This window comes from Streptomyces malaysiensis subsp. malaysiensis, assembly GCF_040653035.1.
In the GTDB taxonomy this organism is placed as follows: Bacteria; Actinomycetota; Actinomycetes; order Streptomycetales; family Streptomycetaceae; genus Streptomyces; species Streptomyces malaysiensis.
In genome coordinates this window covers 386,447-441,072 of sequence record NZ_JBEZNG010000001.1, presented here as the reverse complement: position 1 = coordinate 441,072, position 54,626 = coordinate 386,447, and the positions used below count along the sequence as shown (strand labels likewise).

Below are 54,626 nucleotides of genomic sequence, written 5' to 3'. Positions count from 1 at the left end.
GGTCCGCCTGGACGCCCGGGTCTCCCGCGTCCGCGGTGTAGTCGGCGGGGGAGGTCTCGTCCACGCCGTCGGGGGCCTTGACCGCCCGCAGCACCAGCGTCAGGACGACCGTGACCACGACGTTGAGGACGAAGGCGGTGAGACCGATGTAGCCGATCTCGCCGATGCCCGGGATCTCCTTCGAGCTGCCGCCGAAGTGCTTCTGGGTGGGGCTGGCCACGCCGTACGCCGCGACCGTGCCGTAGATCATGCCGACCGCCCAGCCGCCGATCAGCGCCCAGCGGTGGAACCACCGGGTGAACAGGCCGCCGACCATGGCCGGGAAGGTCTGGAGGATCCAGATGCCGCCCAGCAGCTGGAAGTTGATCGCGACGGTCTTGTCCATGCCCAGCACGAAGATCAGCGCGCCGACCTTCACCAGCAGCGACACCAGCTTGGAGACCTTGGTCTCCTGCTCCGGTGTGGCGTCCGGGCGCAGGAAGTCCTTGTAGATGTTGCGGGTGAAGAGGTTCGCCGCGGCGATCGACATGATGGCCGCCGGGACGAGTGCGCCGATGCCGATCGCGGCGAAGGCGACGCCCGCGAACCAGTCGGGGAACATGTCCTCGAAGAGCTGCGGAATGGCGAGCTGACCGTTGTCGACCTTCACCCCGGCCGCGATGGCCATGAAGCCGAGCAGCGCCAGCAGCCCCAGCATCAGCGAATACAGCGGCAGGATCGTGGTGTTGCGGCGGATCACCTCACGGCTGCGGCTGGAGAGCGTCGCGGTGATCGAGTGCGGATACATGAAGAGCGCGAGCGCCGAGCCGAGTGCGAGGGTCGCGTAGGCCCATTGGTTCTTCTCGCCGCTCGCCAGCTCGCCCTTGGGTTTGCCGGTCGCCGGATTCACCTGCGAGAGGGCGTGGCCCGCCTTGGCGAAGATGTCGTCGAAGCCACCCAGTTTGATCGGGATGTAGATGATCGCCACCGCGATGACGATGTAGATCAGGGTGTCCTTGACGAAGGCGATCAGCGCGGGCGCGCGCAGCCCCGAGGAGTAGGTGTACGCCGCGAGCACCGCGAAGGCGATCAGCAGCGGCAGGTCCTTGATGAACCAGTTGGTGTCCTCCCCGCCGCCGACGCCCATCACGTCCAGCACCGCCTGGATGCCCACCAGCTGGAGGGCGATGTACGGCATGGTGGCGAGGATGCCGGTGATCGCGACGGCCAGCGAGAGCCCCTTGGAGCCGAAGCGGCCGCGGACGAAGTCCGAGGTGGTGACGTACCCGTGCTTATGGGACACCGACCAGAGCCTGGGCAGGAAGGTGAAGATCAGCGGGTAGACCAGGATGGTGTACGGGACCGCGAAGAAACCGGCCGCGCCCGTCGCGTAGATCGCGGCCGGGACGGCGACGAAGGTGTACGCGGTGTAGAGGTCGCCGCCGAGCAGGAACCAGGTGATCCAGGTGCCGAAGCTGCGGCCGCCCAGCCCCCATTCGTCGAGGTTGTTGGCGTTCTCCGCGGCGCGCCAGCGCGCGGCCAGGAACCCCATGACCGTGACGGCCAGGAAGAAGAAGATGAAGACGCCGAGCGCGACGCCGTTCACACCGTCCTTCATGCGGAGTCACCCCCCTTGCGCGCCCGCTCCTCACGGCGGACCAGGATGTAGGCGACCGAGGTCAGCGCGGCCGAAACCGGCACCCAGAGCATCTGGTACCAGTAGAAGAACGGGATCCCGATGAGGGTCGGCTCGACCTTGGCGTACGAGCCGATCCAGAGCATCCCGACAAAGGGTGCGATCAGGCACAGAGCGGCCACGACGCGCGCGGGCGTCACAACCGGTCTCCTGCCGGGTGAAGCGGACGTGTCTGACATGTGGCGGCTCCAGTCCCCTCGGCTCATCACCTGCGTCACTGCTGATCAGTTGGGTCACAGCTGATCATTTGTGTAATGCGCAGGAAATCTAAGCCCGGGGCCGGGCGGCAGTCACTACCCGTCCGTATATCGGTATGAGAAAGATAGCCGGTCAGTGGTGCCGCGGTCGGCGGTAGCCGAGCCCGGTGGAGCCGCCGCGCGGCTCAGTCGTTCGGCCGCTGGAGCCGGGCCACGAACTTGTAGCGGTCCCCGCGGTAGACCGACCGCACCCACTCCACCGGCTCCCCGGCCGCGTCCCGCGAATGGCGCGAGAGCAACAGCATCGGCAGCCCCACATCGGTGCCCAGCAGCCCCGCCTCGCGCGGAGTGGCCAGCGAGGTCTCGATGGTCTCCTCGGCCTCGGCGAGCCGCACGTCGTACACCTCGGCCAGCGCCGTGTAGAGGGAGGTGTACTTGACCAGGCTGCGGCGCAGCGCGGGGAAGCGCTTGGCGGACAGATGGGTGGTCTCGATCGCCATCGGCTCACCGCTGGCCAGCCGCAGCCGCTCGATGCGCAGCACCCGGCCGCCGGCGGCGATGTCCAGCAGCCCGGAGAGCCGGTCGTCGGCGGTGACATAGCCGATGTCCAGCAGCTGGGAGGTGGGCTCCAGGCCCTGGGCCTTCATGTCCTCGGTGTACGAGGTGAGTTGCAGCGCCTGGGAGACCTTGGGCTTGGCCACGAAGGTGCCCTTGCCCTGGATCCGCTCCAGACGACCCTCGACCACCAGCTCCTGGAGCGCCTGGCGCACGGTGGTGCGCGAGGTGTCGAACTCCGCGGCCAGGGTGCGCTCCGGGGGGACCGGGGTGCCGGGTGGCAGCGTCTCGGTCATCTCCAGCAGATGGCGCTTGAGGCGGTAGTACTTCGGGACGCGCGCGGTGCGCGCCCCACCGGAGCCGTTGCCGTCGCTCTCGGCCGTCGTGGTGGCCGCCGCTGCCGCCGTTGCCCCCTCGGTCTCCATCGCGCCCTCTCCGACTCCTGGTCCGCTGCCGTCACCGGCGTCCGCCGCCGTCACCGGCCTCCTGATGAATCCAGCGCCTCACATCGTGGCACGGTCCCGGCTCCGGGCGGCCGGTCGGTCCGGATGTCGGGAAGTGTCGGTCCGGTAACGGAGCCTCCGATGACTCTTATACACCCTTGACACCCCAAAAGGTCTAGGCCAAGCTCTGGGCACTGGTCTGGACCATTAAACCCCTGATCCGGCCTTGTGAGGAGAGTGCTGTGAAGCGTGGGCTCATAGCGGCGACGGGTGTCGCGGCAATGCTGGTATCCGTCGCGGCCTGTGGGTCCGACGGCGATGGCGACAAGGCCGGAGCGGACGGTTTCAAGGGGCAGACGCTCACCGTCTGGGCGATGGACGGCTCCACGCCGGACGGCTGGACGAAGGATGTCAAGGCCGCTTTCGAGAAGAAGACGGGCGCCAAGCTGAAGCTGGAGATCCAGCAGTGGAACGGCATTCAGCAGAAGGTGACCACGGCGCTCTCGGAGTCCGACCCGCCGGATGTGCTGGAGATCGGCAACACCCAGACCCCCGCCTACGCGCAGACCGGCGGCCTGGCCGAACTCGATGACCTGAAGAAGTCGATCGGCGCCGACTGGTCGAAGTCGATGAACGACTCCGCGGTATACGACGGCAAGCAGTACGCGGCGCCGTGGTACGTGGTCAACCGGGTCGTCCTCTACAACAAGAAGATCTGGGCCGAGGCCGGGATCAAGGACACCCCCAAGACCCGTACCGAGTTCTTCAAGGATCTCGACACCATCCAGAAGAAGACCGACGCCGAACCGATCTACCTCCCGGGCCAGAACTGGTACTTCTTCGACGGGCTGACCATCGGCACCGGTGCCGACCTCGTCAAGAAGAACGGCGACAAGTGGGTCTCCAACCTCTCCGACCCCAAGGTCGGCAAGGCCATGGACATCTACAAGCAGTACCAGTCCTTCAGCAAGGCCCCCAAGGACAAGGACGAGGCCACCCCGCAGCAGGCCGAGGTCTTCGCCAAGGGCAAGACCGGCGCGTTCATCGGCATGGGCTGGGAGGCCGCGCTCTCGATCAAGGCCAACCCGAAGATCGAGAAGGACATCGGCTACTTCACCATCCCGGGTGAGACCGAGGGCAAGCCGGAGGGCGTCTTCCTCGGCGGCTCCAACCTCGCGATCGCCGCGGGCAGCGAGAAGCAGGAACTGGCCAAGGAGTTCCTGAAGATCGCGCTGAACGACACCTACGAGGGACAGCTCGCCAAGGAGGGCGGCGTCATCCCCAACAAGGAGTCGCTCCAGACGCAGCTCAAGGGCAACCCCGCCGCGCAGGCGGCCGCCCCGGCCGCCGCGACCGGTGGCACCACCCCGCTGATCCCCGAATGGGCCGCGGTGGAGAACGCCCCGAACCCCGTCAAGACCTATATGACCGCCGTGCTCACCGGTAAGTCGCCCGCCGAGGCGGCCAAGTCGGTCGAGGACGAGCTGAACAAGCGCCTCAGCCAGGAGCGTTGAGCACGATGGCCGTAGCGACCGAACGCCAGGACCCCGGCCCGGCGGCGACCGGGGTCCGCCGGGGCGGGGCGCCGCCGGGCCCCCGCCGCCGGGGCCCGGGCGCCCACGGGCGCGCACGGCTGATCGGCGCCGCCCCGTACCTCCTGCTGGTGCCCGCGCTGGCGGTGACCGCCGTACTGCTGGGCTGGCCGCTGATCAAGAACGGCCTGCTGTCGTTCCAGAACCTCAATATGCGGCAGCTGATCCAGCACCTCACCGAGTGGAACGGGGTCGACAACTACCGCGAGACGCTGACCAGCGAGGACTTCTGGCGGGTCACCCTGCGGTCGGTGATCTTCACCGCGGCCAACGTGGTGCTGATCATGGTGCTGGGCACTCTCGTCGGACTGCTGCTGGCCCGCCTCGGCAGCAAGATGCGGCTGCTGCTCTCGGTGGGTCTCGTGCTGTCCTGGGCCATGCCGCCCATCGCCGCCACCACCGTCTTCCAGTGGCTCTTCGCCACCCGCTTCGGCGTGGTCAACTGGGTCCTGGACGCGCTCGGCTGGCACTCCATGGCGCACTACAACTGGACCGGCGGCCAGTTCTCCACCTTCTTCGTCATCACTCTGCTGATCGTCTGGCAGTCGATCCCCTTCGTGGCGATCAACCTCTACGCCGCGACCACCACCATCCCCGGTGAGCTCTACGAGGCCGCCGCGCTCGACGGCGCCGGCACCTGGAAGAGCTTCGCCTCGGTGACCTTCCCCTTCCTCAAGCCGTTCCTGCTGGCCACGACGTTCCTCGAAGTCATCTGGGTCTTCAAGGCGTTCACCCAGGTCTTCGCGATCAACGAAGGCGGCCCGGAGAGGCTCACCGAAACCCTTCCCGTCTACGCCTTCGTCGAGGGTGTGGGCAATCAGCACTACGGCATGGGCGCCGCGATCTCGCTGCTCACCATCGTGGTCCTGCTGGCGCTGACCTCCTACTACCTCCGGATCGTGCTCAGGCAAGAGGAGGACGAGCTGTGAAGCGCTCGCCGCTCGCCCGGCTGTGGCCCAACGCGACTGCCGTCGTGCTCTTCATCGGCTTCGCGTTCCCCGTCTACTGGATGTTCACCACGGCCCTCAAGCCGAACTCGGACATCATCTCCGAGGACCCGGTGTGGTTCCCGACCGGAGCCACCCTCGAACACTTCCAGAAGGCCGTGAACGCGGAGAACTTCTGGACCCTGGTGGGCAACTCCCTCACCGTCACCCTCTCGGCGGTCGTCCTCTCCCTGCTGATCGCGCTGCTCGCCTCGTTCGCCCTGGCCCGGATGCGGTTCAAGGGGCGGCGCGGCTTTCTGCTGACCTTCATGATCGCGCAGATGGCGCCCTGGGAAGTCCTGGTCATCGCCATCTACATGCTGGTGCGCGACGGCGACATGCTGAACAGCCTGCTTCCGCTGACCCTCTTCTACATGGTGATGGTGCTGCCCTTCACCATCCTCACGCTCCGCTCCTACGTGGCCGCGATACCCAAGGAGCTGGAGGAGTCGGCGATGGTGGACGGCTGCACCCGTCCGCAGGCGTTCATCCGGGTGATCTTTCCGCTGCTGGCGCCCGGCCTGATGGCCACCTCGCTCTTCGGCTTCATCACGGCCTGGAACGAATTCCCCCTCGTCCTCATCCTGAACAAGGACCCGGAAGCCCAGACGCTTCCGCTGTGGCTCTCCAGGTTCCAGACCGCCTTCGGCGACGACTGGGGCGCCACCATGGCGGCCGCTTCGCTGTTCGCCATCCCGATCCTGCTTCTGTTCCTGTTTCTGCAACGCAAGGCGGTCGGTGGGCTCACTTCCGGCGCTGTGAAGGGATGATCCCGGTTTATGACGACCCTCGCACACGACTCCGCCACCCTCACCCGCGACGCTCTGACCGTTCTCCAGCCCGGCTTCACCGGAACCACCGCCCCCGACTGGGTGCTGCGCCGGCTCGGTGAGGGGCTCGCCTCCGTCGGCCTGTTCGGCCGGAACATCGCCACGCCCGAGCAGCTGGGCGCCCTCACCGCCCAGCTGCGCGCCGAACGTGACGACGTCCTGGTGGCCATCGACGAGGAGGGCGGCGATGTCACCCGGCTCGAGGTGCGCACCGGCTCCTCCTTCCCCGGCAACCTCGCGCTCGGCGCCGTCGACGACCCGGAGCTGACCCGCGCCGTCGCCCGTGAGATGGGCCGCCGCCTCGCCGAATGCGGCGTCAACCTCAACTGGGCGCCCTCCGCCGACGTCAACTCCAACCCCGACAACCCGGTCATCGGCGTGCGCTCCTTCGGCGCCGAGCCGGGCCTCGTCGCCCGCCACACCGCCGCGTACATCGAGGGCCTCCAGAGCGCCGGAGTCGCCGCCTGCACCAAGCACTTCCCCGGCCACGGCGACACCGCCGTCGACTCCCACCACGCCCTGCCCCGTATCGACGCCGGTCTCGACACCCTGACCGACCGTGAACTGGTGCCCTTCCGCGCCGCCGTCGCCGCCGGGACCAAGGCCGTGATGAGCGCGCACATCCTGCTGCCCGCGCTCGACTCCGACCTGCCTGCCACCCTCAGCCCCGCCGCGCTGCACGGGCTGCTGCGCCGGCCCGTGGCCGACGGCGGACTCGGCTTCGAGGGGCTGATCGTCACCGACGGCATGGAGATGCGGGCCATCGCCGACGCCTACGGCATCGAGAACGGCAGCGTCCTGGCCATCGCCGCGGGCGCCGACGCGATCTGCGTGGGCGGCGGACTCGCCGACGAGGACACCGTGCTGCGACTGCGCGACGCGCTGGTCACCGCCGTCAGCGAGGGGCGCCTGTCGGAGGCGCGGCTCGCCGAGGCGGCGGCGCGGGTGCGCGCCCTGGGGGAGTGGACCCGGCACTCCGCGGGACCGCGCGCGGCGCACGGCATCGAGCCCGCCGCGGGGGTGGGGCTCGACGCCGCGCGCCGAGCGCTCAGGATCACCCCGGCCGGGGCCTCGTACGAGCCCGTGACCGGACCCGCCTATGTGGCCACCTTCACCCCGGACGCCAACATCGCCGTCGGGGCGGAGACCTCCTGGGGCGTCGGCGGCGAACTGGCCCTGCTGCGCCCCGGCACCGGGACCGCCACCTATGGGCGACAGGACGTCGAGGACCGGGGCGTCCCCGCCCTGATCGAAAATATGCTCGACACCGCGGCGGACCGTAGGATCGTCGCAGTGGTCCGCGATGTCCACCGCCACCCCTGGATGGCCGACGCGCTGGACGCCCTGCTCACCGCCCGGCCGGGGACGGTCGTCGTGGAGATGGGGGTGCCCCAGGCGCCGCCCGCCGGGGCGCCGCACATCGCGACCCACGGCGCCGCCCGGGTGTGTGGACGGGCGGCCGCCGAGGTGATCGCCGGCGTCGGCGCCGGTGACCGACCCGGGGACTGACCCCTCAGCTCCCCAGCTCAGCCGGCACAGAGCCACCTGGAGGCACCCAGCATGTCCGCCACGACGACGGCCCAGCGCAGCGACCAGCCGGGCCGGATCATGTCCGGCGAGATGGCCGAGCAGCCCGCCGTGCTGCGCCGCATCCTCGACCAGGGCGCCCCGAGGATCCGTGAGGTCGCGGAGCGGATCGCCGCCCGCAACCCGCGCTTCGTCCTCCTCACCGCCCGGGGCACCTCGGACAACGCGGCGCTGTACGCCAAGTACCTGCTCGAAGTGCTGCTCGGCAAGGCATGCGGACTGACCTCCATGTCCACCACCACCGCGTACGGCGCCCAGCCGGACCTCACCGATGTGCTGGTGATCACCGTCAGCCAGTCCGGCGGCTCCCCGGACCTGGTCGCCTCCACCGAGGCCGCCCGCGCGGCCGGGGCGATCACCCTCGCGGTGACCAACAACGCCGACTCGCCGCTCGCCGCCGTCTCCGAATTCCATATCGACGTCCTGGCCGGGCCGGAGAAGGCGCTGCCCGCCACCAAGACCTACACCGCCGAACTCCTCGCCCTCTACCTCTTCGTGGAGGGGCTGCGCGGCGGCGACGGCGCGGCCGCCAAGGCGCTGCCCGACCTCGCCCAGCAGATCCTCGACCGCCAGGACGAGGTCCGGCAGCTCGCGGGGCGCTACCGCTTCGCCGAGCGGATGGTCCTCACCTCCCGGGGCTACGGCTACCCGACAGCCAAGGAAGCCGCCCTGAAGCTGATGGAGACCAGCTACATCCCGGCGCTCTCCTACTCCGGCGCCGATCTGCTGCACGGTCCGCTCGCCATGGTCGACAACATCTCGCCGGTGATCGCCATCGTCACCGAGGGCAAGGGCGGCCAGGCGCTCCAGCCGGTCCTGGAGCGGCTGCGCGGCCGCGGCGCCGACCTCGTCGTCATCGGCAGCGCGTCGGAGGTGGAGCGGGCCTCGGCCGGGTTCGCCCTGCCGACGGACGGGGTCGCCGAGGAGGTCCAGCCGATCCTGGAGATCCTGCCGCTCCAGATGCTGGCGTACGAGGTGACGATCGCGCGCGGCCAGGACCCGGACGCGCCGAGGGCCCTGGCGAAGGTGACGGAGACGCGCTGAGACGCATGGCGGGGGCCCGCTGACATACGCGGCGGGCCCCGCTGAGGCGTTCGGGCCCCGCTGTGCGGCATACGAAAACGGCTCCCGCGGCCTTCGGGAGGCGCGGGAGCCGGGGTGTGACCCGCGGGCCGCGGCGCCAGGGCGGGACCCTCAACCCACCCGGCACCGCAGCCCGGAGTTGCATCGGCCGAGCGGCCGACCGTGAGGGCCCCGGGCGGTCAGGGCAGAGCGCTCCGGGCCCCTCTATCCGCCCTCCTGTGCGGGGAGAACGGAAGATCGCAGTGCTCGATATTCTGGACTAGACCACTGCTGTCTGTCCATGCTTATGCGCGAATAGGCTAATCCACGGGTGAGGGTAGGCTCGCAATGTGCCCTCCATGAACGACCTCGTCCGCCAGCACACCGCCCTCGACGACTCCGACCTCGAGTGGCTGCACCTGCTGGTCTCGGAGTGGCAGCTGCTCTCCGACCTCTCGTTCGCCGATCTCGTGCTGTGGGTCCCCACCAGCGACGGCACCCGGTACGTCTCCGTGGCGCAGATGCGGCCGAACACCGGGCCCACCTCCTACCAGGACGACATGGTCGGTCATCTCGTGCCCCGCGGTCGCCGCCCCATGCTCGACGCCGCCCTGGACGAGGGCCGGATCGTCCGGGAGGGGGACCCCGAGTGGCGCGAGGAGGTGCCGGTCCGGGTGGAGTCCATCCCGGTCCGGCGGGAGAGCCGGGTCCTCGGCGTGATCGCGCGGAACACCAATCTGCTGACCGTACGGACCCCCAGCCGACTGGAGCTGACCTATCTCCAGAGCGCGTCCGACCTCGCCCAGATGATCGCCGCCGGATCGTTTCCGTTCCCCAACCAGCAGGTCGACATGGACGCCTCACCACGCGCGGGCGACGGGCTGATCCGGCTCGACGCGGACGGGGTGGTGCAGTACGCGAGCCCCAACGCGCTCTCCGCCTACCACCGCCTGGGCCTGGCCGCCGATCTCGTCGGCCACCACCTGGGCAGGACCACCGCCGAACTGGCCCCGGTGCGCGGCCCGGTGGACGAGGCGCTGGTCAAACTGGCCAGCGGCTGGGCGCCCCGGGAGTTCGAGGTCGAGGGCGGCGACGGGGTCATCCAGCTGCGGGCCATTCCGCTCAAGCCCAAGGGGCTGCACATCGGCTCGCTCGTCCTGCTGCGGGACGTCACCGAACTGCGCCGCCGTGAGCGCGAATTGATCACCAAGGACGCCACCATCCGGGAGATCCACCACCGGGTGAAGAACAACCTCCAGACGGTGGCCGCCCTGTTGCGGCTCCAGGCCCGCCGCATGGACTCGGTGCAGGGCCGGGAGGCGCTCGACGAGGCGGTGCGCAGGGTCGGCTCGATCGCCATCGTCCATGAGACCCTCTCCCAGAACCTCGATGAGCAGGTCGAGTTCGACGACATAGCCGACCGGGTGCTGGCCATGGTGGCCGAGATATCGCCCGGCAAGGTGACCGGCCGTCGCACCGGACGCTTCGGCATCCTCGACGCCGAGGTCGCCACGCCGCTGTCCATGGTCCTCACCGAGGTGCTCCAGAACGCGCTGGAGCACGGCTTCGGACCGGGGGAGCAGGGCACGGTCGAGGTTTCGGCGGTGCGCGGTGGCAGCGGTGAGGAGAGCCGGCTGGTGGTGGTCGTCCAGGACGACGGGCGCGGGCTGCCGGAGGGGTTCGACCCCCAGCGGGCCGGAAACCTGGGGCTCCAGATCGTCCGCACCCTGGTGGAGGGGGAGCTGGGCGGGAAGTTCGACATGGTGCCCGCCCCGGAGCGCGGCACCCGTGTGGTGCTGGACGTCCCGGTGCGTGCCGAGAAGCACTGAGCGCGTGATGAGTCCGAGAGCGACTCGTTATCGGAAAGCACTGAGCCCCGGACCCATCCGGTCCGGGGCTCAAAGCTCAATTTGCTGTGCGCATCGGGGGTTCTACGCGCTGCGGCTCGGGGGCCACGGGGTGCGGGCTTCAGGCGCTGGCGTTGCGTGCCCGGTTGCGAGCGGCACGGCGCTTCATGGCGCGGCGCTCGTCTTCGCTCATTCCACCCCAGACGCCGGAGTCCTGGCCGGACTCAAGCGCCCACTGCAGGCACTGCTCCATTACGGGGCAGCGGCGGCAGACGGCCTTGGCTTCCTCGATCTGCAGCAGCGCGGGACCGGTGTTGCCGATGGGGAAGAACAGCTCGGGGTCTTCCTCGCGACAAACGGCGTTGTGACGCCAGTCCATGGCTGCTCCATCTCCTCGTATTGCGGGCTCGTTGCTTGTGAATGTGAACGCTTTCACGAATCCCCCCGCAAGCGTAGGGCCGCCGAACCAGTTGGGGCTGGTGCGGCCTGTGGAATGAGGAGGGGGTTCGGGCTCTCAAGGGGGCCTTCTGGAGGCCGTCCCGATCGCCAAGAAGAGACTCGCAAACCTCGGCGGCGGATACAACCCCTTCCGGAAAGTTTTTTTTGATTCCTTGGTGTCGGCTCTGTCACAGCCGTACTTCCGGTGGGTGGAGCCCAGCCTAAACGTTCGACTGGAAGGACTTTTAGCGCTCTCACTCACACAATCACACGCAGTGCACGGCGTACGCCTGTGAACGTCACGCTCGTACGCAGTCCCAGATGGTCACCGTCCATCTGGAACGGCAGTGGCGCCTGGGATTGCAAGGTGAAGTCCGTCTGGTCGTGGAGCGCCACCACATGCTTGCCGCGAGGGCCGCGTTCGGGCGTCGACCTGAGCAGTTGGGTGGCGTAGCGGGTCATCGCCGACGCCGACAGCTTGGCGAGTCCCAGCACGTCGAGGGCGGTGTCGAAGGACGCCTCGGGCGCCGCGTAGACCGGGCGGTTGCCCAGAAAGGTCCACGGGGCGGTGTTGCAGACTATGGACAGCGCCAGTTCCTCGATCGGGTCCTCGCCCGGCCGCTCGAGGGTGATGGTGCCCTGCCGGCGGTGCGGCTCCCCGATGAACTGCCGCACCATCTGCCGTATATAGAGGGCGTGGGTGGACCGCTTGCCGCGCTCGCGCTGCTGCTCCACCCGGCCGATGACGCTCGCGTCGAAGCCGAGCCCGGCGCAGAAGGTGAACCAGCGGGCCGGGACCGCCTCGTCCCGGGTGCCCGGGGTGCCGGCCGCGAGCCCGAGGCCCACGGTGCGCTCGGTGCCGTCCCGCAGCGCGTCCAACAGGGCGCCGGTCGCCTCGACGGCGTCGTTGGGCAGCCCGAGCGCGCGGGCGAAGACATTGGTGGAGCCGCCCGGCACGACCGCGAGCCGGGGCAGTTCACGCGGCGCGGGGCCATGGTGGAGCAGTCCGTTGACGACCTCGTTGACGGTGCCGTCGCCGCCGAACGCCACCACCAGTTCATGAGTGCCGCCGTCGACCGCCCGCCGGGCCAGGTCGCGCGCATGCCCCCGGTACTCCGTGGTCGCCACATCCAGCTTCAGATCGCTGGCGAGCGCGTGGAAGAGAACATCACGGGTGCGGGCACTGGTGGTGGTTGCTGCCGGGTTGACCACGAGGAGTGCGCGCATGCGCGCCAGCCTACCCATCCGGGCCGACCGGCCGGAGGGGGGTAGGGCCCTGGCGGCCCGGGGGCGGCTAGGCTGCTGGGGTGAGCAGTAAGAAGTCCGCTACCGCGAAGAAGGCGCAGAGGGCCACGGCGCGGAAGGCGACCGAGCGGCAGGCCGCGGCACAGAAGGCCGCGGCACAGAAGGGCGCGGAGCCGAAGGGTACGGAGCCGAAGGGCACGGCCCGGCCGGACGCCGGGGCCGCCAAGGCGACCGCCAGCGCCGATGCCGCGCCCACCGGGCCCCGCCCCGCCCGGCTGACGGCCGCCGCGGCGCTGGCCGCCGCCGAGGGCGTGGTGCTGCTGGGCTTCGGTATCTATGTACTGATCATGGGGCTGACCGGAGACCCGGAGAGCCCGCGGCAGGCGGAGATGCTCGGCGTCACCGTGCTCGCACTGGCCCTGCTGCCGCTGCTTGCGGCCCGCGGGCTGTGGCTGCGGCGCCGCTGGAGCTGCGGCCCCGCGATGATCACCCAGCTGATGGCGCTGCCGGTGGCCTGGACGCTGGTGCAGAACGGCGGCGGGCTGCTCGCCGCCGGAGTGGCCACCGCCATCGCGGCCCTCGCCGTCCTGGCGCTGCTGGTCAATCCGACGGCGACCGAGGCGCTCGGCATCGGCCCCCGCGACGCCTAGCCGGTTTCCGCCTGCGGCGGGCTGTTCCCCTCCCCGCCCCTTCCCGAAACCGGGGCTCCGCCCCAGACCCCGAGACCGGGGCTTCGCCCCAGACCCCGAGACCGGGGTTCCGCCCCTTCCCGCAGTATCGGTATGCGGTTCCGCCGTGTGATGGGGCTCCGCCCCCGGATCTGGGTGGGGCTGTCCTTGGTCCCGGGCTGGGGTTCGTGCCGGAGCGCGGGCTGGGGTTCCGCCCCTTCTCGCGGTATCGGTGTGCGGTTTCGCCGTGTGGTGGGGTTTGGCCCCGGATCTGGGCGGGGCTGTCCTTGGTCCCGGGTTGGGGTTCGTGCCGGAGCGCGGGGCGGGGTTCCGCCTCTTCCCGCGGTATCGGTGTGCGGTTTCGCCGTGTGGTGGGGCTCCGCCCCCGGACCCAGGGGTCCGGGGGCGGAGCCCCTGGTATCGGGAAGGGGCGGGGAGGGGAACAGCCCACCGGGCATCCCGTAGCGCTCGCTACTCCTCGACCAGCAACTTGTCGCGCAACTGCGCGAGCGTGCGGGCCAGCAGCCGGGAGACATGCATCTGGGAGATGCCCACCTCCTGCGCGATCTGCGACTGCGTCATATTGCCGAAGAACCGCAGCAGCAGGATCTTCTTCTCGCGCGGCGGCAGATCCTCCAGCAGCGGTTTGAGCGATTCGCGGTACTCGACGCCTTCCAGCGCCTCGTCCTCCGCGCCGAGGGTGTCGGCGACCGCGGGGGACTCGTCATCCGTGTCCGGGACGTCCAGGGAGAGGGTGCTGTAGGCATTCGCGGACTCCAGACCCTCCAGCACCTCCTCCTCGGAGATGGACAGATGCTGGGCCAGCTCATGGACGGTCGGGGCGCGGCCATGGCGCTGGGAGAGCTCCGCGGTGGCCGTGGTCAGCGACAGCCGTAGCTCCTGCAACCGGCGCGGCACCCGCACCGCCCAGCCCTTGTCGCGGAAGTGGCGCTTGATCTCGCCGACGACCGTGGGCGTCGCATAGGTCGAGAACTCCACTCCGCGGTCCGGGTCGAACCGGTCCACGGACTTGATCAGCCCGATGGTGGCGACCTGGGTGAGGTCGTCCAGCGGCTCACCGCGGTTGCGGAAGCGCCGGGCCAGATGCTCCACCAGCGGCAAATGCATACGCACGAGGTTGTTGCGCAGCTCGGCCCGCTCCGCGGAGCCCTCCGGCAGCCGTCGCAGCTCGGCGAACATCGCCCGCGCGCCGCTCCGGTCATGCGGATCGTGCTGCTGATGCACCTGCTCGTGCTGGTCCATGTGGTCCGCCCGCTCTGGTCGGTCTCCTGCCGCCTCCGAGTCCGCGGGATGCGGCCGGGCCGGCGGGTGCGGGATGGCCGGGGTACCCACTCCCCGCGATGATGCAGTGCTCACGGAGCCCCCTTGTTCCGTCACGGCTGTCCGGGGCCGGCGCCGCGCTCCTTGTACAGGCTGATGCTGACCGTTTGGTCCTCGGCCACCGTCGAATCCACCTTGCCCGCCAGTGCGGAGAGCACCGTCCAGGCGAAGGTGTCGCGCTCGGGGGCGCGGCCGTCGGTGGTGGGAGCCGAGACGGTGACCTGGAGTGCGTCGTCAATCAAGCGGAAGACGCAGCTCAGCACGGAGCCGGACACGGCTTGCTGAAGCAGGATCGCGCATGCCTCGTCAACGGCGATACGCAGATCCTCGATTTCGTCGAGGGTGAAGTCCAAGCGGGCTGCGAGGCCGGCCGTCGCCGTACGCAGCACCGACAGATAGGCACCCGCAGCGGGCAGCCGGACTTCCACGAAGTCCTGGGTCCCGGGCTCGCCTGCGATCTGGGACACCCTCACCTCCAAGGTGACACAAGCTGATTGAGCTGAGCTGATTGGAGCGTCGGCCCCGAACCCTTATGGTGGAGGGTGGAGGGACCGGCGCTGTATGTACTTTGCCTGCGACGCTATCGCGATCTGCGGTTCGATGTCGCCCGGACGAAGCACGGCCCCCATCACGGGTGAACTCGGGCCCACAAAGCCGCGATATCACTCATAGTAAGCACATGAGTACGCAGCGTGGCTAGAGGGTTTGCGGTCTCAATTCGAAAGAGATGTCGCCTCACTCAGGGAATCGCTGGTCAGGGCGGTGCCCATGGCCTGAGCGGCCAGCGCTCGCAGCGGCTCTCCCGAAAGCCTCCGCACCGTCCATTCATCCATCGGCTCCGCCCCGATCGCGGCGTAGAAGCCGATCGCGGGCTCGTTCCAATCGAGCACCGACCATTCGAAGCGGGCATATCCCCGCTCCACGCAGATCCGGGCCAGCTCGGCGAGCAGCGCCTTGCCATGGCCGCCCCCGCGGGCCCGCGGGGTGATGTACAGGTCCTCCAGATACACGCCATGGGTGCCTGTCCAGGTGGAGAAGTTACGGAACCACAGGGCGAACCCCACCGGCCGGGCGGGCTCTCCGGCGCCACCGGCCTCCTCGGCGATCAGCGCGAACACCGCGGGATGCGCCCCGAAGAGCGCCTCGCGCAGCTGCTCCTCGGTGGCCTTGGCCTCCCGCGGAGCCCGCTCGTAGGCCGCCAGCTCTCGGATCATCGCCTGGATCGCCGGGACGTCGGACGGCTTCGCGGATCGGATCATGTGGTGAAGGCTAGCGGGCCGCGCCGACAAACGCGGCGGCCGATCTCCGACATTGCGCGGAAAACGCCAAGCCGGGGCGTCCGCGGAACCGGCCCTACACGATGAGCTGATCCACATAACACCAGCGCCAGTCCTCACCCTCCTCGAAGCTGCGCATCACCGGGTGCCCGGTCTCCTCGTAGTGGCGGGTGGTGTGCTGGTACGGCGAGGAGTCGCAGCAGCCCACATGGCCGCACACCAGGCACTTCCGCAGCTGGACGGGGTGGCTGCCGACCGCCAGGCACTCGGGGCAGGTGTCGGCCCGCGCCTCCGGCTCGGGGCGGGGCAGTGCGGGAACATGCGGACACTCGTTCATGATTGCCAGACTAAAACGCCGCGCGAGCGGAGCACATGGACGACCGTCGGGACGGCCGACGGAGACAGGGCCGGACGATGGACGTATTGCCGTTGTTGATGCTGGTCGCGGGCAGCGCGGCGGTCGCCGGCGCGGCCCGCCGCACCCCGGTGCCCGCGCCGCTGCTGCTGGTCGCGGTCGGGCTCGTCGTCTCCTACCTCCCGGGGGTCCCCGACTACACGCTGGACCCGCATATCGTGCTGCCTCTGGTGCTGCCGCCGCTGCTGCACAGCGCCGCGCTGGACAGCTCCTATCTGGACCTGCGCGCCAATATGCGGCCGATCGCGCTGCTCTCCGTCGGGTATGTGCTCTTCGCGACGGTCGCGGTCGGCGCGGTGGCCCATCTGCTGATCCCGGGGCTGCCGCTGACCGCCGCCCTCGTGCTGGGCGCGGTGGTCGCGCCGCCGGACGCCGTGGCCGCCACCGCCATCGCCCGCCGGATCGGGCTGCCCGCCCGGCTCACCACGCTCCTCCAGGGCGAGTCCCTGTTCAACGACGCGACCGCGATCACCGCCTACCGGGTGGCGCTGGCCGCTGCCGTGGGGGAGGGCGTCAGCTGGACCGAGGGGCTGCGGGAGTTCGCCTTCGCGGCCGTCGGCGGTGTCGTGGTCGGTCTGATCCTGATGGTGCCGCTGCACTGGCTGCGCACCCGGCTGCGGGACGCGCTGCTCCAGAACACCCTCTCGCTGCTCATCCCCTTCGTCGCCTACGCCGTCGCCGAGCAGTTCGGGGCGTCGGGTGTGCTGGCCGTCGTGGTGGTCGGGCTCTACCTCGGGCACCACTCCTGGCAGGTCGACTTCGCCACCCGGCTCCAGGAGGCGGCGGTCTGGCGGATGATCGACTTCGTACTGGAGTCGGCGGTGTTCGCGCTGATCGGGCTGCAACTGCGGGTCGTGGTGGGCGGCCTGGGGGAGTACAGCGCGGGCGAGTCCGTCTGGTACGCGGCCCTGGTCTTCCTGGCCGTGGTGGCCGCCCGCTACGTCTGGGTCTTTCCGTCGACCTTCGTGCCACGGATGCTCTTCCCCGGCATCCGTGAGCGCGAGCCCGGCACCAACTGGACCGCGCCGGTCGTCGTCGGCTGGGCCGGGATGCGCGGGGTGGTCTCGCTGGCCATCGCCTTCTCGATCCCGGAGACCGTGCACGGCGGGGGGCCCTTCCCGGCCCGCAATCTGATCCTCTTCCTGACCTTCACGACCGTCATCGGCACCCTGGTGGTCCATGGGCTCACCCTGCCGTCGCTGATCCGGCTGCTCGGGCTGCCGGGCCGCGATCCACGGTCCGAGACGCTCGCCGAGGCGCAGGCGCAGAACACGGCGTCGATGGCGGCCGAGCGGCGGCTGACGGAACTGCTCGCCGATGAGCGCAACGCCCTGCCCTCGCCGCTCGCCGACCGGCTGCGCACCGTACTGGAGCAGCGCCGCAACGCCGTGTGGGAGCGGCTCGGGGCGGTCAACGAGGTGACCGGCGAATCGGCGGACGACACGTATCGCAGACTGGCCCGGGAGATGATCGAGGCCGAGCGGAAGGTGTTCGTGGACCTGAGGGACGCCCGGCGGATCGACGAGGAGATGCTGCGGTCGCTGCTGCGCCGGCTGGACCTGGAGGAGGCGGCGCTCTACCGGGAGGGCGCCACGGACGACGGGTCCTGAGACCGCGGCCCTCCGGCGCCGCCCGCCGCCTCCGGTGCCGCCCACCGTCCCCGGTGCCGGGGACGGGGACGGCCGAGGGCGTTACTTGAGCCGCTCGTGGATCCGGTCGCGCATCTCGGCCATGGTGAAGCCGCGCGGATCCACCTTGCCCGGCTGCCATTCGAGATGGCCGATCACCGAGCGCTCGGTCCAGCCGTGATGGCGGCACACGGCCGCCGCCGCCCGCGCGATCGCGTCCAGCTGGGCCTCGGGCCACGGGTCCTCGCCGTCGCCGAGGTTCTCGCATTCGAAGCCGTAGAAGGCGCGGTTGCCGTCGGTGTTCGCCTCGTTGTCCGCCGGCAGGGCCTTCTCGGCGATCACCGCCCGCAGGACGTCGTCATCGCCGAGCCCGGCGTGGTTGGCGCGGCCGTAGCCCACCAGATGGAGCCCGCCGTCCTTGGCGATCATGCCGTGGCACAGCGGGCCGGGCAGCGCCTCGAACCCGTCCCGGCAGATCTCCACCGTCTCCTGGGTGCCGGAGGTGACCGTGTGGTGGATCATCACCCCGTGCACCGGGCCCCACGGCCCCTTGTGGTTACGGTTGTGGTGCCGCCAGTCCCCGACCTGCGTCACCCGCACGCCCTCGTTCGTCAGCGCCGCGAGGAAGTCCCCCGCGGACATGGGTGAGGCCATGCCGCCTCCGTTCTGGTCGTCCGGCGGGCCCCGGTCGGGGCCCGCCTCGTTCACCCGTTTGCTTACCCGGCGCACACTCATAAACACATGGGGTGATGAATGGTGGGGGGGCGCGTTATCGTGCGGACCGGTCGACCCGCTCGACATCGCACCACCCGAGATCGCACCACCCGAGACCGCTACAGGAGACACACCGCACCATGGACTACCAGGCAGTGCTGGAGGAGGTCGCGGCCCATGTGAAGCCGCAGATCGGCCGGGGCCGGGTGGCCCAGTACATCCCGGCGCTCGCCTCGGTGGACGCGGACCGCTTCGGGATCGCCCTCGCCGATGTCGACGGCCGGGTGACCGGGGTCGGCGACTGGGAGCGGCCCTTCTCGGTGCAGTCCATCTCCAAGGCGTTCAGCCTCGGGCTCGTCCTCGCCGGCGACGGCGAGAAGCTGTGGCGGCGGGTCGGCCGGGAGCCCTCGGGCAACCCCTTCAACTCCCTGGTGCAGCTGGAGTACGAGAACGGCATCCCGCGCAACCCGTTCATCAACGCCGGGGCACTCGTCGTCACCGACCGGCTGCACACCCTTACCGGCGACGCCAGCACCACCATGCTGGACTTCCTGCGTGCCGAGAGCGGCAATCCGGACCTTGCCTTCGACCAGGAAGTCGCCGCCTCCGAGTCCGCCCATGGCGACCGTAATGCCGCCCTCGCCCACTTCATGGCGAGCTACGGCAATCTCGACAACCCCGTGCCGACCGTCCTGGAGCACTACTTCTGGCAGTGCTCGATCGAGATGAGTTGCCGCGATCTCGCCCTGGCCGGCGGCTTTCTGGCCCGCCACGGGCTGCGCTCGGACGGCTCACGGCTGCTGTCGCGCAGCGAGGCGAAGCGGGTCAACGCGGTCATGCTCACCTGTGGTACGTATGACGCGGCGGGCGACTTCGCGTACCGGGTCGGACTGCCCGCCAAGAGCGGTGTCGGCGGCGGGATCGTCGCGGTGGTTCCCGGCCGCTGCACGCTGTGCGTCTGGAGCCCCGGCCTGGATGCCCGCGGCAACTCGGTGGCCGGGCTGGCGGCCCTGGACCACTTCACCACGCTGACCGACTGGTCCGTCTTTTAGGGCGCCCGGCGGGTCGTGCCGCCTGCGGCGGGCTGTTCCCCTCCCCGCCCCTTCCCGAAACTGGGGCTCCGCCCCAGGCCCCGGGTGAGTGTCGCGTGCGGCGGGCTGAGCATCGGTGTGCGGCTCCGCCGCGTGGTGGGGTTCCGCCGCAGGTTCCGGGGTTCAGGGGCGGAGCCCCTGGTGTCGGGAAGGGGCGGGGAGGGGGAAGCTCCGCCCGCGCCGGCCGTGGGCCAGGCGGCGTCCGGCGGGTCGTGTCGCGTGCGACGGGCTGAGCATCGGTGTGCGGCTTCGCCGCAGGTTCCGGGTCCAGGGGCGGAGCCTCTGCCACCTGGTCCGCGGTTACCCCTTGGCGTGGGCGGCGCTTTGGTGAGGGTGGCGCCCGGCACGGCATGGCGGGAGCATGGAGGGTAGTGGTGGTGAGCAGGAGGTGTACCGCCATGCAGCACGAGATGCGCGCCGAATACGAGGAGGGCAGCTCCGGGCGGGTCGCGGGCGCGCCGGTCAAGATCTGGCACATGGTCCGCGGAAACGGAACGACCGCGATGTGCGGGCGGGAGCTGGACCCGGATTCCGAGACCCAGGCCGCCGACCTGTGGGCCACGGGTGACGCGGGGCCCTTCTGCCACTCCTGCGGTGCGATGTATCTGCGCGAGGTCCCTTGAGCGAGTACCACGAGCGGAGGGCGCTGATCGGCCGCGGCGCCGTGGTGTGGACCCGTACGGCCGGCGCCGGGCCGCAGCGGGTGCTCCCGGACGGCTGCACGGATCTGATCTGGAGCGAGGCGGGGTCGGGGCCGGACGGCGAGCTGCTGGTCGCCGGACCGGACACCCGTGCCCATCTGGCCCTCGGGCCGCCGGGCAGCCGCGCCGTGGGGCTGCGGTTCGCCCCTGGTACGGGCCCGGCCGTGCTGGGCGTACCGGCGCATGAACTCCGCGATACGAGGGTGCCGTTGGCCGCGCTCTGGCCCGGCGCGGAGGTCCGGCGGCTGGCCGAGCGGATCGCCACCGAGCGGGTGGCCGGGCGGCAGGCGGCCGCGAGCCGCCTGCTGGAGGAGGCCGCCGGGGACCGGCTGCGGACCGCGGAACCGCCTGATCCGCTGCTCGCCGCGATCGTCGCGGGGGTTTCGCGCGGGACGGGAGTGGCCGGGATCGCCGCGGCCGTGGGGCTGGGGGAGCGGCAGCTGCACCGCCGCTCCCTCGCGGCCTTCGGCTACGGCCCCAAGACGCTGGGCCGGGTGCTGCGGCTGAACCAGGCCCTCGACCTGGCGCGCGCCGGTGTCCCCTTCGCGGAGGTCGCGGCCACGGCGGGCTACGCCGACCAGGCCCATCTCGCCCGCGAGGTCAGGGCGCTGACGGGGGTCCCGCTGGGGCGGCTGCTGCGGGGTCCAGGAGGAGAGTAGGGGCTCAGGAGGGCAGCGGGGCGAAGAGGTCGATGCCGTTGCCGTCCGGGTCGAGGACGACCGCGTAGCGCTGGCCCCAGGGCGCGTCCCACGGCTCCATCGTGCCGCGCACCCCGGCCGCCACGAGGTCCTGGTACGTCTTGTCCACATCGGCCGGGCCGTCGCAGGCGAAGGCCAGCGACACCTGGTGGGAGCCGCTCGGCGGGGTCCACTCCGGGTCGAAGGAGCGTGCCGTCTCGACGGTGTCCCACATCAGCCGCACCCCGCCGGGCAGGGCGGCCTCCGCGTGGGGCTGGGTGTCGGCGTCGGCGGGGATGTCAAGGCCGAGGCGGCGGTAGAAGGCGAGGGAAGCGGCCATGTCGGCGACGACCAGACCGATGGCGTTGAATCGTGCTGTCATACGGGCAGCGTAGGCAGCGCGCCCGCGGCCGGTCTTGAACGAATCGGACGTCCCGGCGGAGCCGCCGGGGGCGGCCGGGGCGGGGGCGCCTTCAGCGACGGGGCGCCCTCAGGGGCGGGGCGCCCTCAGGGGCGGAGCGCCCCCTGCGGTGGGGCACCCTCAGTGCCGGGGCGCCCCCGGCAGCGGGGTGCCCTCAGGGGCGGGGCGCCCCCAGCGGTGGGGCACCTTCAAGGCCGGGGCACCTTCAATGCCGGGGCGCCCCCGGCAGCGGGGTGCCCTGAGGGGCGGAGCGCCCCCTGCGGTGGGGTGACCCCAGCGGTGGGGTGCCCTCAGGGGCGGGGCACCTTCAAGGCCGGGGCGCCCTCAGTGCCGGGAGCGCCGCCGGCGGCGGGGCACCCTCAGGGGTGGGGTGACCCCAGCGGCGGGGCACCCCCAGTGCCGGGGCACCCTCAGCCGCGGGGCGTCCTCAGTGCCGGGGCGCCCCCGGCAGCGGGGTGCCCTCAGGGGCGGGGTGCCCCCGGTGGTGGGGTGCCTTCAATGCCGGGGCGCCCCCGGCAGCGGGGTGCCCTGAGGGGCGGAGCCCCCCCTGCGGCGGGATGCCCTCAGGGCCGGGGCGCCTTCAGCGGCGGGGCACCTTCAGGGCCGGGGCGCCCCCAGCGGTGGGGCGCACTCAGGGCCAGGGCGCCATCAGGGCCGGGGTGCCCCCGGCGGCGGGGTGCCCCAGCGGTGGGGCACCCTCAAGGCCGGGGTGCCCTCAGGGGCCGGGTGTCCCCAGCGGCGGAGCGCCCCCGGCGGTGGGGTGCCCTCAGGGGCAGTGGATTACCTGCCCCGCGTACGACAGGTTGCCGCCGAAGCCGAAGAGCAGCACCGGGGCGCCGGAGGGCACCTCCCCGCGCTCGACCAGCTTGGACAGGGCGAGCGGAACGCTGGCCGCCGAGGTGTTGCCGGACTCCACCACATCGCGGGCGATCACCGCGTTGACCGCGCCCAGCTTGCGGGCGACCGGCTCGATGATCCGCAGATTGGCCTGGTGCAGCACGACACCGGCCAGGTCCTCCGGGGTGATCCCGGCCCGTGCGCACACCTCCCGCGCGATCGGCGGCAGCTGGGTGGTGGCCCAGCGGTAGACGGTCTGGCCCTCCTGCGCGAAGCGCGGCGGTGTGCCCTCGATCCGGACCGCGCCGCCCATCTCCGGGACCGAGCCCCACACCACCGGTCCGATGCCCGGCTGCTCGGCGGCCACCACCACGGCCGCGCCCGCGCCGTCGCCGGTCAGGACGCAGGTGGAGCGGTCGGTCCAGTCGGTGGCCTCGCTGAACTTCTCCGCGCCGATCACCAGGGCCGCGGTGGCCGCCCCGGCCCGGATGGTGTGGTCGGCGGTGGCGAGGGCGTGGGTGAAGCCCGCGCACACCACATTGAGATCCATGGTGGCGGGGCGGGCCAGCCCGAGCCGGGCGGCGACCCGGGCCGCCATATTGGGGCTGCGGTCGATCGCCGTGCAGGTGGCGACGAGCACGAGGTCGATGTCGGAGGGGGCAAGACCGCTGTGGGCCAGCGCCTTGGCGGCCGCCGCCGCGGCCATCTCGTCGACCGTCTCGTCGGGGCGGGCGAGATGCCGGGTGCGGATGCCCACCCGGCTGCGGATCCACTCGTCGCTGGTGTCGACGAGGGCCGCGAGGTCGTCGTTGCCGAGCACCTTCGCGGGCTGGTAGTGGCCGAGCGCCAGTACGTGCGAGCCGGTCATCGGTCATCCCCTTCGCGCCAATATCGACGTATCCGCGCCCTTTGCGGAGATCTCGACGCACAGTCTGCGGTGTGTCCAGTCTTGAGCGGAGCAGACGTGCCGTGCGCTCGGGTCAGTCACCAATCTTGTGCGCCGAGATCTGGAGTTCCCGGCCTTTCCAGGGCGGTGGTCCGTGGTCGATGGCGAAGGGGCTGACCTGACCGCGGCTCAGGACAGCTGGCCGTCGTAGTCCGGGAGCTTGAAGGACTTTTCGGCGTGGCCGCCGCTGATGTCGGTGGGGCTGTTGCCGATGTTGGCGATGATCGTGTAGCCGTTCTTCTCGATCTCCGCCCGCTTGGCGGTCTTGTACTCGGCCACGTCCTGGAAGAGGTCCGGCAGGTGGCGTACGTACAGACCGGCGACCGAGTAGCCGACCTTCTCCAGGTTGTACTCGGTCGGCAGGGAGATGATGCCGGGGCGCGCGGTGACGAAGAAGATGGCCACGCCGCGGTCGTGCGCGTACTGGGCGAGCTTCAGGACCGGCTCCACGGCCGGCTGGGGGTAGCTGAAGCCGAAGTCGGTCTCCAGCGAGGTGTTGTCGATGTCCAGGACGATGGCCTGCTTCTCGCCCGAGGGGTTGGCGGTGCGCTCCTCGACGTAGGGGCGGGCCTGCTCGTCGATGATGGCGCGAACATCGCGCTGCCAGGTCTCGTAGTCGACCTCCTCGGCGGCGGTGGCGCCCGACGGCGCCGCCGTGGCCGCCGTGGTGGCGGGCGTGGCGGCGGTCGCCGTGGTGGCCGTTCCGCCGGTGCCGATGGCGAGGGCGACGACCACCGTCGTCATGCCGAGCCGCCGTGATCGCACGCGTCCTGCTGTCATCGGTCATATCCTTCGCGTCGAGGCGATTGCCGGGTGGCATGCTCACGGCTGACGGTGGACATGAGAAGACCTCTGCTTTACCGGGGAGTAACGGTTCGCGTCCGGGGGCCTTAATAGGCCAACGACACGTGCCACGCCGTTCGTTGACTGGTCAGCCGGTAGATGGGTATGTCACCTAATGAAGGGCCGGCCTGGACCCCGGCGATTGACCGGCGCGGCCGCGGGCTCCGGTGCCGCGCGCCTCCACCAGGTCAAGGAGGCTTGCATGTTCGATGATCGGCCCGCCTTCGGCGTCCGAGTCCACGCACTCGGCGGTGTCACCGTCGCCGAGATCGCGGGGGAGCTGGACATCTTCGCCGCGGGGCGGATCGTGGCGCGGCTCGATTCCCTCGTTCAGGCACGCTGTCCGGATCTGATCCTGGACCTACGGCCGGTCACCTTCCTGGACTGTGCCGGATTGTCCTTGCTGTGCCGCTTGCGCAATCGCGTGCTGGAGCGGGACGGGCGGCTGCGGCTCGTCATCGACGATCCGCGCTTCGTCCGGCTGCTGCGCATGGTGCGGCTGGAGGACGCCTTCGAGGTACTGGAGGACCTGACTCCGGCGATCGCGGGAGTGGCGGATCCGGTGGCCGGAGGGAGCGGTGACGGCTTCGCCTAGGCCGTATCTGACCAAGTGTCAATAGTAAGAACCGAAATTCACTCGGACGAGCGGTCTTCACCGGCGGAATACTGCGTCCCTGCCCATGTAACCGGGGGTCCTCCCTTTACGCTCGCGGGACGTCGCCCAAGGACCCGGCGGATTCGCACCCGATGCCCGACCCTGCCCGCTTCCGGGATTCTGACGAAGGTGAGAGGGGCAGTGTGCCGTTCCGAGGGGATATCGCGATGACGCAGCAAGGCGCTCCGCGTGATGCGCCGGTGCCGCTGGATCGCGGTGCCCAGGACGCCGCGCGGGAGCCCATGAGCGGGGATCCGGCCGACCAGGACGCCGACGCCGCGGAAGACGTCGCTCCGCGCGCCCGTACGCGCCGGGTCGGCGCATACACCGTCGTGGAGCTCCACGGCGAGATCGACATCGCCGGGGTGGGAAGCGTGGGACCGGCGCTGGACGCGGCCACGGCCGGGGATGGACCCGCGGTGATCGTGGACTTACGGCCGACCGCCTTCTTCGACTGCTCGGGCCTGGGACTGCTGTGCCGGGCCCATCGGCGTGTTCTGGAGCGGGGCGGGCGGATGCGGCTGGTCTGCGACGACGCGTTGATCCTCCGTACCCTGCGGGCGGGGAGGATGCTGGAGGTGCTCCATCCGAACGCCACGCTGGAGGAGGCGCTGCGCGAGGAGGAGCGCGAGGGCTGAGGCCCCCTTGTGCGGGGCCGGGCAGGGCCGCTGCCGGGCTCAGGTGCGGCGGTCCTGGGGCGGGGGCGTCTGATGGCCCCCGTGCTGCCGTCCGCGGCTCCAGGGGCGATGGCGGGGCCGTCCGCCGGCCGGGAGGCTGTCATGGCTCTCAGGGGACATCCGATTGCCGTTCTGGACATTGGTCCGGTGGATCAGCAGGGCGCCCACGGCGATCAGCGCGAGGATGACGACCACGGTGATCAGGGTCTCCATGGTGCTCACTCCCTGGGCCGGGCCCCGAATGGAGGGAGTCCGGCCGGTTTGTGCGAAATGCTCCTGGTGTCTCTACACGGTACCTCCGGCCGGTGGGGGCGTCGCCAGGTGCGGGCGCCGGACAGCGGCGCCCGCACACGCCGAGCGCCCGCACCCGGCGTCGGGAACCAGGTGCGGGCGGTCAGGCCCTGATCCGGCCGATCAGCCAGTCAGCGGATCGGTGGATCAGTGGGTTCGGCGGACTCAGTGGCTCTTGGCCAGCTGCTTCTCGAGCTTGGCCAGGCCATTGGCCCAGAGCTGGTTGACGCGGCTGATCTCGGCCTGGTTCGGCTGCGAGTTGGTGCAGGACGTGCCGGGGCCGCCGCCGGACATCAGCTCGCTGCACGGACCCTCGTAGTGGTCCGGCAGGCCCAGCACATGGCCGGTCTCGTGGGCGGTGACCCGGGTCGAGTCGTACTGCTGGTTCTGGGCGTAGTCCAGGAAGACATAGCCGCTGCCGTGGCCGTCGGTGCTCGCGTACGAGCCCCGGGGGTCATTGCCCTCGCGGTAGGTGAAGTCCGGGTTGCTGCCCTCCTGGAGCTTCACGTTGCTCACCGCGGAGTTCCAGATCTGGGTGGAGCGGGATATCACCGACTGGAACGTCGGGGCCTGGCTCGCGCTGTAGGTCACGGTGACGGCGGCGGCCGCGCTGGGCGCCTCGGCCCGCTTGGCCAGCGCCGACTTCATGACGGCCTTGATGAAGGCGTCGGTGTCGGCCCGCTCCTCGCCGCTCGCCGTGTAGGCGGCGGCCGCGGCGCCGCGCTGCGCCGTGGAGTGGTCGGGCGTGGCCGCGGAGGCGGGCATGGCGGACAGGGAGGCCGCCAGGCCGAGGCCGATGGTCGCGGACAGCGCCAGCTTGGGGAGTGACATGTGGGGGGCTCCTCATCGTCCTCGGGCCCCGGTCGCCGTGTGGGGTGGCGGCCGGGGCCGTGGGATGAACTCTTGGCTGACGCCGAGTCTTGAGGAGAACCGGCCCTGCGCGGAGATATCAACTGGTGATAGCACGAGGGCATATCCCCCGGCGGGCTCTCGGATCCCGCCCGACGGTGGGCGTTTGACGTCCCGTTGACCGGTGGTTGACCACTGATTGATCGATTCCGGTATGGGTTGGCGGGGTTTCAGAGTCTGGTGTGACCGACAAGTGCGCAGTTATGCTCCCGCCGTGGAGCTCGAGGTGAGGCACCTCCGTGCATTGTGCGCCATCGCCGACACCGGCAGCCTACGGAAGGCGGCGCGCCAACTGGGCATGACCCAGCCATCCTTGACGACCCAGCTCCGGCGCATCGAGAACACCATCGGCGGCCGGCTGTTCTCGCGCGAGGTCACCGGCAGCAGGCCGACCCCGCTGGGGCGGTCCGTGCTGTGCCGCGCCCGGCCGATCGTGGCCGAGATGAACGCCTTGGTCAGCGAGGTCCGGCTGGAGGCGGGGCAGACCGCCGACGCCCGGTTGCGCATCGGCAGCACGGGCAGCCGGGCCGTGGTCGGCTGGCTGCGCAGGCTCCGCGCCCGCTACCCCGACGCGGACACCACCATCCACATCGACGTCTCCGCCAACGCGCTGCTTCAGATGGTCGCCGCCAACCAGCTCGACGTGGCCTTCGTCCACGAGGTCGAGGGCGCGCCGCTGCGGGTGCCCGAGGGCGTGGAGCGCCGCGTCCTCGTGGAGCGGGAGCCGCAGTTCGTGGCGCTGGCCGAAACCCATCCGGCCGCCCCGCGGCCCGCGGTACGGCTCGACGACCTCGCCGCCGACCAGTGGATGGTCGACCCCAGCGTGGACGGCGAGGGGCCCGGTCTTCGCCGGGTCCTGGCCGCCGCGGGGCTCAATCCGAGAGTGGTGTACGGGGACTATCTGACCGCCGCCGACCTGGTCGCCTCGGGTGAGGTGGTCACCCCGTGCCAGCCCACCGCGCGGTCCCGCCAGGGCGTCGCGGTCCGTCCGCTGCACGGGGATCCGCTGACGGTCCGGCTCTTCCTGGCCTCACGGGCGGCCCCGGCGGCCCGTACCGCGGCCGACGGCCCCGCCCCGGGCACCGCGCCCGGCGCCCCCTTCGAGGTCGACGCGCTCTTCGGCGACCTCGCTGACGCGTACTTCGAGATCGCCTGGGCGAGCGCCGCGTACCGCCAGTGGCTGGTCCGCAACGAGAGCCCGCTGCTGCGCCTACAGGAGCCGCCGACCCGGGAGGCGGTCGACGTCCTGGGGCTGGCCGGGCCCGCCGAGGTCTCGTAGGCCCCTTACGGCGGTGACGCGCGGCCGCGAGCGATGTCCTTCACTCCGCCGGGCGAGGTCTTTCGCGCCGCACGGCGATGACTTTCGCTCCGCCGGGCGGTCCAAGAAACGCGGTCCGGGAACACCGGACCGCACCGGACCGCCCCGCCAGGCAAGGAGTGAGCAGATGAGCACCGAGCACGAGCCGCAGACCGCGCTGGACGCCCGTTTCAGCAGCCCGGACGCCACCGCCACCGGATGGCCGGAGGGGCGGGAGCGGCTGGCGGCCGCGGAGCTGTACTGGCTGTCCACCGTCCGCCGGGACGGCCGCCCCCACGTCACCCCGCTCATCGCCGTCTGGTTCGACGGCGCGCTCTGCTTCTGCACCGGCCCCGCCGAGCAGAAGGCCCGGAACCTCGCCCACAATCCGCGCTGCGTCCTCACCACGGGTGCGGGCGTGCTGCACGAGGGGCTGGACCTGGTGGTGGAGGGCGAGGCCGAGCCGGTGCGGGACGACGCCACGCTCCGGCGGATCGCGGCGGCGTACGTGGCGAAGTACGGCGCGGAGTGGACCTTCCAGGTGGCCGACGGCGCCTTCCACCACGATGGCCATGAGGCCCTGGTCCACCGGGTCGCCCCGGCCACGGCGTTCGGCTTCCGCAAGGGTGAGTACGGCCAGACGCGCTGGCGCTTCTGACCCCGGCCGACCGGCCCCCTCGCGCTGTCCCGGCCGGGCCGTTCAGCCCAGGTCCGGCAGCCCGGCGGACAGCCCGGCGGACAGCCCGACCGGAAGCGTCTGCTCCGACCAGATCGTCTTGCCCTCGGCGGTCTGCCGGCTCCCCCAGCGCTGGCTGAGCCGCGCGACCAGCAGCAGCCCGCGGCCACCCTCGTCGAAGGTACGGGCGCGGCGCATATGGGGAGCGGTGCTGGAGGAGTCGGAGACCTCGCAGATCAGCGAGTGGTCATGGATCAGCCGCAGCTGGATGGGCGGGACGGCGTGCCGGATGGCGTTGGTGATCAGCTCGCTGACCACCAGCTCGGTGGTGAAGACGGCCTCGGCGAGCCCCCATTCGGTCAGCCGCTCCGTGACGTTCCGGCGGGACCGGGCCACCCATGCCGGGTCGGCGGGCACGTCCCAGGTGGCCACGTGCGCCGCGCCCAGGGTGCGGGTGCGGGCCAGCAGCAGCGCGACGTCGTCGAGCGCGCCCTCGCCGGGGAGGAGCGTCCGCAGTACGGAGTCGCAGGTGCGGTCCAGGGACCGGCCGGGGTGGGCCAGCGCGCCGGCCAGCAGCAGACGTCCCTCGTCCACATCGCGGTCCCATTCGCCCATCAGCCCGTTGGTGTAGAGGGCGAGCACGGCGTCCTCGGGCAGCTCGGTCTCCATCGTCTCGAAGGGCAGCCCGCCGACCCCCAGCGGCGGTCCGGTCGGCACCGGGAGGAACTCCACACCGCCGTCGGGCCTGGCCAGCGCCGGTGCGGGATGCCCGGCCGCGGCCAGCGAGCAGTGGTGCGAGACCGGGTCGTAGACCGCGTACAGACAGGTGGCCCCGACATCCCCGGTGGCCTCCTCGGCCCCGGTCTCCGCGGCCAGATGGATCACCAGGTCGTCGAGGTGGGTGAGCAGCTCGTCCGGTGGCAGATCGACGTCGGCGAGGGTGCGGACCGCCGTGCGCAGCCGGCCCATGGTGGCCGACGCCTGGATGCCGTGGCCGACCACATCGCCCACCACCAGCGCGACCCGTGCCCCGGAGAGCGGGATGACGTCGAACCAGTCGCCGCCCGCCCCCGCGTAAGGGCCCGCGGGCAGATAGCGGGAGGCGACCTCGACGGCCGGGGGCTGGGGGAGGGTCCGCGGCAGCAGGCTGCGCTGAAGGGCCAGGGCGGTATCGCGCTCCCGGGTGAAGCGGCGGGCGTTGTCCACACAGACGGCGGCCCGGGTGGTGATCTCCTCGGCCAGCACCACATCGTCGTGGGTGAACGGCTCAGGGGTGTGGTGGCGGGCGAACACCGCCACCCCCAGCGTCGTCCCGCGCGCCCGGATCGGCACCGACATGATCGAGTGAACGCCGAACCGCCGGATCGTACGGGCGCGGGCGGGCTTCAGCGCGCCCCACTTGACGATCGCGGGGTCGGTGGCCGCGTAGATCAGCGGCCGCTCCGCCACCAGGCATTCGACCATCGGCGAGATCTCCGGGTAGGAGTCCACCCTCCCCAGCGGCACCACGGACTCCGGGCATCCCCCGAAGACCGACTGCTGGGCGGCGCGGCGCAGCACCACCGGACCGCTGAGCGGCCCGGACGGCAGCTCCTCGTCCCGGGTCAGCCGGTCCAGCAGGTCGATGGAGACGTAGTCGCCCAGCCGCGGTACGCAGACGTCGGCGAGCTCCTGCGCGGTGCGGTCGATGTCGAGGGTGCTGCCGATCCGGTCGCCGGCCGTGCTCAGCAACAGCAGCCGCTGGCGGGCCAGATACTGATCGGTGATGTCGTGCGCGGCCATGCAGACCGCGTACACCTGGCCGTCGCTGGCCGTCAGCGGGGCGAACCGGGCCGACCAGGCGTGCTCCTCGCCCTCGCCGCCGGTGCGCGGATACGTCTCCACCTCGCGCGGCTCACCGGTGGTCAGCACCTGGTGCATCACCGCTTCGAGCCGCTCGCTCCGGAGCCTGCCCCCGACCTCCGACAGCCGCAGCCCGCGGATCTCCGCCTCCGGGAGGCCGATCACGTCGGCCATCTGGGCGTTCACCGTGCGCAGCCGCAGATCGGTGTCGTAGATCGCCATCGGGCAGGGCGACTGGGTGTAGGCCCACCGCATCAGCGCGTCGTTCCAGGAGTCGGGGGGCCGCTCCGCCCGGGGCACCGCGCTCACCAGCAGCCAGTCGCCCTCCGGCCGCCTGCGGTGGGCCAGCAGCGGCACCGGGACCTCATGGCCGTCGCGGTGGCGCAGCAGCACCGTCCCGTGCCAGCGGGTCAGCCGGGTGCGGGCATGGTGGGCCTCGGCGGCCCACGTACGGCCCGGATCGGCCAGCAGCTCGGCGGCGGGGCGCCCCACGACCTCCGCGGGCCGATATCCGAGCAACCGGCGGGCACCTTCGTTCCAGCTGGTCAGCGTCCCGTCATCGCCGAGCGTGGCCCTCGCCGTATCCACTTCGTCGAAGCCGCCCCGCTCCCGCGCGGAGCCGCCGTCATGGCCCTTCATGCTCGCCCATCCCTCCGGGACGGCACCGGGTCCGTCACCAGGGCTCTCTTCCAGCCTGGTCCACTCCGGTCCCGGCATCAACCAGGGCCGGGGCCGGAGCGGGCGCCGCTAAGCGCTCCGCGGGAAGTGCCGCGCGGTGCGGTCGTTCATCCGCGGCTGTGTCATGGCTGGTCGCGCCCGCGCCGCGGAGCCGCATATCGACACAGCCCCGCGCCCCCCCGCGCCCCTTCGGGGCGCACCCGAACCGCACCGGACTTCATCGAGGCCGCTCAGGGCGGCGGGTGGGCCGGACGGCCCGAGCGGGGCAGGCAGATCGGGCGGATCAGGCGGGCCGGGCCGCCGCGGGCCCCAGATGCCGCCCGGCCCACTCGGCGAAGCCGGTGAGCGGGATGCCGAGGGCCTGGGCGAACGCGGGGCGGGCGGGCTGGTCGACCGCGTTCAGCCACACATGCCCGAGGCCCCACTGCGGCATCCCGGCGGCGAGCGCCTCGTCGGCGGTCATCGACGGGGCGGTCAGCTCGACGCCGGTGACCTCGGAGAGGACCTCGGCGACCCGGGTCATCGTCATATGGTCGCCCGCCAGCTCCAGCTCGACCTCGTGGAACCGCTCGGGGTCGGCGAAGGCCGCGGCGGCCGACGTGCCGATGTCGGAGACGGCGATGAGGGAGAGCGCGGTGCCGGGCTCGAGGATGGTGGCCAGGCCGCCCTCGGGGCCGTTCGGCAGCAGGGAGAGGAAGTTCTCCATGAAGAAGGCGGGCTTGAGGAGCGTCCATTGGCGGAAGCCAGCCTCCCGGACCCGGTCCTGGAGGCCGGACTTGGTCGTGAAGTACTGCTCCATGGCCGCCCAGCGGCCCTCGGCCCAGCCGGGAGCGGTCTGGTGCTGTCCGGCGCCGGAGACGGAGGTGTGCACGAACTGCGGGACTCCCGCGTCCCGTGCCGCGTCGATCAGGTTGCGCCCCTGGACCCACTCGGAGTCGCCCTGGAGGTCGTTCAGATCGGGCATCTGGATCGAGAAGACGGCGCGCGCTCCCTCGGCGGCCCGCCGCACCGAGTCGAGGTCGAGAAGGTCGCCCTTGACCAGCTCGGCGCCGAGCGCCGCCACGGCCCGGGCCCGCTCGGTGGCCGGGTCGCGGACCAGGGCCCGTACGGGAACGCCCGCCGAGAGCAGGGCGCGGGCGGTGGCGCCGCCCTGCTGGCCGGTGGCGCCGGTGACCAGAACGGGGGCGGACGGGGCGGAGGTCGGGGATTGCGAAGGCATGCTGCTCCTCGGGCAGAAGGGTATCGACTCATCGACAAGTCGACTGTGAAAGCTAAACGGCGGGCCCCGCCACTTATGCCTCGGTACGATACGGAGGACCCCGCCACTTAGCAAACCCGGAGGTGACGCCATGCCCGCCGCCCAGCGCGCGGACGCCAGGCGCAACTACGCGCGCATCCTCGCCGTGGCCGAGGAGGAGGTCGCCGCGCACGGCGCCGACGCCTCCCTGGAGCAGATCGCCCGCACCGCCGGAGTCGGCTCGGCCACCGTGCGCCGTCACTTCCCCACCCGGGCGGCCCTGCTGGAAGCGGTCTTCCGCGAGCGCATCGAGGCCCTGGCCGCCCGCGCCCGCGAACTCGCCGGGGCGGAGGACGTACGGGCCGCACTGCTGGAGTGGCTGGGCGCGCTCACCGCCTACTCCACCTCCGTACAGGGCATGGCCACCGCGATGCTGCGCAACGGCGACCTCGCCCCGGAGCACGCCAACCCCTGTGTGGACCCGCTCGCCGAGGCGGGCGACCCGCTGCTACGGCGAGCCATGCGAGCCGGCGCGGTGCGGCCCGGTGTGACCGCGACCGACCTGGTCACCCTGATCGCCGGCATCGCCCTGGCCGCCGAACACCACCCGGACCCCGCCGCCGAGGCCGACCGTCTCCTCGGTCTGGTCGTGGCGGGCATCTGTCCGCCGGGGTGAGGGAGGGGCTTCAACCCCCGCCCCCATCAACGGCGTTCCGCGCAAAGAAGACCGCACCCGGGCCACTCGGGGCGGCTCGGGTGCGGTCTCGTGGTGCTATGGAAGGGCGGGGTCAGCCCTTCTTGGTCTCCCAGAAGATCTTGTCGACCTGGGCGATGTAGTCCAGAGCCTTCTGCCCCGTGGCCGGGTCGGTCGAGCCCTTGGCCGCGCTCAGGGCCTTGAGGGTGTCGTTGACCAGCTGGTGCAGCTCGGGGTACTTCTCGAAGTGCGGGGGCTTGAAGTAGTCGCTCCACAGCACCGAGATGTGGTGCTTGGCGAGCTCCGCGCGCTCCTCCTTGATGGTGGTGGCCCGGGCGCGGAAGTGCGGGTCCTCGTTGGCCTGGTACTTCTCCTGGATGGCCTTGACGGACTCGGCTTCGATACGGGCCTGGGCCGGGTCGTACACGCCGCAGGGCAGATCGCAGTGGGCGCTGACCTGAACCTTGGGGGCGAACAGGCGGGAGAGCATAGAGCTGTCCTTCCATTCGTGATCGTCTTCTCAGGTGCGAGATTACTCCGTGGGGGAAGGCTTTTCTCGGGTGCCCCGGGGGGCTTAGGTCAAAAGTCCAGTGCCAGGCCGGGATGCCTGGGATCGTGATGGGTGCAGGGTGAGGACCGGAGGTGCCGTGATGCGGGAGCAGCTGGGCGATCGCGGGCAGGAGCGGGACCGCGACCGGCGCGGACTGCTGCGGATCGGGCTCGCGGAGGTGTACAACCCGTCGATGCAGCCGACGCTGTACCCCGGTGACCAGTTGGTGGTGCGTTACGGGGCGCCGGTGCGGCCGGGGGACGTGGTGGTGCTGCGTCATCCGTTCCGGCAGGACCTGCTGATCGTCAAGCGCGCGGTGGAGCGGCGCGAGGGCGGCTGGTGGGTCAAGGGTGACAACCCGTATGTGGAGAACGACAGCCGGGAGTTCGGCGTCGTACCGGATGAACTGGTGGTGGCCCGGGCCTGGGTCCGGCTGCGGCCGCGGCGGGGCGCCGGGCGCGGGGGTCAGCGGTCCATGGCCGGGCTGGTCTCCTGGGCGGTGTCCGCGGTGAGGCCGGTGGGCCCGTGGTCCTGGCGGCGGCTGCGCTCGGCGGCCGACCGCTCGGCGTCCAGGCGTTTGCGCGCACGGTAGGCGGCCACATTGGCGCGGGTCGCACAGCGGTCGGAGCAGTAGCGCCGGGATCGATTTGTCGATGTGTCGAGATAGGCGTTGCGGCAGGGTGATGCCTCGCAGATGCCCAGCCGGTCGGCGCCCAGCTCGGTGAGGTGGAAGGCCAGGCCCATGGAAGCGGTCGCGGCGTAACCGGCGCCCGCGTTGGCGGCGTAGTCCGCGATGTGCATATGCCAGTCGGGGCGGCCGTCCTCGTCGCGGGTCTCATGGCCGGAGATCTGCGGGCTCACCGGGAACTCGATGAGCAGCGCGTTCAGCAGGTCCACCGCCAGCACCTCGTCACCGCCCGCCGCCGCCTCGAAGACGGCGCGCAGCCGGGCCCTGACCGACCTCAGCCGGGTGACATCGGCGTCCGTGGTCCGCCGGGCCGCCTGCTGGCTCTCCCCGAAGAGCGCCCGCACGGCTTCCACCGAGGTCAGGGTGTCCGTGCCGCGGCTTGGCTCCTCGCTGTTGACCAGGCGCACGGCGAGATCCGAGTAATAAGCCAGTTCCACTTGTGGTCCTTACGACGGTCGGTCTAGAGTCACGTAAGAGGCGTTCTGCCTACGAGGGTATTACGGGCGGCTGCGCCCGATGACGACTGACGACGACGCATGTCGACGACATGTCGACGACGCATGGCTTGGAGGGGCACGATGACGGACACCGTCGCCGTGGCGGACTGGCAGGCGTGGCAGCGGAGCTGGGACCGGCAGCAGGAGTGGTACCTCCCCGATCGTGAGGAACGGTTCCGGGTGATGCTCGACGCGGTCGAGGCCGTCGTCGGCCCGGAGCCGAGGATCCTGGACCTCGCGTGTGGCACGGGCAGTATCTCGGACCGGGCGCTGCGCCGGTTCCCTGGCGCCACCAGCACCGGTGTCGACCTGGACCCCGCGCTGCTGACGATCGCCCGCGGCCATTTCGAGGCCGAGCCGCGCGTGGAGTTCGTGACCGCCGATCTGCGTGACCCCGGCTGGACCGGGCGGCTGCCGCACGCCGCGTACGACGCCGTCCTGACCGCCACGGCGCTCCACTGGCTGCGCTCGGACGAGCTGCGGGTGCTGTACGGGCAGATCGCGGGCGTCGTACGGGAGGGCGGGGTGTTCCTCAACGCGGACCATATGCCCGATCCGGCCACGCCCCGGCTCAACGCCGCCGACCACGCGTACCAGAAGCGGCGGCAGGCCCGGGCCAGGGCCGAGGGCGTCCAGGACTGGGTGGAGTGGTGGCAGGACGCCGCACGGGACGAGGCGCTGGCGGGGCCGGTGGCCGAGCGGTTCACGATCTTTGGCAATCCGGCCAACGGCGACCACGCGGACGGTGAGACGCAGTCCGTCGCCTGGCATGCCGAGGCGCTGCGCGAGGGCGGCTTCGGCGAGGCGCGGGCCGTATGGTGCTCGCCCTCGGACGCGATGGTGCTCGGGCTGAAGTGACCCCGGGCGGAGTGCGCGAGGGCGGTACGGGCCGATGCCCGTACCGCCCTCGCGCATGTGCCGAGCCTCGGCGGATTGCCTCGGCGGATCGGCGTAAGTCGGCCGCGGTTCGGTGGCGCCCCGAAGGGGCGCGGGGCCGTGTCGAGGTGCGGCTCCGCCGCGCGGGCGCGACCGGCCAGGACGCTGCCGTGGACGATCGACGGCAGGTCAGGGCACTTCCGGCGGAGTGCTAGAGCACCTTGGACAGGAACGACTTCGTCCGCTCGTGCCGCGGATTGGTCAGCACCTCCCGGGGCTGCCCGGACTCCACCACCACGCCGTCGTCCATGAAGACGACCGAGTCCCCGACCTCGCGGGCGAAGCCCATCTCATGCGTGACGACGATCATCGTCATGCCCTCCTCGGCGAGCCCGCGCATCACATCGAGCACCTCGCCGACCAGCTCCGGGTCGAGCGCCGAGGTGGGCTCGTCGAAGAGCATCAGCTTCGGCTCCATCGCCAGCGCCCGCGCGATCGCCACCCGCTGCTGCTGGCCGCCGGAGAGCTGGGAGGGGTAGTTGCCCGCCTTGTCGCCGAGGCCCACCCGGTCCAGCAGCCGCAGCGCGCGCTCGCGCGCCACCGCCTTGGTCTCCCGCTTGACCTGCACCGGCGCCTCGATCACGTTCTCCAGCGCCGTCATATGCGGGAAGAGGTTGAAGCGCTGGAAGACCATGCCGATGTCGCGCCGCTTCTCGGCGACCTCGCGGTCCTTGAGCTCGTAGAGCTTGTCGCCCTTCTGGCGGTAGCCGACCAGGTCGCCGTCCACGTACAGCCGCCCGGAGTTGATCTTCTCCAGGTGGTTGATGCAGCGCAGGAAGGTGGACTTGCCGGAGCCGGACGGGCCGATCAGGCAGAACACCTCGCGCGGGGCGACCTCGAGGTCGATGCCCTTGAGGACCTGGACCGGGCCGAAGGACTTGTGGACGCCTTCGGCCTTCACCATGGCGGTCATGCGCCGACACCTCCGGAGCGGTTGCTGAAGGAGAGCAGATTGGCCCGGACCCGCTGGAGCGGGGTGGCCGGGAGGCTACGGCTCGAGCCGCGTGCGTAGTACCGCTCCAGGTAGTACTGGCCCACGCTCAGGACGGAGGTGAGGATCAGGTACCAGGCGGCCGCCAGGAAGAGCATCTCCGCCGTGGCGCCGGAGTTCTGGCCGACCTCGGAGGTGGCCTGGAGCAGATCCCAGTACTGCACCGCGATCACCAGTGAGGTGGTCTTGAGCATGTTGATGAACTCATTGCCGGTGGGCGGCACGATCACCCGCATCGCCTGCGGAAGCACCACCCGGCGCAGCGTCTTGGCGTGGCTCATCCCGAGTGCCTGGGCGGCCTCGGACTGGCCCTCGTCGACCGACTGGATGCCGGCCCGGCAGATCTCGGCCATGTACGCGGCCTCGTTCAGGCCCAGACCCAGCAGGGCGGCCAGGAACGGGGTCATGAAGTCCGACCACTCGTCCTTGTAGATCGGCATGATGTTGATGTAGTCGAACACCAGGCCGAGATTGAACCAGACCAGCAGCTGTACGTAGACCGGGGTGCCGCGGAAGAACCAGATGTAGCCCCAGGCGATGGAGGCGGTCACCGGGTTCTTCGACAGCCGCATCACCGCGAGGACGATGCCGAGGGCCACGCCGAGCACCATCGACAGGATGGTGATCCAGACGGTGTTGCGGACGCCCTTGAGGACCTCACCGTCGAAGAAGTAGTCCGGAATGGCGCCCCAGTTGACATCGCCGCGGGCGAAGGCGGAGATCAGGAGGGCGAGCAGGGCGATGGTGATGACCGCGGCGACCCAGCGGCCGTAGTGCCGCACCGGGATGGCCTTGATGTTCTCCGGCGCGGGCGGCGGGGTGCCGACCGGGCCCGCCTTTTCGATCTTAGTGGTCACGGATGGTGCCTTTCAGCGCGAGCGCGCGGACGGGGGAGGGCCGGATCACTTGCCGCCGTTGATGACGGCCTTGGTGACCGCGCCGTCCTTGACGCCCCACTTCGCGATGATCTTGTCGTATTCGCCATTCGCGATGATCAGGGCGAGTGCCTGCTTGAGGGCGTCGCGCAGCTGGGTGTTCTTCTTGGCGACGGCGATGCCGTACGGGGCCGCCTCCACCTGGTCGCCCACGAGCTCGAAGTCCTTGCCGCCGCCGGAGGTCTTCACCGCGTACGCCGCCACCGGGAAGTCGCTGGAGCCGGCGACGGCGCCGCCGCCGCGCAGCCGGGTCTGGGCCTCGGTGTCATTGCCGAACGCCTCGATCGAGATCTTGCCCTTCTTGTTCTTCAGGCAGGTCGCCGACTGGGACTTGGCCAGGTCGTGGGAGACGGTGCCGCGCTGCACGACGATCTTCTTGCCGCACAGGTCGTCCCACGTCTTGATGCCCTTGGTGTCGCCCTTCTTGGTGTAGATCGAGACACCCGCGGTGAAGTAGTCGACGAAGTCGACGCCCTCGCCGGCCTTCTTGCCGGTGTCCGGGTCGACGCCCTCCTGGCGGCCCTTGTTGTCGGTCATGGCCGACATGGCGATGTCGTAGCGCTTGGAGCGCAGGCCGGAGAGCAGGGTGTCGAAGGTGCCGTTGTTGAACTCGAACTTCACCCCGAGCTGCTTGCCGAGGGCGTCGGCGATGTCCGGGTCGATCCCCATGACCTGGCCGTTCTTCTTGAACTCGACCGGCGGGTAGTTGATGTCCGAGCCCACCTTGATCACCTTGGCGCTCTGGATCTCCTTGGGCAGCTGGTTGAAGAGCGGGGCGGAGTTGGTGTTGGACCCGCCGGTGGTCTTGTTGGTCTGGTCGCCGCAGCCCGTCAGCAGCAAGGCACCTGCCACCGCTACCGCGCCGATGGAGGCCATCCGGGACTTCGGGGTGGCCCCACGGGGCGTGAAGCTGGCGGTCATGCTGGTTCCTCCGGCAGGGTGAGGGGGGTGAGATCCCGGGAACACGTTTGTGGGTGTCGCGATCTCGTGTGATTGGGGCATCTTGCCATCGGACGGGCTCGTACGGGCCTCTGGCCATGTCAAAATCGGATAACGGGCGATCCCCGTGGTGCACTACCGGACAGCGGCACCGGCCGGACAGCGGCGGCCGGAACCGCGGAGCGGGCTCATGATCACGCGGAGAACAGCGCGTGACGGTGACATGGACTTTCACCAGAGATTCGCCCGCCTTCAGGTGTAATGCCTGGTTTTCCGGCGTCATGGCACCAGAACTCGTTCGTCCCTCGACGCACGCTTCGGGTAGAACAGACGGCTACACCCCTCACCCGGGGCTCAGGGCGCGTGTGCGACGCGCCCGGCGTTCGTACCCACCCCCATGCGGTGGTCTTCCGCTGAATGGGACGACGCGGTGCCCGCCCGCTCCGAACCTGGGGCGGATACCCTCGATAGAAAAACGACAAAGGGGTCAAAACAGTGGCAGCGGAGATGGTCGATCCTCGCAGCGACAGCACAACCGGCAGCGGCGAAGGAGCCGAAGGCGTGACCGACGGCGAGCCCTTCGATCCGGCCTTCGCCCTGCACCGCGGCGGCAAAATGGCCGTCCAGGCGACGGTGCCGGTGCGCGACCGGGACGATCTGTCCCTCGCGTACACGCCCGGTGTGGCCAAGGTGTGCAGCGCTATCGCCGAGAAGCCCGAGCTCGTCCATGACTACACCTGGAAGTCCCAGGTCGTGGCCGTGGTGACGGACGGCAGCGCGGTGCTGGGGCTCGGGGACATCGGTCCGGAGGCGTCCCTCCCGGTCATGGAGGGCAAGGCGATCCTCTTCAAGCAGTTCGGCGGCGTGGACGCGGTGCCGATCGCGCTCGACTGCCGGGACGTGGACGAGATCGTGGAGACCGTCGCCCGCTTCGCGCCCTCGTTCGGCGGCGTCAATCTGGAGGACATCTCCGCGCCCCGCTGCTTCGAGATCGAGCGCAAGCTCCAGGAGCGCGTCGACATCCCGATCTTCCATGACGACCAGCACGGCACGGCGGTGGTCACCCTCGCCGCGCTGCGCAACGCCGCCAAGCTGACGGACCGCGCGCTGGGCCAGCTGCGCGCCGTGATCTCCGGTGCGGGCGCCGCCGGTGTGGCCATCGCCCGGATCCTCACCGAGGCGGGCATCGGCGATGTGGCCGTGTGCGACCGCAAGGGCGTCGTCTCCCAGGACCGCGAGGACCTCACCGACGTCAAGCGCGAGGTGGCCGGGTTCACCAACAAGGCCCAGCTCACCGGATCGCTGGAGGCCGCGCTGGACGGCGCCGACGTCTTCATCGGCGTCAGCGGCGGCACGGTGCCGGAGGACGCGGTGTCGAAGATGGCGCCGGGCGCCTTCATCTTCGCGATGGCCAACCCCAACCCGGAGATCCACCCGGATGTCGCCCACCGCTACGCGGCCGTGGTCGCCACCGGGCGCAGCGACTTCCCGAACCAGATCAACAACGTCCTCGCCTTCCCCGGCATCTTCGCGGGCGCCCTCCAGGTCCGGGCCTCCCGGATCACCGAGGGCATGAAGCTCGCGGCCGCCGAGGCGCTGGCCGCGGTGGTGGCCGATGAGCTGAGCGCGGACAAGGTCATCCCCTCGCCGTTCGACGACCGGGTCGCCCCCGCCGTGACCGCGGCCGTCGCCGCGGCCGCCCGCGCGGAGGGCGTCGCCCGCCGCTGACGCCCCGCCAGGTCCCAGGTGCGAGCACGGGCCGCCCCTCCGGCCGGAGGGGCGGCCCGGCGCGTGCCGGGCGGTGTCCGGTGGGCGAGCGGGGTCACATCGTGGCGAGGTTCCGCGGGGTCCGCACGCGGCCTATGGTCGGGATCATGTTCGCTGCCTATGCCGCACGTATCGACCGTGACCAGCCGCTGAGCGGCCTTGAACTGGGGGAGCGCCCCGAGCCGGAGACACGGCCCGGCTGGACCACCGTGAACGTCAGGGCCGCCTCGCTCAACCACCACGATCTGTGGTCGCTGCGCGGTGTGGGCCTCGGTGAGGAGTCGCTTCCGATGATCCTCGGCTGTGACGCGGCCGGGGTCGACGAGGACGGCAACGAGGTCGTCGTCCACTCCGTCATCGGCCAGAGCGGACACGGTGTCGGTCCCAAGGAGCCCCGCTCCATCCTCACCGAGCGTTACCAGGGCACCTTCGCCGAGAAGGTGACCGTCCCCAGCTGGAATCTGCTGCCCAAGCCCAAGGAGCTCTCCTTCGAGGAGGCCGCCTGCCTGCCCACGGCCTGGCTGACCGCCTACCGGATGCTGTTCACCAACGCGGGGGTGCGCCCCGGCGACAGCGTGCTGGTCCAGGGCGCCGGCGGCGGTGTGGCCACCGCCGCGATCGTGCTGGGCGCGGCGGCCGGCCTTCGGGTGCTGGCCACCAGCCGTGACGAGGCCAAGCGGGCCCGCGCCGTCGAGCTGGGCGCCGAGGGCGCGTACGCACCGGGGGAGCGGCTGCCGCGCCGGGTGGACGCCGTGATCGAGACGGTGGGCGCCGCGACCTGGTCGCATTCGGTGAAGTCCCTCAAGCCGGGCGGCACCCTGGTGATTTCGGGCGCCACCAGCGGCCCCGACCCCAAGGCCACCGAGCTCAACCGGATCTTCTTCCTGGAGCTGAAGGTCGTCGGCTCCACGATGGGCGGGAAGGACGAGCTGGAGGACCTGCTGAGCTTCTGCGCCGCGCGCGGTGTACGGCCGGTGATCGACTCGGTGCTGCCGCTGGACCGGGCCCGGGAGGGGTTCGAGAAGATGGCGGGCGGCGATCTGTTCGGCAAGGTCGTGCTGACGGTCTGAAATATCCCGTCGGTGTCCCCGGCCACAATGCGGGCCGGGGATTCGCGAGGGAATTCGATTTCGTCCCGTGGATGCCGTCCGCTTACGTCCCGCGGACGCGGTCCGCGTCGAGAGGACGGAGACCGTGTCGGGCATATGCCGGGGGCGTAGTGCGAAACCCGTACGGCGTTCTACCGGGCCTCGCGCTCCGGCGAATTCGCGGAATTCGGCGGTGCCTCCAACGGCCGTACGAAGCTCCGCCGGAAGCGATAGGAGCGGGCCGAGGCGCCCACTCGTCCGGGGAAGTCGCGCACCCGGTCCCAGGCGGATGAGCCGCCGCGCGGCCCATCCGCCGCCAGGGCCGCCTCATACGCCTCCGCACCGGTCCAGCGGGCGTAGTTGAGCACCCGGGCGCGGTCGGTGCGCAGATGGCGCTCGCCGTCGACGATCAGATGGAAGTCGGCGGTGAGCAGGCCCTGGTCGGGCTCGCTCTCCAGCGCTTCGATGACCAGGTCGACCCAGGACCGGCGGAGCCCGGGAGCGGGCTCGTCGAAGTCGATCTCGACCACGACGATCAGCCCGGGGTCCTGGGCGCCGCCCTGGGCGGCCGGTGCCTGGAAGCCGCGGTAGTGGCGGTAGGAGGAGAGGCCGAGCCGCTCGATGCCCGGGACCGCGCTGTCGATCGCGTCGTTGCGCTCCTGGCGGTGGGTCCGGACGAAGGCGTGGTACGCGGCCTCGTCGGCCCACTGGGAGTGGTGCATCAGCGTATCGCCGTCCGTACCCGCGTAGACGTTGTACGAGAGCAGCTCGGGTGCCGGCCAGGGGCGGCCGTCCCAGGCGGCGGCGATGGCGTCGACCGCGGCCCGCTGCCGTTCCGGTGTGCCCACGCTCCAGGTGCTGAAGAGCGCGGCGCCCACATCGGGCCGGGTGAGGTCGGGCAGCGGACCGGAGCTGGTCAGGGCGGACATGGCGGTCTCCTCGCGGTCGGGAGAATGCGGTGCGGACAAGGGGATCGGGGTCGGAGGGGCGCCCCCGTGGCGCGCCCCTCCGACCCCGATCCTGGAACTTCAACCGCGGTTGAGGTCAAGCGGACGACCGGGCCCCGGACGATCGACGGCAGGTCGGGGCACCCAGCTAAGCGCCTAGCCGCGTTCGCCCCGCAGCAGCGCGGTGATCCGCGCTGCCGTCGCCCCCAGCTGACGGTGCGCCTCGGCCAGCTGGGCGTCGGTCACCCCGTGGTCGCGGGCCGCGTCGCGGATGTCGTCGCGGAGCCGGTCGAGCAGCCGCTCCAGATCGCGGGCGGGGGCGCCCGAGGGGGTGAAGTCCCTGGCCCACTCGGGCTCCCGTACCCCGGCCGCGCCGCTGTCTCCGGCCGGCTTCCGCTCCTCGTGGCCGCCCTCCGGCTTGGTCATGTCCACCCGCTCGACCGTGACCTCCGGCCCGCCCATCACATCGTCCCAGCCCCAGTCCGAGCGCGAGGTGCCCTGCCGGGAGATCCGGCTCATACCGCGCGACACCTCGGCCAGGCCCTCGCGTACCGCCCGCTGCCAGTCGCCCGCCCGGATGTGATCCTGCGTCTGCTCCTGAACCCGCCGGGCTATCCGCTGGACCTCCTCGCGTGCGAAGTCCTGCGCGTCCTTGGCCTGCTTACGGGCGCGCTGGGCGTCCTGCCGGGCCCGCCGGCTCTCCTCCTTCGCCCGGCGCGCCTGCTCCTTCCACTCCTCCCGCGCGCGCCGCATCTCCTCCTTCGCCTGCCGCCAGGTCTCCTTGTCGCCCCACTGCCCCTCCCACGGGCCGTGCTTGTCCTGCTTGTCCTGGGCGCCGCCCTTGTCCTGGGCGCCGCCGGAGGTACGGGCCCGCTGGGCCGCCTCCCGCATCTCCCGCCGCAGATCGCTCGCGGAGCCGCGGACGTCCTCGCGGATCTCGGCGGCGAGTTCGGCGACCGACTCGCGGATCTCCAGCTCCAGATCGGCCAGTTCACCGCCGCGGTCGGCCAGTTCGGCGCGCCCGGCGTCGGTGATGGAGTAGACCTTGCGGCCGCCCTCGGTGGTGTGGGTGACCAGGCCCTCGGCCTCCAGCTTGGCCAGCCGCGGATAGACGGTGCCGGCCGAGGGCGCGTACAGCCCCTGGAACCGCTCCTCCAGCAGGCGGATGACCTCGTAGCCGTGGCGCGGCGCCTCGTCGAGCAGCTTGAGCAGATACAGACGCAGTCGGCCGTGGGCGAATACGGGGGGCATCAGAGGACCTTTCCCTGGGTGCCGTCGGTGGTGTCCGTGTCCTCCTCGGACGGTGGACGGCGCAGCAGCGCGATGGCGCCCGAGACGGTGGTGGCCTTGAGACTGCCATTTCCCGCGCCGAGCCGGCCGGTGATCCTCTTGGCTCCCCACTGACCGCTGACCCGCAGGTCCTCGAAGCCGTTGGAGACCGAGCCGCTGGCCGTGTTGGCCTCCACCTCGGCGTCGGCGGGGTGCGGCAGCCGGATGGCGATCTCGCCGGAGACGGTGGTGAGGCGGATGTCGGAGCACCGCGGGGCGGGGGCCAGGTCGAGCACCATGTCCCCGCTGACCGACTCGGCCCGTACCAGGGGCCCCGAGCCCTCGACGACGGTGAGGTCGCCGGAGACGGAGTGGAACCGCAGATCGCCGGTGACGGCCTGTGCCTCGACCCGGCCGGAGACGGTGTCGGCCTGGACCGGCCCGGTCAGCCCGAGCAGGGTGAAGTCGCCGGAGACACCGCGCAGTTCGGCACGGCCGGTCAGCCCGGAGACCACGGCGGAGCCCCCGACGACGCCGATCGTGGAGCTGGTGCCGGCGGGCACGGTGAGGGTCACATGGGCGGTGCGGTTCCACTGCCCGAGCCACTTGCGGAAGCCCTTCCAGGACAGGTCGTCGTAGCCGACGCTCAGGGTGCCGTCGGTATGGCTGACCTTCAGCGGTGGGCCGTCGATCTCCGAGACCTCGAGGCGGGCGGGGCCGGGGGCCGCGCCGACCACATTGACCGTGCCGCCCACGATGCGTACGTCGAGAGTGGACACCGGGTCGTCGAAGGTGAGCTTCTGTGGCGCGGTGATCGACCACTGTGATCCGGCTGACATCCCTGGCCTCCCCTGGCTGGACGGTGCGCCCCTGACCGGATGTGCGCGCGCCGCCCTTGACCGGACGTGCGTCCGCCATCTGGACGCAACATATCGTGTCTCCTGCTCAACACGATATATCGCGGCAGCGCGGAGTCAAGCCCGGTCCGGACCCCGGGCGGGGTGCCGGGGACCGGGATCCCGGAGCCGCGGTCGGTGATGGATCCGCTTCCACACCCCCGCGCACCTGCGCACAATCACGTGAGCGGGTGGCGGACGCGGCGACAGATGCATGGCACAGTCATCGTTTCCCGGCGGGCCGAATCGCCCTTCTTCAAGAAAGTGATCCACCGTGGGAATTTCCGCTAGAGCTTCGCTAGAGCCCTGGTAGAGCGTCATGGAGACATATGTTTGAGGCTGTTACCTTCGTGGCCTCGGAATCGGGAAGGAAGAGGGGCCGTGGGGGGAATGACGTCACAACCCTGGAAAACCTCGGTACCAGAAGAAGGCGCGGAGCCGCCCTCGGTTGCCCGGTTGCTCTTGCGGGCCGCCCGTGACCACGCCCATTCGGGGGTGCGCTATCTGACCGGGCCCACGGCGAGTGAATCCGTGCGGCAGTCCTATCCGGAACTTCTGGAATCGGCCCTCGGGCTTCTCTCCGCACTCCGGGACCGCGGATTGCGGCCGCGGGACAAGGTGGCCCTCCTGCTGGACCGCCAGCCGGAATTCCTGACGGTCCTCTGGGCCTGTCTGCTGGGCGGCTTCGTGCCCTGCCCGATGGTGCCGATCACCGGCGACCCGGCCCGCTGGGCGGCCCAACTCGCCCATGTCAACGGGCTGTTGGACGGCCCCCTGCTGGTCACCACCGAGACGACGCGGGCCGAGCTGCCGGAGGTTCCCGGGCTCGCGGTGGCCGCCGTGGAGGAGCTGCGGGAGGCCGGGGGCCCCTCCGGTGCCGAACGCGACCGGGAACCCGCCGTGCACTCCGCGGCCCCGGAGGACCTCGCCCTGCTGGTGCTGACCTCCGGCTCCACCGGGAATTCCAAGGCGGTCATGCTCACCCATGGAAATATCCTGGCGTCCATGGCAGGAAAGGCGGGGAAACAGCGGCTCACCGCCGCCGACACCACCTTCAATTGGATTTCCTACGACCATGTGGCCGCGCTTTTGGAAGCGCATATGCTGCCGCTGTACGTGGGCGCCGAACAATTGCATGCGGAAGCCTCGGTCATTCTTGAGGAGCCGCTGCGGTTCCTCCGTATCATTTCCCGTCACAAGGTCACGATGACCTTTACGCCGAACTTCCTCCTCGGTCCGCTGAATTCCTCCGTGCAGGAGATCGCGGAGGAGATATCGGCGGGCGGTGAAGGGCTCGATCTCAGCACGCTGCGCCATATCGTCAGCGGCGGAGAGGCGAATGTCGTGGCGACCGGCGAGGCATTCCTCGCCCATTACGCTCCGTACGGTCTGCGGGAGGGCGCGCTCTGGCCCGCCTTCGGGATGACCGAGACCTGCGCGGGCAGCATCTACAACCGCGCGTTCCCGGTCACCGACGTGGGCGAGGAGTTCGCCAACCTCGGCACCCCCGTCGAGGGGCTGCGGATCCGGGTCGCCGACGACGACCACCGGGCGCTACCCGCGGGCGAGATCGGCGAGCTCCAGCTCAGCGGGCCGATGATCACGACCGGCTACTACAACAACGCGGAGGCCACCGAGGAAGCCTTCACCCCCGACGGCTGGTTCCGCAGCGGCGACCTGGGCCGGATCGACGAGGGCCGGCTGACCCTCGTCGGGCGCAGCAAGGACAGCGTCATCGTCAATGGCGTCAACTACTTCAGCCATGAGATAGAGGCCGCCCTGGAGCAGCTGGACGACGTCGTGAGCGGCTATGTCGCGGCGTTCCCGACCCGCCGCCCCGGCAGCGACACCGAGCAGCTGGTCATCGCCGTCAGCCCGGAGCCCGCGGACGACGACGAGGCCGGGCTGTACCGCATGATCACCGCGGTGCGCTCGACCGTCGTGATCCACTGGGGCTTCAGACCCTTCCTCATCCTGCCGCTGCCCAGGGACGCCTTCCCCAAGACCAGCCTCGGCAAGACGCTGCGCCGCAGGATGCGCCAGCGCCTGGAGTCCGGCGGCTACGACGATGTCATCGAGCGGGTCGCGGAGCTGACCACCCGCCGCCTCGGCGGCCACACCCCGCCCGAGGGCGAGACCGAGCGGGTCCTGGCGGAGATCTACGCCGAGATGTTCGACACCGTCCCCGAGCGGATCAGCGCCACCGCCGGCTTCTTCGACCTCGGCGGCACCTCGCTGGACATCCTGCGGCTGCGGCGCCAGGTCCACCGGCGCCTCGGGGTCGCGGACCTGCCGGTCATCACGGTGCTCACGGCGCCGTCGGTACGGCAGCTCGCCGCCCGGATCGCGGGCGGCGGCACGCACCACGCGGCCGAGTACGACCCGGTCGTACCGCTCCAGACCGGCGGCGAGAAGACCCCGCTGTTCTGTGTCCACCCCGGCGTCGGCGAGGTCCTGGTCTTCGTCAACCTCGCCAAGTACTTCGTCGGCGACCGGCCGTTCTACGCGCTGCGCGCCCGTGGCTTCAACGAGGGCGAGAAGCCCTTCACCAGCTTCGAGGAGATGGTGGAGTGCTATGTGGAGGCCATCCGCGCCCGCCAGCCGCACGGCCCCTACGCCATCGCCGGATACTCCTACGGCGGCGCCGTGGCCTTCGAGATCGCCAAGGCGCTCGAGGCCCAGGGCGAGCGGGTCGACTTCGCGGGCAGCTTCAACCTCCCGCCGCACATCAAGTACCGCATGGACGAGCTCGACTTCATCGAGACCGCGACCAACCTCGCCTTCTTCCTCGACCTGATCAACAAGAAGCAGTCGCTCGACCTCCCCGCCGAGCTGCGCCCGCTGCCCCGCGAGGAGCAGCTCGCGCATCTGCTGCGGATCGCCCCGCGGGGCCGGCTGGACGAACTCGACCTGGATCTCGGGAAGTTCACCGCCTGGGCGGAGCTGGCCCACGGGCTGACCACGCTGGGCCGCGACTACCACCCCGGCGGCACCACCCGTTCCATGACCGTCTTCTACGCGATCCCGCTGCGCGGCACCAAGGAGGACTGGCTGGCGAACGAGTTGCGCAGGTGGGACGAGTTCACCACCGAGCCCAACCGGTATCTGGACGTCCCCGGTGAGCACTACACCCTGATGGGCCCGCGCCATGTCGCGGCCTTCCAGGCGGTGCTGCGCAGGGAACTCGACCGTGCGCTGGGCGACGCCGACCAGGCCCGGACCACGAGCCGGGCATAGGCCGCCCGGCAGGGCCGGACACAGGCCCGGCAGGGCCAGGCACGCGGGCCCCCGCGGGCCGGGCACAAGGACCCATGATGGCCAGGCAAAGGGAGAAGAGCAGGGTGGAAGGCAAGAAGATCCTGGTCACCGGGGCCACCGGGCAGGTGGCCCGGCCGGTGGCCGAGGCGCTCGCCGGTCGCAACGAGGTGTGGTGCCTGGGCCGGTTCGGCACTCCCGGTGTCGAAAAGGAGCTGACCGACCAGGGGATCACCACATTCCACTGGGACATGAACGACCAGGGCCCGGCGGCGTACGAGGGGCTGCCGGACGACTTCACCCATGTCTTCCACTCTGCGGTGCGCCGCGGCGAGGACGGCGACGTCAACGCGGCCATCGAGGTCAACTCGGTGGCCACCGGCCGGCTGATGACCCACTGCCGGAGCGCCGAGGCGTTTCTCTTCGTCTCCACCGGGGCGCTCTACAAACGGCAGACCCTCGACCACGCGTACTCCGAGGACGACCCCGTCGACGGAGTGGCCGACTGGCTGCCCGCCTATCCGGTGGGCAAGATCGCCGCGGAGGGCGCGGTACGGGCGTTCGCCCAGGTGCTGGGCCTGCCGACGACCATCGCCCGGCTCAACATCGCCTACGGCCCCGGCGGTTACGGCGGGGTGCCGATGCTCTACTTCAAGCGGATGCTCGCGGGCGAGCCGATACCGGTGCCCATGGAGGGCCAGAACTGGTGCTCGCTCCTCCATACCGACGATCTGATCGCCCATGTCCCCCATCTGTGGCAGGCCGCCTCGACTCCGGCCACGCTGGTCAACTGGGGCGGGGACGAGGCGGTCGGGATCACCGACTGCGTGCGCCATCTGGAGGAGCTCACCGGGGTACGGGCCCGGCTCGTGCCCAGCGAGGTGACCCGCGAGACCTATCACTTCGACCCCACGAGGCGGCGCGAGATCACCGGCCCCTGCCGGGTGCCGTGGCGCGAGGGCGTACGGCGCACGCTCCAGGCGCTCCACCCCGAGCACCTTCCGTCCTAGCCGCGGCACACCGCCGTCCGAGGAGTGGCGAACACCATGGCATCACCGAACATCGAGGCCATCCGCGCCTCCTACGCGGGTTTCCGCGACCGCGACATCGAGGGGATCCTGTCCGGTATGCACCCCGATGTGGAGTGGGTGCATCCGGAGGGGATGGCCAAGTACGGGCTCGGCGGCACCAAGCTGGGCCATGCGGGGATCAAGGAGTTCCTGGCCCATGTGCCCACCGTGCTGGGCGGGATGCGGCTCGAGCCGAAGGAGTTCATCGAACAGGGCGACCGGATCGTGGTGTTCGGCACCCGTGAGGTGACCTCGCGCCGTGGGACGACCGTGACCCTGGACTTCGTCCACTCGTGGACGATGCGCGACGGCAAGGCGGCGAGGATGGAGGACATCTTCGACACCGTGGCGTTCCATGAGCTGATCGAGAGCTGAGCGAGGGCTGATCGAGAGCCTCCATGACGGCCTGCCCGCTTCCCGCGCCCGAGAAGCGCGGGAAGCGGGCGGAGACGTCTTATGGGCCGAGGTCTCAGACCGTACGGAAGACCTCGTCGTACTCCAGGCGCGGCAGCCGCCCCATCCAGGCGTCGGGGCCCGGCTTGCCGATGTTGACCACACAGACCGCCGTGTGCCGACCGTCCTCGAAGAACTCCTTGGAGACTGCCGCGTGGTCGAAGCCGATCATGGGCCCGGCGGCGAGCCCCGCGGCGCGCACGCCCAGGATGAAGTAGCCCACCTGGAGCGCCGTGTTGAACCGCGCCGATCCCTCCCGGACGTCCGGGTCGGCGAAGAACGCCTGCGGGTTCTCCATGAACGGCACCAGCCGCGGCAGCTCCTCATGGAAGTCCAGGTCCGCGGCGAGCACCGCCACCAGCGGCGCCTTGGCGGTCTTCTCCTGGTTCCGCCCCGTCATATGCGCCACCAGCCGGGCGCGCGCCTCCGCCGAGCGCACCAGGACCGCCCGCAGCGGCTGCTGGTTCATCGAGGTGGGCGCGTACTTGACCAACTCGTGGATCGCGCGGACCTGCTCCTCCGTGACCGGCTCGTCGGTGAAGGTGTTGGCCGTCCGGGCCTCCAGGAACAGCTGCCGCTGCGCCTCCGGCGCCAGGGTGAGAGGGCTCAGGGCCCCGCTGTTCTCCGGTGCGCTCATCGAGCTCTCCTTTGATGAATTAAATGGACTGGACGGGCTAGTCCACTGCGGTAAACGAAGGCTAGACTCACAAGTCCATCGAGGGCAAGACCGGCTCGGAGCGAGGAGGTTGGGCCGTTGCGGACGGACAGCGGTCCCCGGCGCAGCGCCGCGGGACGACCCGCGGGCCCCCAGCCCGCCAAGCGGCAGGCGATCTTGGAGGCGGCCGTGGCCGTCTTCCTGCGCGAGGGATACAACCGGGCCAGTGTGGATGTCATCGCGGACGAGGCCCGCGTGTCCAAGCAGACCGTCTACAACCACTTCGGCGACAAGGAACGGCTGTTCATCGCCGCCGTCGAGGAGGAGCGGGAGCGGGTGGCGGCCGGTTTCGCCGCCGGTTCCCCGTACGTCCTCGGCCCGGACGGCGCCGCGAACGCCGAGGCGTACGACGGCGGCGACGCCCGCGCCGCGCTGATCGCCTTCGGCCACCGGGTGCTCGCCGTGCTCCTCGACGAACGGGCCTCCGCGCTGCGCCGCCTGGTCATCGCCGAGGTCGCCCGCCACCCGTCGCTGCGCCCCGCGTGCGCGGAGGGCGAGCCCCAGCAGCTGGTGAAGTATCTCGCCGAGATGCTCGGCCGGCGCAGCAGCCGCGGCGAGCTGAGCGTGCCGGATCCGGCCGCCGCCGCCCACCAGTTCGTGGCCCTGGTCGTCCAGCAGGGCCTCTACCAGTCGATGTACGGTACGCGCCCGCTCGCCGACGACGAGGCCGCCGCCATCTATGAGAGCGCCGCCGACCTGCTCGTCCGCGCGTACCGCCCATGAAGCCCGAAGAGAGGTGCCACCCATGCGGGTGAGCGTGCTCGGACCGCTGACACTCGGCCTCGGCGCCCGCTCCGGGGTGCCCAGCGCGATGAAGCCGCGCAAGGTCCTGTCGCTGCTGCTGCTCAACGCCGGCCGGATGGTGCCGGTGCAGTCGCTGATGGCCGAGCTCTGGGGCGATCAGCCGCCGCGCACCGGGCTGACCACGCTCCAGACGTACATCCTGCATCTGCGCAAGCTGCTCGCCGAGATGCTGGGGATCCCCTCGGCCACCGTCACCCGGGATGTGCTCCAGACCCGGCCCGGTGGCTACGCCATGGTGGTGGAGCCCGGTGAGCTCGACGTCCATGAGTACCGCGACCTCGTCGCCGAGGGCGAATGCGCGCTGGAGGTCGGCGACGAGCGGACGGCCGACACCTCCTTCCGGCGGGCGCTGGCCCTCTGGCAGGGCCCGGCCCTGGTCGACGTCACCCCGCACGGCCGGCCGCTCCAGGCGGAGGTCGCCCGGCTCGAGCAGTCGCGGCTCACGGTCACCGAGCGCGGTATCGAGACCCGGCTGCGGCTCGGCAGCCATCTGGAGGTGCTCAGCGACCTCGCCTCGCTGGTCGTGGAGCACCGCTTCCACGAGGGCCTGCACGGGCAGTACATGCTCGCCCTCCACCGCTCCGGTCAGCGCACCCGTGCCCTGACGGTCTATCAGCGGCTGCGGACGGCGATGACGGAGGAGCTGGGTCTCGAGCCCTCGGCGAAGCTCCAGCGGCTCCAGCAGGCGGTGCTGGTGTCCGACCCCCGGCTGGACCACGAGGCGGGGGCGCCGGGGCGCGGTCCGGTGGTGGCCTGAGGGGCGGCCACCGGGGCCGCGGCGCCCGGACGTCCCCGCCCGGGGACTCGCGCCCTCGGCCGGGGCCGCCCTTACCCGGGGCCGCCCTCAGCCGTCAGATGTCGTCGTCTTCCTCGTCGAGCCGGGCCAGCCAGGTCGCCAGCCGCTCCACCGGGACCTCGAAGTCCGGGTTCAGGTCGACGAACGTCCGCAGTTGCTGGGCGAGCCACTCGAAGGTGAACTCCTCGTCGCCGCGCCGCTGCTCCAGTTCCTCGATACCGCGATCGGTGAAGTACAAGGGTCGCTCCGGAGGGGGTGGTGTGGATGTGCCAGCCCAGGATATGCGGCCGTACGACCCGGTGAGCGACCCGAGGGCCCGCCGGGGTTGACGTTGACGCATGCGTCAATGTTTACGGTTCATCGGCATGACAGACATGACAGCCGCACACTTCCACGGCAAAGCGGTGATCGTCACCGGTGGGGGCACGGGGATCGGGCGGGCCACGGCGCGGACCTTCGCCGAGCAGGGCGCCGAGGTGCTGGTGGTGGGCCGTACGGCCGACAGACTCGCCGAGACGGCCGCCGAGGCACCGGGCATCCAGCAGCTCGCGACCGACGTCTCGGCCCCCGGCGCCGCCGAGCTGATCGTGAACACCGCGCGGGAGGCGTTCGGCCGGATCGATGTGCTGGTCAACAACGCCGCCGTGGTCCGGCAGACGCCGCTCGGGGACGCCGAGCGGGAGGCCGCGGAGGAGATGCTCGCCGTCAACCTGCTAGCCCCGGTCCACCTCACCCACGCCGCCCTTCCGCATCTGAGCGAGACCGCCGGGGTCGTGATCAACGTCAGTACGGCGATCGGCCAGCGCGGCTGGCCGTTCACCGGTGGAGAGCTGTACGCGGCGCTGAAGGCCGCGCTGGACACGCTGACGCGGAGCTGGGCGGTGCAATTCGCCCCGAGCGGGGTGCGCGTGGTCGGGGTGGCCCCCGGCCCCATCGCCACCCCGATCGGACAGCACCAGGGGCTCGACGCCGAGCAGATCGAGGCCCTGCGGACGACGCTGATCGAGCATGTGCCGCTGCGGCGGGTCGGCCGGGCGGAGGAGGTCGCCTTCTGGATCGCCCAGCTCGCCAGGGCCGAGGCGGGCTACACCACCGGTGTCGTGCTGCCCGTGGACGGCGGGGCGCTGGTCGGCTGAGCGCTCCGCCGGAAGTGCGCTCCACCGCGAGTGCGCCGAGCTTCCGTCGATCCATGGGTAGTGTCGCCGTATGCGGATAGGGGAGTTGGCGAAGGCCACCGGTGCCACCACCAGGGCCCTGCGCTTCTACGAGGAGCGCGGGCTGCTGAGCTCGGCCCGCGCGGTCAACGGCTACCGGATCTACGACGAGCGGGCCATCCGGCGCGTGGTCAACATCCGCTATCTGCTGGACGCCGGGCTCACGCTGGAGGACGTCGAGCACTTCAGCGCCTGCCTGGACGGCGATCTGCCGAACAGCCCGCCCTCCGAGGCCGGGCTGAACGTCGGGCGCCGCCGCCTGAGCGTGCTGGACGAGCGGATCGCCACCCTCGCCCGGGTGCGCGACGAACTCGCCGAGCGGCTCGCCGTCGCCTCCGGTGACCGGGCCGCGATCACTCCGTCGTCCTGCTGAGCAGCCAGGACACTAGCGCGCGTACGGCGCCGGAGAGCACGGCGGCGGTGAGGGTCAGGAGGGCGGGGCGGCGGCGGTTCGGCATCGTGACCTCTTTCGTGAAACCGGCTTTCGTGAAACCGGCGAAGGCGCCGGGGGTACGTTTCACGATGTGCGGGCTCTGGGGCGTTGCGGCAGCCCGCACGCGTTGCAGGGCGGCCGCAACGGGGGAGGGGCGACCATGGAGGACGGACCCGTCGGCGGGGAGCTGGTGCCGGAGCCGGGGGCGGCGCGGCGGATCGGGGATCTGAAGCCGATCCCCGAGCAGGTGAGACCCGAGTGCCGGGCGCTGGCCGAGAGCCTGCGGGAGCTGTTCGGCGCGGTCGGGGTGTCGCTGCGGGTCTTCGCCGTACGGCTGCACTACGACGCGGGGACCGTCTCGCGCTATCTCAACGGGACCGTGGTGCCGCCCGCCGAGTTCGTGGACCAGCTCCTCACCCATGCCGCCAAGGCCACCGGACGGCCCTCCTCGACCGAGGTGATGGCCCATGTGCACACCCTGCAACGGCGGGCGTTGCAGGCCACCAACAAGGTCGGCTGGGAGCTTCAGCGGCTGCGCGACCAGCTCGCCGACGCCGACCGGCAGCGCCAGCAGGCCGAGGTGCGCGCGGACGCGCTCTCGGAGGCGTTGCTGGTACGGAAACAGCGCATCGCGGAGATGGAGGTCGAGCAACGGCGGATCGCGGTCGCGGCGGCCGACCGCGAGGCCCGGAGCGCGGAGCTGGACCGCCTTCGGCAGGAGCGCGAGGACCTGACGGCCGAACGGGACCGGCTGCGGGAAGAAGTCGCCCGCCTTCAGGACGCGTTGACCCAGGCCCGGCGGCAGGCGCTGGACGCCGAGCGCCGGTGCGAGGCGCTGGAACACCAGCTCCAGACCGAGGAGGAGGCGGCCGGGGCGAAGGCCGCCGCCGAGGACCCGGTCTCGCACCGGCTGTGGCTCGCCGAGGAGCAGGCCATCGCCGCCGAGGAGCGGGCCCTGCGGCTGGCCTCGGAACTCGCCGAACTGCGCGCCCGGGGCACCGGTGCCTACCTCTGGCGCCATGACGACCCGGACGGGCCGCGCCCCGTCGCCGGTGGGTCGCGCGAGCGCCGCGCCACGCCGTTCGAGGAGCGGGCGCCGGACGGCCCGGCTCCCGTCGACATCAGCTATGTGGCGGCGGACCGCTCCTGGGCGGAGTGGCTGGGCCGGACCCTGGAGGCGTGGGGGCCGCGGGTCGCGCTGTGGCTCTGGGAACCCTCCTCCCCCGCGTCCGTACGCGACCTCCACCCCGACAACGGCCCGCACGTCCTGGTCGTCAGCGAGCACTTCCGCGCCGCGGGGCGGCACGCGGGCATCGACTGGGACGCGGCGATGCGCGAGCTGCGCCGCGAGGGTGTGCTGGCCGCCCTGGTCGACGACGTCCCGCTGCCCTTCGTCGGCGAGGTCGAGGCG

General features: G+C 71.1%; 54 protein-coding genes and 1 pseudogene (2 of these 55 running past the window's edge). 28 read left to right on the top strand and 27 right to left on the bottom strand.

Translation table 11 applies throughout. The features are described from left to right. From mctP to AB0E24_RS01915, 3 genes are all read right to left on the bottom strand, one after another. On the bottom strand, window positions 1–1,597 hold the 5' portion of the coding sequence (gene mctP / locus AB0E24_RS01925; RefSeq protein WP_069873121.1) for a monocarboxylate uptake permease MctP. It extends 38 nt beyond the left edge of the window; only the first 1,597 of its 1,635 coding nucleotides appear in the window; its start codon is at window positions 1,595–1,597; its stop codon lies beyond the left edge, outside the window. Continuing rightward, window positions 1,594–1,854: a DUF3311 domain-containing protein gene (locus AB0E24_RS01920; RefSeq protein WP_069873123.1), complete on the bottom strand. Its 261-nt coding sequence runs from the start codon at window positions 1,852–1,854 to the stop codon at window positions 1,594–1,596. Before AB0E24_RS01920 ends, mctP begins: the two co-directional genes overlap by 4 nt. A 203-nt stretch (window positions 1,855–2,057) precedes the next feature. Further along, window positions 2,058–2,852 carry a GntR family transcriptional regulator gene (locus AB0E24_RS01915; RefSeq protein WP_069873125.1) on the bottom strand — a complete coding sequence of 265 codons (795 nt, stop codon included), beginning with the start codon at window positions 2,850–2,852 and terminating at the stop codon, window positions 2,058–2,060. 260 nt (window positions 2,853–3,112) lie between these two features. Here AB0E24_RS01915 and AB0E24_RS01910 point away from each other — a divergent pair, with 260 nt between their 5' ends. The 6 genes from AB0E24_RS01910 to AB0E24_RS01885 all read left to right on the top strand — a co-directional run bounded on the left by AB0E24_RS01910 (window position 3,113) and on the right by AB0E24_RS01885 (window position 10,756). Further along, window positions 3,113–4,384, top strand: coding sequence for an extracellular solute-binding protein (locus tag AB0E24_RS01910; RefSeq protein WP_359374399.1), 1,272 nt, complete (start codon window positions 3,113–3,115; stop codon window positions 4,382–4,384). Window positions 4,385–4,389: 5 nt separating this feature from the next. Then, window positions 4,390–5,391, top strand: coding sequence for a carbohydrate ABC transporter permease (locus AB0E24_RS01905; RefSeq protein WP_069873129.1), 1,002 nt, complete (start codon window positions 4,390–4,392; stop codon window positions 5,389–5,391). Continuing rightward, window positions 5,388–6,218, top strand: a complete 831-nt coding sequence (locus AB0E24_RS01900) for a carbohydrate ABC transporter permease (RefSeq protein ID WP_079258955.1) — start codon at window positions 5,388–5,390, stop codon at window positions 6,216–6,218. The genes AB0E24_RS01905 and AB0E24_RS01900 overlap by 4 nt, the downstream gene beginning before the upstream one ends. 9 nt (window positions 6,219–6,227) lie before the next feature. Then, on the top strand, window positions 6,228–7,787 hold the full coding sequence (locus tag AB0E24_RS01895; protein WP_359374395.1) for a glycoside hydrolase family 3 protein: 1,560 nt from the start codon (window positions 6,228–6,230) through the stop codon (window positions 7,785–7,787). A gap of 51 nt (window positions 7,788–7,838) precedes the next feature. Continuing rightward, window positions 7,839–8,909 carry an SIS domain-containing protein gene (locus AB0E24_RS01890; RefSeq protein ID WP_069873136.1) on the top strand — a complete coding sequence of 357 codons (1,071 nt, stop codon included), beginning with the start codon at window positions 7,839–7,841 and terminating at the stop codon, window positions 8,907–8,909. Window positions 8,910–9,286: 377 nt separating this feature from the next. Continuing rightward, window positions 9,287–10,756: a sensor histidine kinase gene (locus AB0E24_RS01885; protein WP_174886304.1), complete on the top strand. Its 1,470-nt coding sequence runs from the start codon at window positions 9,287–9,289 to the stop codon at window positions 10,754–10,756. Window positions 10,757–10,895: 139 nt separating this feature from the next. On the opposite strand, the gene AB0E24_RS01880 is transcribed toward AB0E24_RS01885, so the two are convergent. Both AB0E24_RS01880 and AB0E24_RS01875 read right to left on the bottom strand, forming a co-directional pair. Next, window positions 10,896–11,153, bottom strand: a complete 258-nt coding sequence (locus tag AB0E24_RS01880; RefSeq protein ID WP_014054815.1) for a WhiB family transcriptional regulator — start codon at window positions 11,151–11,153, stop codon at window positions 10,896–10,898. A 317-nt stretch (window positions 11,154–11,470) separates the two neighbouring features. Continuing rightward, on the bottom strand, window positions 11,471–12,439 hold the full coding sequence (locus tag AB0E24_RS01875) for a diacylglycerol/lipid kinase family protein (protein WP_069873140.1): 969 nt from the start codon (window positions 12,437–12,439) through the stop codon (window positions 11,471–11,473). A 293-nt stretch (window positions 12,440–12,732) separates the two neighbouring features. Here AB0E24_RS01875 and AB0E24_RS01870 point away from each other — a divergent pair, with 293 nt between their 5' ends. Further along, window positions 12,733–13,107: a hypothetical protein gene (locus AB0E24_RS01870; protein WP_359374768.1), complete on the top strand. Its 375-nt coding sequence runs from the start codon at window positions 12,733–12,735 to the stop codon at window positions 13,105–13,107. Between the two features lie 489 nt (window positions 13,108–13,596). On the opposite strand, the gene AB0E24_RS01865 is transcribed toward AB0E24_RS01870, so the two are convergent. The 4 genes from AB0E24_RS01865 to AB0E24_RS01850 form a co-directional block, all read right to left on the bottom strand. Beyond that, window positions 13,597–14,502: an RNA polymerase sigma factor SigF gene (locus AB0E24_RS01865; protein WP_370685154.1), complete on the bottom strand. Its 906-nt coding sequence runs from the start codon at window positions 14,500–14,502 to the stop codon at window positions 13,597–13,599. Between the two features lie 17 nt (window positions 14,503–14,519). Continuing rightward, window positions 14,520–14,933, bottom strand: coding sequence for an ATP-binding protein (locus tag AB0E24_RS01860; RefSeq protein WP_069873144.1), 414 nt, complete (start codon window positions 14,931–14,933; stop codon window positions 14,520–14,522). Between the two features lie 246 nt (window positions 14,934–15,179). Further along, window positions 15,180–15,725 (bottom strand): GNAT family N-acetyltransferase, encoded by a 546-nt coding sequence (locus AB0E24_RS01855; RefSeq protein WP_069873146.1) that lies wholly within the window; start codon window positions 15,723–15,725, stop codon window positions 15,180–15,182. A 94-nt stretch (window positions 15,726–15,819) separates the two neighbouring features. Beyond that, window positions 15,820–16,080, bottom strand: a complete 261-nt coding sequence (locus AB0E24_RS01850) for a UBP-type zinc finger domain-containing protein (protein ID WP_069873148.1) — start codon at window positions 16,078–16,080, stop codon at window positions 15,820–15,822. A gap of 77 nt (window positions 16,081–16,157) precedes the next feature. Here AB0E24_RS01850 and AB0E24_RS01845 point away from each other — a divergent pair, with 77 nt between their 5' ends. Next, a complete protein-coding gene (locus tag AB0E24_RS01845; protein ID WP_359374388.1) occupies window positions 16,158–17,768 on the top strand; it encodes a Na+/H+ antiporter in 1,611 nt (536 codons plus the stop codon). Window positions 17,769–17,849: 81 nt separating this feature from the next. Here the strand turns inward: AB0E24_RS01845 and AB0E24_RS01840 are convergent, their stop codons facing one another. Next, complete coding sequence (locus AB0E24_RS01840) at window positions 17,850–18,440, bottom strand: peptidoglycan recognition protein family protein (RefSeq protein WP_174886307.1); 591 nt, start codon at window positions 18,438–18,440, stop codon at window positions 17,850–17,852. A gap of 200 nt (window positions 18,441–18,640) precedes the next feature. Here AB0E24_RS01840 and AB0E24_RS01835 point away from each other — a divergent pair, with 200 nt between their 5' ends. The 3 genes from AB0E24_RS01835 to AB0E24_RS01825 all read left to right on the top strand — a co-directional run bounded on the left by AB0E24_RS01835 (window position 18,641) and on the right by AB0E24_RS01825 (window position 20,951). After that, window positions 18,641–19,552 (top strand): glutaminase, encoded by a 912-nt coding sequence (locus AB0E24_RS01835; RefSeq protein ID WP_069873152.1) that lies wholly within the window; start codon window positions 18,641–18,643, stop codon window positions 19,550–19,552. Between the two features lie 437 nt (window positions 19,553–19,989). Continuing rightward, the gene (locus AB0E24_RS01830; protein ID WP_069873154.1) at window positions 19,990–20,214 is read left to right on the top strand and encodes a hypothetical protein; all 225 of its coding nucleotides are present in this window, start codon (window positions 19,990–19,992) and stop codon (window positions 20,212–20,214) included. Then, window positions 20,211–20,951: a helix-turn-helix domain-containing protein gene (locus tag AB0E24_RS01825; RefSeq protein WP_359374384.1), complete on the top strand. Its 741-nt coding sequence runs from the start codon at window positions 20,211–20,213 to the stop codon at window positions 20,949–20,951. The genes AB0E24_RS01830 and AB0E24_RS01825 overlap by 4 nt, the downstream gene beginning before the upstream one ends. A gap of 4 nt (window positions 20,952–20,955) precedes the next feature. Here AB0E24_RS01825 and AB0E24_RS01820 read toward each other — a convergent pair whose 3' ends face one another. The 3 genes from AB0E24_RS01820 to AB0E24_RS01810 all read right to left on the bottom strand — a co-directional run bounded on the left by AB0E24_RS01820 (window position 20,956) and on the right by AB0E24_RS01810 (window position 23,953). Next, on the bottom strand, window positions 20,956–21,351 hold the full coding sequence (locus AB0E24_RS01820) for a VOC family protein (RefSeq protein WP_069873158.1): 396 nt from the start codon (window positions 21,349–21,351) through the stop codon (window positions 20,956–20,958). 805 nt (window positions 21,352–22,156) lie between these two features. After that, complete coding sequence (locus tag AB0E24_RS01815; RefSeq protein ID WP_359374380.1) at window positions 22,157–23,095, bottom strand: beta-ketoacyl-ACP synthase III; 939 nt, start codon at window positions 23,093–23,095, stop codon at window positions 22,157–22,159. Window positions 23,096–23,302: 207 nt separating this feature from the next. Further along, the gene (locus AB0E24_RS01810) at window positions 23,303–23,953 is read right to left on the bottom strand and encodes an HAD family acid phosphatase (protein WP_359374377.1); all 651 of its coding nucleotides are present in this window, start codon (window positions 23,951–23,953) and stop codon (window positions 23,303–23,305) included. Window positions 23,954–24,218: 265 nt separating this feature from the next. Here AB0E24_RS01810 and AB0E24_RS01805 point away from each other — a divergent pair, with 265 nt between their 5' ends. Then, window positions 24,219–24,611 carry an STAS domain-containing protein gene (locus AB0E24_RS01805; RefSeq protein ID WP_093701308.1) on the top strand — a complete coding sequence of 131 codons (393 nt, stop codon included), beginning with the start codon at window positions 24,219–24,221 and terminating at the stop codon, window positions 24,609–24,611. Window positions 24,612–24,838: 227 nt separating this feature from the next. Further along, window positions 24,839–25,309 (top strand): STAS domain-containing protein, encoded by a 471-nt coding sequence (locus AB0E24_RS01800; protein ID WP_232639371.1) that lies wholly within the window; start codon window positions 24,839–24,841, stop codon window positions 25,307–25,309. A gap of 39 nt (window positions 25,310–25,348) precedes the next feature. Here the strand turns inward: AB0E24_RS01800 and AB0E24_RS01795 are convergent, their stop codons facing one another. Next, complete coding sequence (locus tag AB0E24_RS01795; protein WP_069873167.1) at window positions 25,349–25,561, bottom strand: hypothetical protein; 213 nt, start codon at window positions 25,559–25,561, stop codon at window positions 25,349–25,351. Between the two features lie 243 nt (window positions 25,562–25,804). Next, window positions 25,805–26,470, bottom strand: coding sequence for a snapalysin (gene snpA / locus AB0E24_RS01790; protein ID WP_069873169.1), 666 nt, complete (start codon window positions 26,468–26,470; stop codon window positions 25,805–25,807). A 304-nt stretch (window positions 26,471–26,774) separates the two neighbouring features. Here snpA and AB0E24_RS01785 point away from each other — a divergent pair, with 304 nt between their 5' ends. Continuing rightward, a complete protein-coding gene (locus AB0E24_RS01785) occupies window positions 26,775–27,827 on the top strand; it encodes a LysR family transcriptional regulator (RefSeq protein WP_232564707.1) in 1,053 nt (350 codons plus the stop codon). A gap of 166 nt (window positions 27,828–27,993) precedes the next feature. Beyond that, window positions 27,994–28,503: a pyridoxamine 5'-phosphate oxidase family protein gene (locus AB0E24_RS01780; RefSeq protein ID WP_359374372.1), complete on the top strand. Its 510-nt coding sequence runs from the start codon at window positions 27,994–27,996 to the stop codon at window positions 28,501–28,503. A 42-nt stretch (window positions 28,504–28,545) separates the two neighbouring features. Here the strand turns inward: AB0E24_RS01780 and AB0E24_RS01775 are convergent, their stop codons facing one another. Together AB0E24_RS01775 and AB0E24_RS01770 are read right to left on the bottom strand one after the other, a co-directional pair. Next, window positions 28,546–31,002: a SpoIIE family protein phosphatase gene (locus AB0E24_RS01775; RefSeq protein WP_359374371.1), complete on the bottom strand. Its 2,457-nt coding sequence runs from the start codon at window positions 31,000–31,002 to the stop codon at window positions 28,546–28,548. A gap of 322 nt (window positions 31,003–31,324) precedes the next feature. After that, entirely contained in the window at window positions 31,325–32,260 is a 936-nt protein-coding gene (locus tag AB0E24_RS01770; RefSeq protein WP_359374369.1) for an NmrA/HSCARG family protein, read from the bottom strand. Between the two features lie 130 nt (window positions 32,261–32,390). Here AB0E24_RS01770 and AB0E24_RS01765 point away from each other — a divergent pair, with 130 nt between their 5' ends. Further along, window positions 32,391–32,954 (top strand): TetR/AcrR family transcriptional regulator, encoded by a 564-nt coding sequence (locus tag AB0E24_RS01765; RefSeq protein ID WP_359374366.1) that lies wholly within the window; start codon window positions 32,391–32,393, stop codon window positions 32,952–32,954. Window positions 32,955–33,066: 112 nt separating this feature from the next. Here the strand turns inward: AB0E24_RS01765 and sodN are convergent, their stop codons facing one another. Continuing rightward, window positions 33,067–33,462 (bottom strand): superoxide dismutase, Ni, encoded by a 396-nt coding sequence (gene sodN / locus AB0E24_RS01760; protein WP_069873180.1) that lies wholly within the window; start codon window positions 33,460–33,462, stop codon window positions 33,067–33,069. A gap of 160 nt (window positions 33,463–33,622) precedes the next feature. Between sodN and sodX the strand changes: the two are divergent. Next, window positions 33,623–33,931: pseudogene (gene sodX, locus AB0E24_RS01755) on the top strand (nickel-type superoxide dismutase maturation protease); the annotation flags it as partial. A 56-nt stretch (window positions 33,932–33,987) separates the two neighbouring features. Here the strand turns inward: sodX and AB0E24_RS01750 are convergent. Then, window positions 33,988–34,647, bottom strand: coding sequence for a CGNR zinc finger domain-containing protein (locus AB0E24_RS01750; RefSeq protein ID WP_069873182.1), 660 nt, complete (start codon window positions 34,645–34,647; stop codon window positions 33,988–33,990). Window positions 34,648–34,788: 141 nt separating this feature from the next. On the opposite strand from AB0E24_RS01750, the gene AB0E24_RS01745 reads away from it, so the two are divergent. Continuing rightward, a complete protein-coding gene (locus AB0E24_RS01745; protein WP_079258967.1) occupies window positions 34,789–35,565 on the top strand; it encodes a class I SAM-dependent methyltransferase in 777 nt (258 codons plus the stop codon). 229 nt (window positions 35,566–35,794) lie between these two features. On the opposite strand, the gene AB0E24_RS01740 is transcribed toward AB0E24_RS01745, so the two are convergent. The 3 genes from AB0E24_RS01740 to AB0E24_RS01730 are packed head-to-tail and all read right to left on the bottom strand — an operon-like array spanning window position 35,795 to window position 38,490. Next, on the bottom strand, window positions 35,795–36,556 hold the full coding sequence (locus tag AB0E24_RS01740; RefSeq protein WP_069873187.1) for an amino acid ABC transporter ATP-binding protein: 762 nt from the start codon (window positions 36,554–36,556) through the stop codon (window positions 35,795–35,797). Beyond that, window positions 36,553–37,491: an amino acid ABC transporter permease gene (locus AB0E24_RS01735; RefSeq protein WP_069873189.1), complete on the bottom strand. Its 939-nt coding sequence runs from the start codon at window positions 37,489–37,491 to the stop codon at window positions 36,553–36,555. The genes AB0E24_RS01740 and AB0E24_RS01735 overlap by 4 nt, the downstream gene beginning before the upstream one ends. A 45-nt stretch (window positions 37,492–37,536) precedes the next feature. Next, the gene (locus AB0E24_RS01730; protein WP_102937300.1) at window positions 37,537–38,490 is read right to left on the bottom strand and encodes an ABC transporter substrate-binding protein; all 954 of its coding nucleotides are present in this window, start codon (window positions 38,488–38,490) and stop codon (window positions 37,537–37,539) included. A 513-nt stretch (window positions 38,491–39,003) separates the two neighbouring features. Here AB0E24_RS01730 and AB0E24_RS01725 point away from each other — a divergent pair. Both AB0E24_RS01725 and AB0E24_RS01720 read left to right on the top strand, forming a co-directional pair. Continuing rightward, window positions 39,004–40,236 carry an NAD(P)-dependent malic enzyme gene (locus AB0E24_RS01725; RefSeq protein ID WP_069873194.1) on the top strand — a complete coding sequence of 411 codons (1,233 nt, stop codon included), beginning with the start codon at window positions 39,004–39,006 and terminating at the stop codon, window positions 40,234–40,236. A 146-nt stretch (window positions 40,237–40,382) separates the two neighbouring features. Next, the gene (locus tag AB0E24_RS01720; protein WP_069873289.1) at window positions 40,383–41,345 is read left to right on the top strand and encodes a zinc-binding dehydrogenase; all 963 of its coding nucleotides are present in this window, start codon (window positions 40,383–40,385) and stop codon (window positions 41,343–41,345) included. Between the two features lie 170 nt (window positions 41,346–41,515). Here AB0E24_RS01720 and AB0E24_RS01715 read toward each other — a convergent pair whose 3' ends face one another. The 3 genes from AB0E24_RS01715 to AB0E24_RS01705 all read right to left on the bottom strand — a co-directional run bounded on the left by AB0E24_RS01715 (window position 41,516) and on the right by AB0E24_RS01705 (window position 44,418). Then, window positions 41,516–42,292 (bottom strand): antibiotic biosynthesis monooxygenase, encoded by a 777-nt coding sequence (locus AB0E24_RS01715; protein WP_359374359.1) that lies wholly within the window; start codon window positions 42,290–42,292, stop codon window positions 41,516–41,518. A 174-nt stretch (window positions 42,293–42,466) separates the two neighbouring features. Continuing rightward, window positions 42,467–43,561, bottom strand: a complete 1,095-nt coding sequence (locus tag AB0E24_RS01710; protein WP_069873199.1) for a PadR family transcriptional regulator — start codon at window positions 43,559–43,561, stop codon at window positions 42,467–42,469. Further along, window positions 43,561–44,418 carry a DUF4097 family beta strand repeat-containing protein gene (locus AB0E24_RS01705; RefSeq protein WP_102937297.1) on the bottom strand — a complete coding sequence of 286 codons (858 nt, stop codon included), beginning with the start codon at window positions 44,416–44,418 and terminating at the stop codon, window positions 43,561–43,563. The genes AB0E24_RS01710 and AB0E24_RS01705 overlap by 1 nt, the downstream gene beginning before the upstream one ends. 447 nt (window positions 44,419–44,865) lie before the next feature. Between AB0E24_RS01705 and AB0E24_RS01700 the strand changes: the two genes are divergently transcribed. From AB0E24_RS01700 to AB0E24_RS01690, 3 genes are all read left to right on the top strand, one after another. Beyond that, window positions 44,866–47,712: an AMP-binding protein gene (locus AB0E24_RS01700; RefSeq protein WP_359374355.1), complete on the top strand. Its 2,847-nt coding sequence runs from the start codon at window positions 44,866–44,868 to the stop codon at window positions 47,710–47,712. 77 nt (window positions 47,713–47,789) lie between these two features. Next, a complete protein-coding gene (locus AB0E24_RS01695; RefSeq protein ID WP_093705238.1) occupies window positions 47,790–48,740 on the top strand; it encodes an NAD-dependent epimerase/dehydratase family protein in 951 nt (316 codons plus the stop codon). A gap of 36 nt (window positions 48,741–48,776) precedes the next feature. After that, window positions 48,777–49,175 (top strand): nuclear transport factor 2 family protein, encoded by a 399-nt coding sequence (locus AB0E24_RS01690; RefSeq protein WP_093705234.1) that lies wholly within the window; start codon window positions 48,777–48,779, stop codon window positions 49,173–49,175. A gap of 94 nt (window positions 49,176–49,269) precedes the next feature. Here AB0E24_RS01690 and AB0E24_RS01685 read toward each other — a convergent pair whose 3' ends face one another. Continuing rightward, window positions 49,270–49,890, bottom strand: coding sequence for a malonic semialdehyde reductase (locus AB0E24_RS01685; RefSeq protein WP_069873207.1), 621 nt, complete (start codon window positions 49,888–49,890; stop codon window positions 49,270–49,272). Window positions 49,891–50,007: 117 nt separating this feature from the next. Here AB0E24_RS01685 and AB0E24_RS01680 point away from each other — a divergent pair, with 117 nt between their 5' ends. Both AB0E24_RS01680 and AB0E24_RS01675 read left to right on the top strand, forming a co-directional pair. Further along, entirely contained in the window at window positions 50,008–50,691 is a 684-nt protein-coding gene (locus AB0E24_RS01680; RefSeq protein ID WP_069873209.1) for a TetR/AcrR family transcriptional regulator, read from the top strand. A gap of 22 nt (window positions 50,692–50,713) precedes the next feature. Then, window positions 50,714–51,529 carry an AfsR/SARP family transcriptional regulator gene (locus tag AB0E24_RS01675; protein ID WP_069873212.1) on the top strand — a complete coding sequence of 272 codons (816 nt, stop codon included), beginning with the start codon at window positions 50,714–50,716 and terminating at the stop codon, window positions 51,527–51,529. Between the two features lie 94 nt (window positions 51,530–51,623). Here AB0E24_RS01675 and AB0E24_RS01670 read toward each other — a convergent pair whose 3' ends face one another. Next, the gene (locus AB0E24_RS01670; RefSeq protein WP_069873214.1) at window positions 51,624–51,806 is read right to left on the bottom strand and encodes a DUF6104 family protein; all 183 of its coding nucleotides are present in this window, start codon (window positions 51,804–51,806) and stop codon (window positions 51,624–51,626) included. 127 nt (window positions 51,807–51,933) lie between these two features. On the opposite strand from AB0E24_RS01670, the gene AB0E24_RS01665 reads away from it, so the two are divergent. The 3 genes from AB0E24_RS01665 to fxsT form a co-directional block, all read left to right on the top strand. Next, window positions 51,934–52,704 (top strand): SDR family NAD(P)-dependent oxidoreductase, encoded by a 771-nt coding sequence (locus AB0E24_RS01665; RefSeq protein ID WP_206333304.1) that lies wholly within the window; start codon window positions 51,934–51,936, stop codon window positions 52,702–52,704. A 70-nt stretch (window positions 52,705–52,774) separates the two neighbouring features. Then, a complete protein-coding gene (locus AB0E24_RS01660) occupies window positions 52,775–53,155 on the top strand; it encodes a MerR family transcriptional regulator (protein ID WP_099014949.1) in 381 nt (126 codons plus the stop codon). 220 nt (window positions 53,156–53,375) lie between these two features. After that, window positions 53,376–54,626: the beginning of an FxSxx-COOH system tetratricopeptide repeat protein gene (gene fxsT, locus AB0E24_RS01655; protein WP_359374350.1), read on the top strand. The gene runs 2,502 nt beyond the window's last position; the window shows 1,251 of its 3,753 coding nt (coding positions 1–1,251); the start codon lies at window positions 53,376–53,378; its stop codon lies off the right edge, out of view.

Bases quoted from the DNA above. Each gene is read 5' to 3' on its own strand.
- AB0E24_RS01920 (WP_069873123.1), bottom strand. From the start codon at position 1,854: ATGTCAGACACGTCCGCTTCACCCGGCAGGAGACCGGTTGTGACGCCC.
- AB0E24_RS01915 (WP_069873125.1), bottom strand. From the start codon at position 2,852: ATGGAGACCGAGGGGGCAACGGCGGCAGCGGCGGCCACCACGACGGCC.
- AB0E24_RS01905 (WP_069873129.1), top strand. From the start codon at position 4,390: ATGGCCGTAGCGACCGAACGCCAGGACCCCGGCCCGGCGGCGACCGGG.
- AB0E24_RS01895 (WP_359374395.1), top strand. From the start codon at position 6,228: ATGACGACCCTCGCACACGACTCCGCCACCCTCACCCGCGACGCTCTG.
- AB0E24_RS01890 (WP_069873136.1), top strand. From the start codon at position 7,839: ATGTCCGCCACGACGACGGCCCAGCGCAGCGACCAGCCGGGCCGGATC.
- AB0E24_RS01885 (WP_174886304.1), top strand. From the start codon at position 9,287: ATGAACGACCTCGTCCGCCAGCACACCGCCCTCGACGACTCCGACCTC.
- AB0E24_RS01880 (WP_014054815.1), bottom strand. From the start codon at position 11,153: ATGGACTGGCGTCACAACGCCGTTTGTCGCGAGGAAGACCCCGAGCTG.
- AB0E24_RS01875 (WP_069873140.1), bottom strand. From the start codon at position 12,439: ATGCGCGCACTCCTCGTGGTCAACCCGGCAGCAACCACCACCAGTGCC.
- AB0E24_RS01855 (WP_069873146.1), bottom strand. From the start codon at position 15,725: ATGATCCGATCCGCGAAGCCGTCCGACGTCCCGGCGATCCAGGCGATG.
- AB0E24_RS01850 (WP_069873148.1), bottom strand. From the start codon at position 16,080: ATGAACGAGTGTCCGCATGTTCCCGCACTGCCCCGCCCCGAGCCGGAG.
- AB0E24_RS01845 (WP_359374388.1), top strand. From the start codon at position 16,158: ATGGACGTATTGCCGTTGTTGATGCTGGTCGCGGGCAGCGCGGCGGTC.
- AB0E24_RS01840 (WP_174886307.1), bottom strand. From the start codon at position 18,440: ATGGCCTCACCCATGTCCGCGGGGGACTTCCTCGCGGCGCTGACGAAC.
- AB0E24_RS01835 (WP_069873152.1), top strand. From the start codon at position 18,641: ATGGACTACCAGGCAGTGCTGGAGGAGGTCGCGGCCCATGTGAAGCCG.
- AB0E24_RS01830 (WP_069873154.1), top strand. From the start codon at position 19,990: ATGCAGCACGAGATGCGCGCCGAATACGAGGAGGGCAGCTCCGGGCGG.
- AB0E24_RS01820 (WP_069873158.1), bottom strand. From the start codon at position 21,351: ATGACAGCACGATTCAACGCCATCGGTCTGGTCGTCGCCGACATGGCC.
- AB0E24_RS01815 (WP_359374380.1), bottom strand. From the start codon at position 23,095: ATGACCGGCTCGCACGTACTGGCGCTCGGCCACTACCAGCCCGCGAAG.
- AB0E24_RS01810 (WP_359374377.1), bottom strand. From the start codon at position 23,953: ATGACAGCAGGACGCGTGCGATCACGGCGGCTCGGCATGACGACGGTG.
- AB0E24_RS01805 (WP_093701308.1), top strand. From the start codon at position 24,219: ATGTTCGATGATCGGCCCGCCTTCGGCGTCCGAGTCCACGCACTCGGC.
- AB0E24_RS01800 (WP_232639371.1), top strand. From the start codon at position 24,839: ATGACGCAGCAAGGCGCTCCGCGTGATGCGCCGGTGCCGCTGGATCGC.
- AB0E24_RS01795 (WP_069873167.1), bottom strand. From the start codon at position 25,561: ATGGAGACCCTGATCACCGTGGTCGTCATCCTCGCGCTGATCGCCGTG.
- snpA (WP_069873169.1), bottom strand. From the start codon at position 26,470: ATGTCACTCCCCAAGCTGGCGCTGTCCGCGACCATCGGCCTCGGCCTG.
- AB0E24_RS01780 (WP_359374372.1), top strand. From the start codon at position 27,994: ATGAGCACCGAGCACGAGCCGCAGACCGCGCTGGACGCCCGTTTCAGC.
- AB0E24_RS01775 (WP_359374371.1), bottom strand. From the start codon at position 31,002: ATGAAGGGCCATGACGGCGGCTCCGCGCGGGAGCGGGGCGGCTTCGAC.
- AB0E24_RS01770 (WP_359374369.1), bottom strand. From the start codon at position 32,260: ATGCCTTCGCAATCCCCGACCTCCGCCCCGTCCGCCCCCGTTCTGGTC.
- AB0E24_RS01765 (WP_359374366.1), top strand. From the start codon at position 32,391: ATGCCCGCCGCCCAGCGCGCGGACGCCAGGCGCAACTACGCGCGCATC.
- sodN (WP_069873180.1), bottom strand. From the start codon at position 33,462: ATGCTCTCCCGCCTGTTCGCCCCCAAGGTTCAGGTCAGCGCCCACTGC.
- AB0E24_RS01745 (WP_079258967.1), top strand. From the start codon at position 34,789: ATGACGGACACCGTCGCCGTGGCGGACTGGCAGGCGTGGCAGCGGAGC.
- AB0E24_RS01740 (WP_069873187.1), bottom strand. From the start codon at position 36,556: ATGACCGCCATGGTGAAGGCCGAAGGCGTCCACAAGTCCTTCGGCCCG.
- AB0E24_RS01730 (WP_102937300.1), bottom strand. From the start codon at position 38,490: ATGACCGCCAGCTTCACGCCCCGTGGGGCCACCCCGAAGTCCCGGATG.
- AB0E24_RS01720 (WP_069873289.1), top strand. From the start codon at position 40,383: ATGTTCGCTGCCTATGCCGCACGTATCGACCGTGACCAGCCGCTGAGC.
- AB0E24_RS01715 (WP_359374359.1), bottom strand. From the start codon at position 42,292: ATGTCCGCCCTGACCAGCTCCGGTCCGCTGCCCGACCTCACCCGGCCC.
- AB0E24_RS01710 (WP_069873199.1), bottom strand. From the start codon at position 43,561: ATGCCCCCCGTATTCGCCCACGGCCGACTGCGTCTGTATCTGCTCAAG.
- AB0E24_RS01705 (WP_102937297.1), bottom strand. From the start codon at position 44,418: ATGTCAGCCGGATCACAGTGGTCGATCACCGCGCCACAGAAGCTCACC.
- AB0E24_RS01700 (WP_359374355.1), top strand. From the start codon at position 44,866: ATGACGTCACAACCCTGGAAAACCTCGGTACCAGAAGAAGGCGCGGAG.
- AB0E24_RS01695 (WP_093705238.1), top strand. From the start codon at position 47,790: ATGGCCAGGCAAAGGGAGAAGAGCAGGGTGGAAGGCAAGAAGATCCTG.
- AB0E24_RS01690 (WP_093705234.1), top strand. From the start codon at position 48,777: ATGGCATCACCGAACATCGAGGCCATCCGCGCCTCCTACGCGGGTTTC.
- AB0E24_RS01685 (WP_069873207.1), bottom strand. From the start codon at position 49,890: ATGAGCGCACCGGAGAACAGCGGGGCCCTGAGCCCTCTCACCCTGGCG.
- AB0E24_RS01675 (WP_069873212.1), top strand. From the start codon at position 50,714: ATGCGGGTGAGCGTGCTCGGACCGCTGACACTCGGCCTCGGCGCCCGC.
- AB0E24_RS01665 (WP_206333304.1), top strand. From the start codon at position 51,934: ATGACAGACATGACAGCCGCACACTTCCACGGCAAAGCGGTGATCGTC.
- AB0E24_RS01660 (WP_099014949.1), top strand. From the start codon at position 52,775: ATGCGGATAGGGGAGTTGGCGAAGGCCACCGGTGCCACCACCAGGGCC.